This window comes from Bradyrhizobium ivorense, assembly GCF_900696085.1.
Lineage (GTDB): Bacteria > Pseudomonadota > Alphaproteobacteria > Rhizobiales > Xanthobacteraceae > Bradyrhizobium > Bradyrhizobium ivorense.
Map to the genome: position 1 here is coordinate 57,672 of NZ_CAADFC020000033.1, position 57,671 is coordinate 115,342.

Below are 57,671 nucleotides of genomic sequence, written 5' to 3' on the forward strand. Positions count from 1 at the left end.
CTGCAGTGGCCGAGTTGGGGCGGCTCCTCAGGAAAATACGACTGCTGGATCTTCACGGCGACGTCGCAGTCGGTGCGTTCCAGCAAGATGGTCTCGCGGAGGTCGTCGATGCCGATCGAGAGGCGGTTTGCGAGCCGATGGGTCGGCGCAAGAACCGCGACGTAGCGCTCCTCGAACAGCGACCAATCGTCGATGCGGTCGGGCATGTCCTGCACATCCCCGACCATTGCCGCGTTGATCTCTCCCTCAAGCAAGAGGTCGACGAGCTTCTTCGCCGCGCCCTCGCGCAGCTCGACGTGAAGTCCGGGGACGAACTTCGCGATCTCCGCGATCGGATCGAGGATGAGCGAGGCCGAGATGGATGGCGCGAGGCCGATCTTCAGTGGCGCGACGTCCTTGCGCTGGAACTCCTGGGCTCGGCGACGCACCGCCTCCGCCGAGGCCAGTGTGCGCTCCAGCATCGGAAGGACCTCCTTTCCAAGATCGGTGAGCTGCGTCAGCTGGCGCTCGCGGTAGATCAACTGGCCGCCGAGCTCCTGCTCGAGCTTCTGCACCCCCTTGGTCAGGGCGGGCTGCGTGACATTGCACTGCTCGGCCGCGCGGGTGAAGTTGAGCGTGGACGCAACGGCGAGGAAGTAGCGAACTTGATGAAGCTCCATGGCGTTTTGTTTCTCCGTCAAGGTGCGGCTGTCGATACTGACGAGCCTTCCCGACGACGTGACGGGCACGTCGAATGGCGTAGATGCTACTTGCGTGCGCAGGTTGGAACGGCGGGCCTGTTGTTTTGGACGCACGGACACACTTTCAGGAACTTCTGAGAGCCGGGCCGGTGCGCTGCGAGGTGGGCCGCGAACCGGACGGGCTGGGGGTGAGCCAGAGTCCGGAGAACCGCCGCTCCGCGGCTCGCGCCATCCGCCGGCCGGGACCTCGCAAAGAGTTCCGCTCGGCGAGTCTGCAGAGGGAACCACCGCACTTCCGCCGCGGCGAGCCACGCGTCCTCCGGTCAATCCGATAACGGTCGGCTATCGACTCCATGGCGAGAGGTGATTTTCCTTTCGGCCGTCATGGACCCAATCTTCAACCTATATCGTCCGCCGCTCAGACGAGCCGACGCCGTTGTTCCGTTGAAAGATCGCAGGCCAGGAGGTCCGATATGCAAATCTCCGATATGCAAATCAAAGATACAATCGGCGTTTCATTGCCCGGCTCTGTCGAAGTCCCGCCGCTGCAGGATGTGGTCGTGCTCGTGGACAGCGCCGGCGTCGCGCTCGGCGTGGAGCGAGTGTTTAGCGCAACGGTGCGAGACGTCCGTGACGGCGGCAGCGGTCTCATCGCGTCCAGGTATGTGGAGATCCCGCTCGTCGGGTCCGATGGCGAGGTCTCGGGGATTCTGTGCCATACCGGCGCGCCCTCCGACGCGCGTGGTGTGGTCGCCCCTCGCAGGCGGAAGACGGTGAGCGCCATGGCGGACGTGGCGCAGTTGCTCGTCCACGACGTCAACAACCTCCTTGCCGTGATCGACAGCGGCCTGTTGCTGCTCGAGGGCCAGAGCGACGCCGCACACCGAAAGGCCATCCTTGGCCAAATGCGGGAGGCGATCGCGCGAGGCGCGTTGTCCGGCCGGCTCCTCGACGCCGAGCAACCATGCCCCAGGTCGATCGACGGGTTTGTCTCAGGCACTCGCCTCGCAACGATCGCGGGTACGCTCTACTGGACGTTGCCTCCGGACATCGCGGTCCGCATCGACATCGCTCCAGACTTGTGGGCCTTCAATGCCGACCCCGGGGAGCTGTACTTCGCTTTGCTGGACCTTTGCCGAAACTCGGCCGATGCCATGCCAAGGGGCGGCACGATCTCCGTCACGGCGCATAACGTCGAATCCTCCGCTGACGCGGCCCGGGGATTCGTCGAGATCGTCGTCGCCGACGACGGGGACGGCGTGCCCGAGAGGGTCCTCCCGCAGGTGCGTCTCTTCCTCCCGCGCGCGCACGCAGCCGGGCGCCCCGGCACTGTTGTCGGCACGGAGATCGCGTACACGCCCTCAGCCAACGGCGGAGTATTTCACGTTGTAAGCCGAGCGACAGCTATGGCGGCATCTTAGCCGGCGCGAATACCTGGAAACCGGTTCAGCGAGTGAGCTCATGAGCCCGCCCGGCTGCCTCGACCATCCGCTCGACCGCGCGACAGCGGCTCATCGAAGAGGCGCCGCGGAGCACCGGCATGCCGGGGTCATAGCCCGCCGGATGGTGAACAGGAGATCTTTCGATGATTCTACCTGCCGGTACGACAGTAGCAGTCGCCGACGGCGAGACGATCCGCATGTTCCACAATACAGGCGTGAAACCCGGGGTGCACCTGGTCGAGATCACGGTGGCTTCGCCCGCGCGCGCCCACGCCGGCTCGGGTGCACGGCATCAGCTCCGCGCCGCCAACCCCGATGGCAGGCGGCTCGTCGAAGATGACTTCGCGGCGGCGACGGCAGCATTCCTGAACAAGCTCAGCATGGACGGGACCATAGAGCATCTGGTCGTTGTCTCCGACCCGAGGACCCTGGGGGAGATGCGCAAGCACTTCCACCGCGACTTGAAAGGCAAGATCATAGGTGAGCTCGCGAAAGACTTCAGCCGACGACCGCTCGAGGACATCGCCTCACTGATCGCCGACGCCTGACGCGCCTCTGCAAGCGTCTGCCAGCGCAAGCCTGTCCAGCCAAAGCCTGCGCGAATAGCCAGGGCCCTAGTTTTGAGACTAGCGGCGAGGCGACCTAATGGCTGATCATCCATGGGCGTGCGGTGGGAAAGCCCTTCGCGCCGCTCCGCGTCTTCGTCACCAACCGTCCCGGCTTCTTCCTGCCGGTCGAGCAACAGCCGCAGCCCGGGCCGTGCGCGGCTTTGTACTGGTCGAGCGTCTTCGGCGCGTGGCGGCTTTGCTCGTTGGTGGCCTGCGCCTTGCGCTTGTCCGCGGGCATGCAGAAGAACGCCGGCGCGGTCAGGATCACGCGCGGCGATGACGTTTCGCATTGCGGACAGTCCTGCGGCTGGTCGCATTCGGCCATCGGCCGCATGTCGGTGAACGGGCCGCAATCGTTGCAGAGATATTCGTAGACAGGCATCTTCGTATCCTTGCGCATTTTCCTGTGAAGCTCCCCGCGATGGATGCGGGGCGGCAAGAACGCGCCGTCCCGCACCCTTCGCGCAGGGATCACTCAAAGCATCACTTGTCGGGCGAGATCGGCATCTGGACGTCACCCTTGATGTGCTTGATCGGACCGGCCGATGACGGCATCACGTCGAAGTCGAAGATCTCCGTCGGCAGCCACAGCGTGGCGCAGGCATTGGGCACGTCGACCACGCCGGAGATGTGGCCCTGGCACGGCGCGGTGCCCAGGATCGAATAGGCCTGCGCGCCCGAGTAGCCGAACTTCTTCAGGTATTCGATCGCGTTCAGGCAGGCTTGGCGATAGGCGATGTGAACGTCGAGATAATGCTGCTTGCCGGCTTCGTCGACCGAGATGCCCTCGAAGATCAGATAGTCCTTGTAGTTCGGCGTGATCGGCGATGGCTTGAACACGGGATTCTTGATGCCGTATTTCGAGACGCCGTCCTTGATCACATCGACCTTGATGTGCAGCCAGCCGGCCATCTCGATGGCGCCGCAAAAGGTGATCTCGCCGTCGCCCTGGCTGAAGTGCAGGTCGCCCATCGAGAGCCCGCCGCCCGGAACATAGACCGGGAAGTAGATCTTTGAACCGCGCGACAGATCCTTGATGTCGCAATTGCCGCCGTGCTCGCGCGGCGGCACGGTGCGGGCGCCTTCCAGACCGATCTTGGCCTTGACGTCACCCTTGGCCTGCCCCGCATGCGCGGTCGGCGCAAACGGCGGATTGGCCAGGCCCGGCACGCGGGTCGGATTGGTCGCGATCAGCTCGGCTTCGCGCGCGTTCCAGGCCGCGAGCATCTTCGCATCGGGCAGACAGCCGATCAGGCCGGGATGGATCAGGCCGGCGAAGTTGACGCCGGGGACATGCCGCGACGAGGTGTAGAGGCCCTTGATGTCCCAGATCGATTTCTGCGCCAGCGGGAAGTGATCGGTGAGGAAACCTCCGCCGTTCTGCTTGGAGAAGAAACCGTTGAAACCCCACAGGCTCTCCTTCAGCGGACCGACGTCGAGCAGGTCGACCACCAGCAGATCGCCCGGCTCGGCGCCCTTGACGCCGATCGGGCCGGACAGGAAGTGCACGATCGACAGATCGATGTCGCGGACGTCGTCGGCCGAGTCGTTGTTCTTGATGAACCCGCCGGTCCAGTCGACGGTTTCGATGATGAAATCGTCGCCCGGGCTGACCCACTCGACGATCGGAACCTCCGGATGCCAGCGGTTGTGGATCTTGTCGTTTTCATAGGCCGACTTGCTGAGATCGACCTTGATCAGTGTATCTGGCATCGCAATGCTCCCCTTCGTTTACTGGCGGTTAGACGGACAGATATTTCGAGATTTGTGCGGCATCGACCCTGTCGCGCGGGTCGTCACGGACGATCTCGCCATTCTCGATGACGAGCACGCGGTCCGCGATGTCGAGCGCGAAGCTCAGGACCTGCTCGGAGACCACGATCGACAGGCCGCGCTGGTCGCGGATGCGCTTCAGCGTCCGCGCCATGTCCTTGATAATCGACGGCTGGATGCCCTCGGTCGGCTCATCCAGCAGCAGCACCTTCGGCTTGGTCGCAAGCGCCCGGGCGATCGCGAGCTGCTGCTGCTGCCCGCCGGAGAGATTGCCGCCACGGCGGCCCTTCATCTCCAGCAGCACCGGGAACAGCTCATAGATATCGCCGGGCACTTCGGAGCCGCCGGACACCACGAGCCCGGTCTCGATGTTCTCCTTCACCGTCATGGTGGAGAAGATCATGCGGCCCTGCGGCACATAGGCGAGGCCCTTCGCGACCCGCTCATAGCTCTTCATGGTTCCGAGCTCGGCGCCGTCCATGGTCACCTTGCCGCTCTTGGCCGGCAGGATGCCCATCAGGGACTTCATCAGCGTGGTCTTCCCCATGCCGTTGCGCCCCATGATGGCGACGATCTCGTTGGGCGCGACCTGGACGTTGAGGCCGTGCAGCACCTCGCTCTGGCCGTAGGCGACGTGAAGATCAGAGATTGCCAGCATCGATAGCTCCTAGAACGGGACACTTGTCTTCACCTCTCCCCATCGGGGAGAGGTCGGCGCGCAGCGCCGGGCGAGGGCCTTCAGGTCCCACGAGTGAGCGAGACCCCTCACCCGAATTGCTTCGCAATTCGACCTCTCCCTTCGGGAGAGGTGAACCGAGGTCGCTGCAGGAGCTCGACCAACGTCAATCATCTCTCAATGCCCCAGATAGACTTCGATCACCTTCGGATCGTTCTTGACATGCTCCATCGTCCCCTCCGACAGGATCTGGCCCTGATGCAGCACCGTCACCTTGTGGGCGATGTCCTCGACGAACTTCATGTCGTGCTCGATCACGAGAACCGAACGGTCCTTGATGATGCGGTTGAGCAGCTCGGCGGTCTTGGCGCGCTCGGAGACGCTCATGCCGGCGACCGGCTCGTCGAGCATCAGCAGGTCCGGATCCTGGATCAGCAGCATGCCGATCTCGAGCCACTGCTTCTGGCCGTGGCTGAGCTGATCGGCGTAGGTGTTGAGGCGATCCTTGAGGAAGATCATCTCGGCGACCTGCTCGACCCGCTGCTTGACCGCGTCGTCGCGCTGGAAGGCCAGCGAGCCGAACACGGTGCGGCCGCGCGGGTATGAAATCTCGAGGTTCTCGAACACGGTGAGATCCTCGAACACCGACGGCGTCTGGAATTTGCGCCCGACTCCTGCCTGCACGATCTCGTTTTCGCGCAGCCTAGTCAGTTCCTGGCCGCGGAACTGGATCGAACCCGACGTCGCCCTTGTCTTGCCGCAGATCAGGTCGAGCACCGTGGTCTTGCCGGCGCCGTTCGGGCCGATGATGACGCGGATCTCGTTCTCCTCGACATAGAAGGAGAGATCGTTGACGGCCTTGAAGCCGTCAAAGGAGACGGTGAGACCGGAGACCGCGAGCAGGAATTCTTTTGGCTGATGACCGATGAGCACGATGATCCCTCCTCATTCGGCCGGTGCGCCGTCGGCGACATAGCCGGCCGCCGATTTCGGTTTGCGTGACGCCAGCAGACGATCGATGCGGGGCTGGACATGATCCGCCCAAATGCCGGAGAGCCCGTTCGGGAAGGCGAGCACGACCGCGATGAACAGGGCGCCGAGGCCGAACAGCCAGAGCTGCGGGAAGGATTCCGAAAGGCTGGTCTTGGCGAAATTGACCAGCAGCGCGCCCCACACCGCGCCGAAGATCGACATCCGGCCGCCGACCGCGGTGTAGATCACCATCTCGATCGAGGGCACGATGCCGACGAAGGACGGCGACATGAAGCCGACCTCGAGCGTGAACATGGCGCCGCCGATCGCGGCGAACACTGCCGCGGCACAGAACGCGAAGATCTTGAAGTTGGCGACGCTGTAACCGGAGAAGCGCACGCGGTCCTCCTGCTCCCTCATCGCTACCAGGATGCGCCCGAGTTTTGTCAGGCGGATGAACTGCGCGGCGACGATGCATCCGAACAGCAGCACAACCTCGACGAAATACAGAATGAACTTGGCGTGATCGGTGCGGATGTCCCAGCCGTGCAGCGTGCGGAGATCGGTAATGCCGTTGATGCCGCCGGTGTAGCCCTGTTGCCCCACAATCAGAATGGTGAGGATCGCGGCGATCGCTTGCGTGATAATCGCAAAGTACACGCCACCGACCCGGCGCTTGAACATCGCGGCGCCGATGATCAGCGCGAAGAACGCGGGAACCAGCAATATCGCCAGCAGCGTGACCGGGAAGCTATGGAACGGCTTCCAGAAGAAGGGCAACGAGGTCAGCTGGTTCCAGTCCATGAAATCGGGGATGCCTGGCGTCGACTGGATCTTGGTGTTCTCGACGCTGGATGCCTCGAGCTTGAGGTACATCGCCATGCAGTAGCCGCCGAGGCCAAAGAACACGCCCTGCCCCAGGCTCAGGATGCCGCCATAGCCCCAGCACAGCACGAGTCCTATGCCGACGAAGGCGTAGGTCAGGTATTTGGCGACCAGGTTGAGGCGGAAGATATCCAGCGACAGCGGCAGGATGACGAACAACAGCACCGCGAGCGCAAGGAAGCCGAGCAGTTCGGAGCGATTGAAAAAGCGCGAGTTGATGATCATGACCACCTGCTTGTTCTTATTTGCGGACCTTGAGGGCGAACAGCCCCTGCGGACGCACCATCAGGATCGCGACGATCGTCAGCAGCGTGATCACCTTGGCCATCGATCCCGAGAGGAAGAACTCCAGCGTCGACTGGGTCTGCGAGATCGAGAAGGCCGAGGCGATGGTGCCGAACAGCGAGGCGGCACCGCCGAACACGACGACCAGGAAGGTGTCGACGATGTAGAGCTGGCCGGCGGTCGGCCCGGTCGAGCCGATCATGGTAAAGGCCGAGCCCGCGATGCCCGCGATGCCGCAGCCGAGCCCGAACGTGTAGCGGTCGACCTTCTCGGTGTTGATGCCGACGGCACCCGCCATAACGCGGTTCTGCACCACCGCGCGCACTTGCTTGCCCCAGCTCGACCAGAACAGCACGTAGGCCACCGCGATCGTGATCAGGATGGTCAGCGCCATCACGAACATGCCGTTGATCGGGATTTGGATCGAGTCGGTCGCCTGCCAGGAGCCCATCATCCAGTCCGGCAGCTCGACGCCGACCTCGCGCGCGCCGAAGATCGAGCGATAGGCCTGCTGCAGGATCAGGCTGAGCCCCCAGGTCGCAAGCAGCGTGTCGAGCGGTCGCTTGTAGAGATGGCGGATCAGCGCCCACTCGACCAGCATGCCGAGCGCGCCGGAGGCGATGAATGCCAGGATCATCGCAATGAAGAAGTAGCCGGGAAACAGCCAGGGCGCGACATGCTGCACAGTGTTCGACGTCATCCAGGTGACGTAGGCGCCGAGGATCATGAACTCGCCATGGGCCATGTTGATGACGCCCATCTGGCCGAAGATGATGGCGAGCCCGAGCGCCATCAGCACGTAGACGGAGAACAGGATCAGCCCGGCAAATCCTTGCATCGCAAGGATGGCGCCGAGATCGCTGATCGAATAGTCGCCGAACATTTGTCGTCCTCCGTCATTCCAAGGGGGCGCACGCGGCGCCTCGTGACGCCGGATCGTGGGCGTGGACGGTGCCGTCCACGCCGCGATGCGTTGAGAGAGGTGCGTCAGATGCCCCGGCTCACTGGTAGCCCTTGGGGAACGGATCCGGCTCGACGAGATCGGCGGTCTCGTAGATCAGTTCATACTGGCCGTCGGCCTTGGCGCGCCCGACGCGAGTCTTCGACCAGAGGTGATGGTTCTCGTGGATGCGGACATAGCCTTCCGGCGCGCCCTTGAACTCGACGCCGGGAGATGCAGCCGCGACCTTGTCGATGTCGAAGGAGCCGGCCTTCTCCACCGTCAGCTTCCACAGCCATGGGCCGAGATAGGCCGCCTGCGTCACGTCGCCGATCACGGTCTTCTCGCCCCACATCTTCTTGAACGCGGGCACGAAGGCCTTGTTGTTGGCATTGTCGAGCGACTGGAAGTACTTCATGCAGGCATAGGCGCCCGCGATGTTCTCGCCGCCGATGCCGTCGATCTCGTCCTCGGTGACCGAGATCGTCAGCAGCGTCTGCTTCGACAGGTCGATGCCGGCCGCCTTGAGCTGCTTGTAGAACGCGACGTTGGAGCCGCCGACGATGATCGCGTAGATCACGTCGGGTTTTGTCAATTTGATCTTGTTGATCACCGAGTTGAACTGGGTCGAGCCGAGCGGGAAGTATTCCTCGCCGACCACCTTGCAGCCCTGCAGATGGTTCTCGATGTGCTTGCGCGCGATCTTGTTCGAGGTGCGCGGCCAGATGTAGTCGGAGCCGAGCAGGTAGAACGACTTCGCACCCTTGGTCTTGTTGACCCAGTCGAGGCCGGCGATGATCTGCTGCGTCGCCTCCTGGCCGGTGTAGATCACGTTCTTGGACTGCTCGAGGCCTTCATAGAAGGTCGGATAGTACAGCATGCCGTTGTACTGCTCGAACACCGGCAGCACCGCCTTGCGCGAGGCCGAGGTCCAGCAGCCCATCACCGCCGCGCATTTGTCGTTGACCAAGAGCTTCTTGGCCTTTTCCGCGAAGGTCGGCCAGTCGCTGGCGCCGTCTTCCTGGATGAACTTGATCTTGCGGCCGAGCACGCCGCCGGCGGCGTTGATCTGCTCGATCGCGAGCTTCTCGGCTTCGACCGATCCGGTCTCAGAGATCGCCATGGTGCCGGTGACCGAGTGCAGGATGCCGACGGTGACTTCGCTATCAGTGACTGCAAGGCCCGTGGTGTTGACCGCGGAAGTTGCGGGAACGTCCGCAAATGAGGGACGCGGCAGCATTGCAATAGCCGGCAAAGCGGCCATTCCCATCAAGAGCTTGCGCCGGAGCGGAGACTTCAGGCCTGGTTTGGTTTCGTCTGACATGAGCACCCCATCTGGTTCGAAAACGCTTACTGATGAGGCGAGGATTGCTCACTTTTGTGCAGCGCACTGATACGTGAGATTGCGTATACTGCACCGCAAAATAGCGACGTAGGTTTTGGTACGGGATTTGCCCGCGATCAGCGCATCGTGGACCAGGAGTTTGAACAAGTGGCAGGGCGGCAGCGGATCGACCGCGTCAGGCGCCAGTACAATCAATGGGTCGCCAACCAGACCCTGGAAGACTACGCGCTGCGCTTCACCGCCAAGAGCGCGCGGCGCTGGTCAGCCGCCCGCGTCGCCAACACCGCGCTCGGCGCGATCTCGTTCCTGGCACTGGAGGCGATCGGCGGCACCATCACGCTGAACTACGGCGCGATGAACGCCTCCGCTGCGATCCTGGTCGTCAGCGTCATCATCTTCCTGTGCGGACTGCCGATCGCCTACCATGCCGCGAAAAGCGGCATCGATATCGATCTGCTGACCCGCGGCGCCGGCTTCGGCTATATCGGCTCGACCATCACCTCGCTGATCTACGCCTCCTTCACCTTCATCTTCTTCGCGATCGAGGCGGTGATCCTGGCCAGCGCGCTCGACATGTGCTTCGGCATTCCGCGGCCGATCGGCTATCTCATCAGCGCCGTCGTGATCATTCCGCTTGTGATCTACGGCATCACCCTGATCAGCCGCTTCCAGCTCTGGACCCAGCCGCTCTGGATCATTCTTCACATCATGCCGTTCGCGGCGATCGCGTGGGCGAATCCGCATTCCTTCACCGAGTGGCGCAAATTCGCCGGCGACCATGGCGATCCCTCCGGCCATCTCGACCTCCTGCTGTTCGGGACCGCCGCCTCCGTCGTGTTCGCGCTGGTGGCACAGATCGGCGAACAGGTCGACTTCCTGCGGTTCTTGCCGCGCGACCGCCGCACCTCGCGCAAGGCCTGGTGGATCGCGCTGCTCAGCGCCGGGCCCGGCTGGATCGTGCTCGGCGCGCTGAAACTGCTTGCCGGCTCCTTCCTCGCCTTCTTCGCGCTCAGCCACGGCGTCTCAGCCGAGCACGCCGCCGAGCCCGCCAGCATGTATCTGGAGGCCTTCCGCTATGTGCTGTCGCAGCCGGATCTGGCGATGGCGCTGACCGGCACTTTCGTGATCCTGTCGCAAGTCAAGATCAACGTCACCAATGCCTATGCCGGCTCGATCGCCTGGTCGAATTTCTTTTCCCGCCTCACGCACTCCCATCCTGGCCGCGTGGTGTGGCTGGTGTTCAACGTCGTCGTCGCGCTGCTGCTGATGGAGATCGGCGTCTACAAGGCGCTGGAGCAGACGCTAGCGCTCTATTCCAACGTTGCGATCGCCTGGGTCGGCGCGCTGGTCGCCGACCTCGTCGTCAACAAGCCGCTGGGTCTGCGCCCGCAGCACATCGAGTTCAAGCGCGCGCATCTCTGCGACATCAATCCGGTCGGCGTCGGCGCGATGACGATTGCGACCGTGGTCTCGATCAGCGCGTTCTACGGCCTGTTCGGGCCGACCGCAAAGGCGCTGTCCGCCTTCGTCGCGCTTGCGGTCGCCTTCGTCGCAGCGCCCTTGATCGCCTGGGCGACCGACGGCAAGTACTACATCGCGCGCAAGCCGAAGCGGAGCTGGCGAGAGCTCGAACAGATCCAGTGCTGCATCTGCGAGCACACTTTCGAGCCCGAGGACATGGCCGCCTGCCCGGCCTATGCCGGTCCGATCTGCTCGCTGTGCTGCTCGCTCGACGCGCGCTGTCACGACCTCTGCAAGCCGCATGCGCGGATCGGCGTGCAGATTTCGGAAACACTCGGCAAGCTGATGCCGCAGCCGATCTACGCCCGCATCAATTCGCAGCTCGGGCATTATCTCGGCGTGTTTGCCGCCTCCTCCGGCCTCGTGGCGCTGGTGCTCGGCCTGATCTATCTGCAGACCTCGGCCGCGGTCCATGCCGACGAGTTGCTGGCCGACGTGCTCTGGAAGGTGTTCTTTGCACTGATCCTGATCATCGGCGTGGTCGCCTGGCTGTTCGTGCTGGCGCAGCAGAGCCGGCGCGCCGCGGAAGCGGAAACCCGGCGGCAGACCGCGCTCCTGATCCAGGAGATCGATGCCCACAAGCGCACGGATGCCGAGCTGCAGCGCGCCAAGGAGGTGGCGGAGTCCGCCAACCTTGCTAAGAGCCGCTATGTCGTCGGCCTCAGCCACGAGCTCCGCTCGCCGCTCAACGCGATCTCCGGCTACGCACAATTGCTGGAGCAGGACGAGAGCCTTCAGGTCCGGCCGCGCGATCAGGTCCGGGTGGTCCGCCGCAGCGCCGATCATCTGTCGGGACTGATCGACGGCATTCTCGATATCTCCAAGATCGAGGCCGGCCGGCTCTATCTGTCGCGCGACGAAGTCCGGCTGAACGACTTCCTCGAACAGCTCGTCGGCATGTTCCGCCTGCAGGCCGCGGCGAAAGGCATCGACTTCATATTCAGACGACCGGCGGTGCTGCCCGTCGTGGTCTATGCCGACGAGAAGCGGCTGCGGCAAATCCTGATCAACCTGCTCTCGAATGCGATCAAGTTCACCCAGACAGGACAGGTGCAGTTCGTGGTTCATTACCGCAGCCCGGTCGCCGAGTTCGAGGTGATCGATACCGGGCCGGGCATCCAGCCGGACGATCTCGAGCGGATTTTTGCGCCGTTCGAGCGCGGCGCGCTCGGCGTCGCGCAGCCCCAGACCGGCACGGGCCTGGGATTGACCATCAGCCGTCTGCTCGCGGGCGTGATGGGCGGCGACATCAAGGTCACCAGCACCGTCGGCCGAGGCAGCACATTCCGCGTCAAACTCCTGCTCTCCGAGGTGACCAATCCGCGGCGCGAGGCGCCGGTCGACGCCCCCGTCTACGGCTATCACGGGCCGCGCAAGACCATCCTGATCACCGACGACGATCCGACGCACCGCGACCTGCTTCGCGAGGTGCTGACGCCGCTCGGCTTCATCCTGCTGAGCGCGCCCGACGGGCCGGCCTGCCTCGCGCTGGCCCAGCACTGCCGTCCCGACCTGTTCCTGCTCGATATCTCCATGGCGGGGATGGATGGCTGGACCGTCGCCGAGACACTGCGCTCGGCTGGCCACCATCAGGCGCGCATCCTGATGATCTCGGCAAGCGCACTCGAAGCCCACGGCGCGCCGCTGGCCCAGCCGTTCCACGACGGTTATCTGATGAAGCCGATCGACATTCCGCGTCTGCTGGAAACCATCCGGCAGTTGCTCAGGATCGAATGGCAGTATCAGGCCGAGCCGGCCCCGCCCCCGCAGTGGAAGCCGGAAAGTGGTTTGCGCCCGCCGGTGCAATATGTCGAGGAGCTGATCGGCCTTGGCCAGCTCGGCTATGTCAGGGCGATCCAGCTCAAGCTCGATGAAATCGGCAGCGAGCAGCCCGAACACGCCGATTTCGTCGGCCAGATGCGCACGCTGATCGACCGTTTCGACCTCGATCAATTCATGGCGACGTTGAAGACATTGCACAGCTATGACCATTGAACAGAAGAAGCGCGACATTGCGCTCGTCGTCGACGACTCCCCGGAAACGTTGCGCCTGCTGACCGACGCGCTCGACGGCGCCGGCATGACGGTAATGGTCGCGCTCGACGGATCCTCGGCGATGCGGATCGTCGACCAGATCACGCCCGACATCGTGCTGCTCGATGCCGTGATGCCCGGCATGGACGGGTTCGAAACCTGCAAGCGGCTGAAGCGCGACGCCGGGCTCGACGGCGTGCCGATCATCTTCATGACGGGCCTCGCCGAAACCGAGCACATCGTGCGCGGCCTGGAGGCCGGCGGTGTCGACTATGTGACCAAGCCGATCGTGGTCGAGGAGATGCTGGCACGCATCCGCGTCCACCTCGCCAACGCACGGATGACGCAGAGCGCCCGCGCGGCGCTCGACGTCTCCGGCCGCTATCTACTCGCGGTCGATGGCTCAGGCGCGCTGTTGTGGGCGACGCCGCAGGCGCAGCGACTGCTGTTCGATACACTCGGCGATGCAGCGGACAATTTTGTGCTGACGGATCCGACGCCGCAATGGCTAGAACAGGCGCAAAAAGGCAAGGCGGGATCGAAGACCGCGACCGTGGCGCTATTCCCCGGCGACGAGCAGCTTCGGCTGCAATACATGGGCAAGCTCGGCCCAGACGAATTCCTGCTCCGGCTTGCCAAGGACACCAGCGGCGACATGCCGGCCGAGTTCTCCAGCGAGCTCGGTCTGACCACCCGCGAGGGCGAGGTGCTGTCTTGGCTCTCGAAGGGCAAGACCAACCGCGACATCGCGCAAATACTCGGCCTGAGCCCACGCACCGTCGACAAGCATCTCGAGCAGATTTATTCGAAACTCGGGGTCGACAATCGCACCGCAGCGGCGACGATCGCTGTCCGCGCGAAACAACGCAAGAGCTAGCGCGCAGTTCGCCTGGTTGGCTACTCACGCACAAGCGACCTGCGCGGCAACGCCGGCCCCCGAGCGAGCCATCTAGTTCTGGGATTTTGGAGCGTCGCCCACCACCAGGGCCGGGGTCTCCCCGGCCGGATGCAGCGCAAATATGACCCGGCATCGAATCCCGCCGGGTAGCACCAAGCGCGGGTTTGGCAAGGCCAGCCGGACTCCGAACGTGCCGCTAGCGGCGTCATGCACGCGATCGACCACCGTGACAGTGGCGAGGTGCGTGCCGCCGACAGGCGGTTCCGGCCGCACCTCGGCGTTGCTACCGATCCGGATCTGCCCGAAATATGCTGTCGGCACGAACACTTCGACTCGCAGCGGATCGATCTGCGCGAGCGTAAGAACCGGGCTCTGATCATTTCGATACTCGCCCGGCACCAGAAGGCGATCGACCACCACACCATCGATCGGGCTTCGCAATGTGCGCTGCTTCACAATCTCTTCCGCATGAACGACCTCGAGGCGCGCGATCTCCTTGGTGAGTTGCGCCTCCTTGAGCTGCTGCTCGGCAACTTGCACTTCCGCTTCGGCTTCCTGCAGCGACGCAAGAGGGCTGACGGCCCTGGCATGAAGCTGTGTCAGCCGCTCGTATTTGAGACGGAGGAACTGGACACGGGCTTCCGCCGACTTCACCGGTGAATCATTTGTCGCCCGTGCGCGCGAAAGCGCCAGGGTTGCCGCCTCGACTCCATCCTCGATATTGCCGACGACCTGGCCTTGCCGAACGACGTCTCCTCGGTCGACGTCGAGCCGTGCAATCACCCCGACCGCCGCGCTCGCGAGCTTGACGACCTGTTGCGGCTCGATGACGCAATCGAACTCGCCTTTGTCTGCGGCCGGTATCGTTCGGGTCTGCGACATCGCGGCAGCGGCGGCAAGGACGCTCCCCAACGGGACAATCAGGCGCAAGACCAAGCCAACCATGCGCTGAGTCTTGCCAAAAGCCCTACCAATTGAAAGCACCGCGCGGCCTCCAATAGTTTCGCACCTTACGCGTAAGCTAACGCGTATGGAATGCGTGGGCGATGCCCTCTCGCGGGGGACACTATACGGATGGAGTACCTCCGGAGGGGAGTATTCTTCGCGCTGCGCTGTGATGATTAAGCTCCAGCCCCGGCGACAGGGCATGGCGGCCACCCGCTTTAATCGAAATCGCGAGTGGCGTAGCGGCAAGGTCATCTGTCGGCCGGTTTGGTAGGCAGCAAATGTCTGAACCGGACGCGAGCCGATTGGCGAACGAAGGCCTCGGCCTGCAACTGCGGCGCGTCCCTGTCGATCCGGCCACGTCGCCGCACTGGCGTGGATTGCTGGATGCAAGAGACGAAGCCGCATTTGGCTCCGCCTGGCTGGCGCTGCAATGCAGCCGCTTGCCCGGCGTGGCCGGCGGCCTGTTGCTGATCCGGCAGGCCGATGCAGCCGCGCCCCACCTGACGGTGACGTGGCCGCCGCGCGACCTTGATGCGAGCGATTTGTCGCGATTTGCGGAAACGGCGTATGCCGAGCGCCGCATGGTCGTTGGGCCCGGCCGCGTGGGCTCCGATACCAGCTCGGCCCACCCCGTGGCCCTTGTCGTAGCGGTGCCGCTTGGCTTCGCGAAAGGTCCCTTTGCAGCGGCAGCCATCGCCTTGACGACGACGGCGGGCAAGCCGGTGCTCACCCCCGAAATCATCGCCGATCGGTTGCGATGGGAAGCGGGTTGGCTTGAAACACTACCTTGGGCAAGGCTGGCCGGGGATCTTTCATCCGACGTGACGCGGGCAGCCTCGTGCCTTGATCTTCTCGCCGCGGTCGGGGCGCAGCCGCGGCTGCGCGGAATGGCGATCGCGGTCACGAACGAGCTCGCCACCCGCCTGTCCTGCGATCGCGTGTCCTTGGGCATCGTTCGGCGAAATGGCGCGGTTCGCCTGCGCGCGGTCTCGCACTCCGCCGGCTTCAGGCGAGACAATCGCCTGGCCGACGCGATCGAGGATGCGATGGACGAGGCGATCGAGCAGCGCGGCACCGTCGCCTATCCTGTGCTGCCCGCAATGGAGCGCGCCATGACGATTGCCCAGCGGGCGCTGGCCGAGAGCGTAAAAGCCCCCGGCGCGTCGGCGATGACCGCCGTGCTGGTCGACGGTCGCGGCAAGCCGATCGGCGCACTCACCTTCGAACGTCACCGCAACGAGCCCTTTACGGCAGAAACATTGAAACTGGCCGAAGCCATCACCTCGCTACTGGGTCCTCAACTCGGCCTGCTGCTGCGAGCGAACAGGTTGGTGGCCGGACGGCTGGCAGATCGTGTCGGCGATGCATGTCAGGCGTTGTTCGGCGCACGGCGTCCGGTTCTCAAGCTCTGCGTGCTCGGCGTCGCTGCACTGGCGCTGACGCTGATCTTTGCCGAGGGCGAGCATCGCGTCACCGCAAAGTCGGTGCTCGAAGCCGAAGTGCAGCGGGCGGCGGTAGCGCCATTCGACGGATTCGTGCGGTCAGCAGCGGTTCGGGCCGGCGACACCGTGCAAGGCGGCGATCTCCTAGCCGCCCTCGATGACCGCGATCTCGTTCTCGACCGTTTGAAATGGCGTGCCGAACGCGACAAATTGCTTCAACGCCAGCGTGAGGCGCTTGGCAAGCACGACCGTAGCAACCTTGCCGTCCTTGATCCGCAGATCCGGCAAGCCGAATCGCAACTCGCATTGGCTGAGGAGAAGCTTGCGCGCGCCCGTATTATTGCTCCGTTCGACGGCATCGTCGTCTCCGGAGACCTGAGCCAGATGCTTGGATCGCCAATCGAGAAAGGAAAAGTGCTGTTCGAAATTGCGCCGCTTGATTCCTATCGCTTGATCGTACAGGTCGACGAACGCGACGTTCGCTATGTCGCCGTCGGACAAAACGGCACCGTCGCGTTCGCGGGACGGCCCGGCGATCCGGTGCCGATCACCCTGAACAAGATCACGCCGGTCACGGTCGCCGAGGAAGGCCGCAATTCGTTCCGGGTCGAGGCGCGCCTGTCGGGATCAGGACTGCAGCTGCGATCGGGTATGGAGGGCGTGGCCAAGGTCAAGGCGGGCCGACGGTCGATCGTATGGATCTGGATGCATCCCGTTGTCGATTGGCTGCGCCTCGCGGCGTGGAGGTACCTGCCGTGAGATTGTCGACATGACCGCCGGCCCGTTCCTGAGTTCGTCATGGTATCGCGTCGCGTTGCGCAAACCCAGGCTTCGCGAGCATACCTCGATCGGCCGACACCGCTATCGCGGCAGCGTTTGGTATGTCATTCAGGATCATGCGACCGGACGCGTGCACCGGCTGTCACCGGCAGGGTACATGATCGTTGCCGCAATGGACGGCGTGCGGACCGTCGATCAGCTCTGGCTGGAAGCAGGCTCCTATCTCGGAGAGGAGGCACCCAGCCAAGGCGACGTCATCCAGCTGCTGGCCGAGCTCAATGCTTGCGACCTGCTGCAGACCGATGTGACGCCAGACCCGGACGCGCTGGAACAGCGCGCAGCCCGAGCCGGACGATCCGGATGGCTCGCCAATGCGCTTTACCCGTTGGCACTACGGATTCCGCTCTGGCACCCCGACCGGTTTTTCGAGCGCGCAAGGCCGCTCGCACACTGGCTGTTCGGCGTGCCGGGCACCCTGCTGTGGCTCATTGCGGTGCTGCCGGCGCTGGTGCTGGCGGCAGAGCACTGGCAGGAGCTCGGCGCCGACGCTTCCGACCGCATCCTGGCGGCCGAAAACCTTCTCCCGCTGGCCCTGATCTACATTGTGCTCAAGATCCTGCACGAATTTGGCCACGGATTCGCGGTCAAGGCGTTTGGCGGCGCAGTCCAGGAGTTTGGGCTGATGATCCTGGTGTTTGCGCCGCTGCCATATGTTGACGCCTCGGCTGCCGCGGGATTCCGCAACAAGTGGCATCGCGCGCTTGTCGGCGCTGCCGGAATGATCGTCGAAGTGTTTTTCGCCGCGCTGGCGCTTTATGTTTGGCTCGCGGTCGAAACCGGGCTCGTTCGCGCCCTGGCGTTCGACGCCATGGTGATCGCCGGCGTTTCGACCGTGGTGTTCAACGGCAACCCGCTGCTGCGGTATGACGGCTATTATATTCTTGCCGATCTGCTGGAAACCCCGAACCTGGCACAGCGGGCCACGCGGTACTGGGGCCATCTGGTCGACCGATACGTGTTTCGCACGGACGGATCGAAGGACTTTTTCGCGAGCAACGGCGAGCGGGCCTGGCTGCTGCTCTACGCGCCGGCCGCCTTCGTGTATCGCCAGATCGTGATGCTGACGATCGCAGTCTTCGTCGCGTCACAATATCTCACCGTCGGTATCGGCATCGCAGTCTGGAGCCTGCTGACGGGTGTCGTGCGGCCGATCGGCAAAGCGCTGTGGTTCGTGCTCGCGAGCCCGCGCCTTCAGCGCAACCGCTCCCGAGCCGTCGGCGCGACGTTCGCCACGATTCTGGCCGCCGGGTTTGTGCTGTTCTGGGTTCCGGCGCCATCATACACCACGACCGAAGGCGTGGTTTGGCTGCCGGAGAATGCGATCGTGCGCGCAGGAGCCGACGGCTTCGTGCGCGCCCTGACGATCGAGCCAGGCCGCCTCGTGACCTCAGGAGAAAAACTGGTCGAAAGCGAAGATCCCGCGCTCGCGACCGGGCTCGAAATCCTGCGCGCGCGCGTCGCTGAGCTCGAGGCGAAGCTTGCCACCGAGCGCTTCACCGACCGTGCGCGCGCCGAGATCACGACCACTGAACTGGATCAGGCCCGCGCCGAACTCTCGACCGCGGCCGATCGCGTCGACCGCCTCATCGTTCGCAGTCGCAGTGACGGCATCTTCGCCGTGATGAAGGCGGAGGACCTGGCCGGACGCTTTCTGCGCGAGGGTCAGCAGATTGGTTACGTTCTCACGTCGGGTTCGTGCATCGTGCGGGCCACGATATCTCAATCCGACATAGATCTCGTTCGTCACAGATTGCGTAGAGCCTCGGTTGTCCTTTCCGAGCGCCTTGACGAGACTCTGCCCGCGGAGATCATCCGCGAGGTGCCGGCCGGGCATGACGACCTTCCCAGCAAGGCGCTGGGTGGCGCCGGCGGTGGCGCCGTCGCCGTCAATCCTGGAGATCCGCATGGCACGAAGGCGCTTCAACGCGTCTTCCAGGTTGACATCGCTCTGCCCGGCAACGCAGCAGCGTCCGCCTTCGGCAGCCGCGCCTATGTCCGCTTCGACTATGACTGGGAACCGGCTGGCCAACAAATCCTGCGACGATTGCAACAGCTGCTGCTTTCGCAACTGCAGATCTGAGGTCACGCGCATGTCGCTTTCGCTCGGCCCACGACAGATCAACCGTTTCTGTTCGGTGTCGGCAGACGCACCCTATGTGGAGCGGTCCGCCTGCAAGGAAAGCGGATTCGATGCCGCACTGCTCGGCGCCTGGGGTCGGATCTCGCCCCACCTGCCGTTGGCGCTTTCACGTAGCCGGCTCTGGCGCTTTGCACGGCAGGTGGGGGACCTGGAACCGCAGCTGGTCACCCTGACGGACCGCCGCCTGCGTGACTTCGCCGACGAGCTGCGCCCGCGGATGCTCTCGGCGAGCCTTTATTCGCATGAGATGGCCACCTCCTTCGCGCTTGCGCGCGAGGCGGCGCGCAGGCACGTCGGGATGCGCCACTTTGCAGTTCAGTTGCTCGGCGGAGCCGCCATGATGAGCGGCGCCCTCGCCGAAATGGAAACCGGTGAAGGCAAGACCTTGACGGCGCTGCTACCGGCGATCACCGCCGTATTGATGGGCCACCCGGTCCACATCATCACGGTGAACGACTATCTTGCGCGCCGCGACGCCGAGCAGCTCGCACCCGTCTACAACGCCCTTGGCCTCACAGTTGGACTTGTCGAGCAAGGTCAGCCCCCGCAGCAACGGCAACGCGCCTACGCAAGCGACGTCACCTATTGCACCAACAAGGAGCTCGTGTTCGACTACCTGCGCGAGCGCCTCGCGCTCGGCTCCCGTCGCGCGCGCGCACAACTCGCTGTTGACGGCATCTTCAACAGCCGACTTGCGGGCCACCACCAGCCCCTCCTGCGCGGCCTGCATTTCGCGATCGTGGACGAAGCCGACAGCCTGCTGATCGACGAGGCGCGCGTGCCGCTGATTCTCGCCGGAACGCAGGATGGCGCCGAAAACGCCGGCGGCCTCTATGACACCGCGCTCGGTATCGCCCGACGTCTGGCAGCCGGCGAGGAGTTCGCTCTGCGCGCAAACGAAAAGTCGATCCAGCTGACCGCGCCTGGCAAAGCCCGGATCGCCCTGCTCGCTGCCGGACTGCCCGGCCTGTGGGCGATGCGGCGCGCGCGCGAGGAGCTGGTGCAACACGCGCTCGCCGCGCTTCACCTGTACCGGCGCGATGTCCAATACATCGTTGCCAACGGCAAGGTGCAGATCGTCGACGAATACACCGGGCGCGTCATGCCCGACCGTTCATGGGAAAGCGGCATTCATCAGCTGATCGAAGCCAAGGAGCATTGCGCGATCACGGAACGCCGCAGAACGCTTGCCCAGATCACCTACCAGCGGTTCTTTCGGCGCTACATGCATCTTTGCGGCATGACCGGAACCGCGATCGAGCCGGCGGGAGAGCTCTACGGCACCTATGGCTTGAGCGTGGTGCGCATCCCCACGAACAAGCCACTACGGCGGACGAATTCGGGCACGCGCGTGTTTCGAACCGCTGAGCTCAAATGGAACGCAGTGGTCGAATCGGTTTCCGAGACGCTGCGCGCCGGCCGCGCCGTGCTCGTCGGCACCCGTTCGGTCGAGGCTTCCGAGCATGTTGCGGAATTGCTCCGCAGATCCGGACTCGAGCCCGTGGTGCTCAACGCCCGGCAGGATCGCGCCGAAGCCCGCATCGTCGAGCTTGCTGGTCAACCCGGGCGCATCACGGTTGCCACCAACATGGCAGGCCGCGGCACGGACATTCAGTTACATCCGGTCGTGCGCGACGCCGGCGGCTTGCATGTCATCTTGACGGAATACCACGAGTCCCACCGCATCGACCGCCAGCTCTTCGGGCGGGCCGGCCGTCAAGGCGATCCCGGCAGCTACGAATCCATCGTGGCCATCGATGACGAGATTTTCCGACGCTTCGTGAATGCCGAGCTGCTGCGCTTGGTCGGCAAAGGATGGAAATCGGATCAGCCAATTTCTGCTTTGAGCGGACGCACGCTGCGCGGCTATAGCCAGCACGCAGCCGAGCGCCTGCATGGCCGGGCCCGACGGGCCGCGCTGGCGGAGGATCTGCGTATCAACAGGATCCTCGGTTTCGCCGGCATTGAATGAGATTGCCTAACGCATTGACGATACTAGAGCATCCGAAAGATAGCACGATCGAGGTACTCCTTATGCGCCGCAAGCGAATATCGCGGGAGAACGTATCATTCGCGTTTGACGCGACAGCACAATCGATACGCGAATAATCAGGTCACACTACTGAATGAGACAGTGTGCCCAATCCCAGGCAGGATTGGGAACGCTGTGTTGTTCGATCGTCCACTCGTTGCGCTAGGAGGGCACAATGTCGATTGCTCGGGACATTGTCAGTCGATTGACGCAACGACTCACCCATCGCAGCAGCGGACGCGCCCAAGAGCCAAGCGGTGAGAACAACGGCGCCAATCGCCCCTCGCAAATCCTCTTTGAAACTCTTGAGCCGCGACTGCTCCTCGCCGCAGATCCCCTTGGCATCACGGCAGGTTACGCGTTCAACGAGGCCTCGGGACCCACTACGGCAGATGCATCCGGTCACGGGATCGTCGGAACGCTCACCAACGGCCCGACCTTCACGGCCGGAAAATACGGCAATGCAATCGCCCTCGATGGCACCAATGACTTCGTGAATCTCGGCAATCCCGCCGCGCTGCAGTTCACCGGCAGCATGACCATCAGTGCCTGGGTTTTCGCCAGTTCGTTCCCCGGGGATGATGCGGCGGTCGTGTCCAAGCGCACCAGCAGCGAGTCCGGCTACCAGCTCGATCTGACTGCCGACACCGGCGTGCGCACCATCGGCTTCAAGCTGACCAGCAGTTCCGGCGGCACGATGTTCCGCTACGGCGCCACGGCGCTGCAGACCAACACCTGGTATCACATCGCCGGGGTCTACAACGCGGCAACCCAGACGCTGAATGTCTATCTCAATGGCGTGCTCGATAACGGCCAGTTGCTGGGCACGGTCACCAATTCCCAGCAGAACTCCACGGCCAATGTGAACATCGGCCGTCGAGCCGGCGCTACCGGCTTCGAATTCCCGGGCCGCATCGACGACGTCCGTGTCGCCGATCATGCTCTCACGCAGGACCAGATCCAGACCGATATGGTAACGCCGCTTGGCGGGACCACGCCGCCACCGTCCGATACGACGCCGCCGAACGTTGCGCTGACGCCGCCGGCCGCGATCGTGTCGGGTACAGTCAACCTTGCGGCGACCGCCTCCGACAACGTCGGCGTCGCCGGCGTCAAATTCCTGCTCGAGGGCAACACCCAGATTGGCGCCGAAGACACGACGTCACCCTACGGGGTTTCCTGGAACACAACGACCGCATCGAACGGCATCCATTCGCTTACCGCACAGGCACGCGACGCCGCCACCAACGTGGCGACCTCGACAGCGTTCACGGTCACCGTCGACAATCAGGCGCCGACCGGAACAGTCGTCATAAACGGGAATGCGGCGGCCACCAACAACACCGCCGTCACGCTTACGCTCAGTGCGAGCGACGCAGTGACCTCCGTCACGCAAATGCGCTTCTCCAACAACGGCACGTCCTATTCGGCGGCAGAAGCCTTCGCGCCAACCAAGGCGTGGACGTTGCAGAACACGGTCGGCACCAAGACGGTCTATGTCCAGTTCAGGGACGCGGCCGGCAACTGGTCGGCCGCCGCCACCGACACCATCATTCTCGACAAGACTGCACCGACGATATCCGGGCAGACCGCGACGAATCTTACGGGGACCACCGCACAAGTCACCTGGACCACCAACGAGGCTGCGACGTCCCGCGTCGAATACGGATTGACCACCAGCTACGGATCATCGACGACGCTCGACCCAGCTCTCGTGACGGCGCACAGCGTCGCGCTGACCGCTCTTGCTCCCAACACCACGTACAACTATCGCGTCCGCTCGATCGACGCTGCCGGCAACGAACAAATCGGCTCGAACGGTACGTTCAAGACGGCTGCAGCGCCCGATACCATACCGCCGTCGACCCCCACCGGTCTCACCGCCACCGCAGTTTCGTCGACCCAGATCAACCTTTCGTGGAACGCGTCAACGGACAACGTTGCAGTGACCGGCTATCAGATCTTCCGCGACGGCACGCAAATCGGCACCTCGACGACGACGTCGTTCAGCAACACCGGCCTGTCGCCCGGCACGTCGTACAGCTATACGGTGCGGGCGGTGGACGCAGCCGCTAACCCGTCCGGACAATCGCAGCCCGCCAGCACCACGACGCTCACGCCCGACACGACGTTGCCGACCGCCACGATCACCGCCCCGACCGGATCGGCCACGGTTTCCGGGACGATCGCAATCCGCGCCAATGCATCCGACAACGTCGGAGTGAGCGGCGTGACTTTCCTGGTGGATAACGTCGTGGTCGGCGGAGGCGAAGACACGACGTCTCCCTACAGCGTCAACTGGGACACCACCTCGGTACCGAACGGCATTCACACGATTATCGCTCGCGCACGAGACACGTCGGGCAACACGGGCGATTCCCTGCCCGTCAGCATAACCGTAACCAATACCCAGCTATCCGGTTTAGTCGCCGCCTACTCGTTCGATGAGGCGACGGGAGCCGCCATCGATTCCTCGGGCCAGGGCAATACGGCGACGCTCAACAACGGAGTTGCCCGGGTACCCGGCAAGAACGGATCGGCCGCGAGTTTTGACGGACTGAACGACTTCATTACGATTCCGAACTCTGCCTCGACCAACATTTCCGGCAATGCCCTTACGCTGTCGATGTGGATCAATCCCCAACCCCTCGCGAGCGGAGATTCCGTCGTCCTCGGAAAGTTCTGGAACACGACGATGGCGTCGCCCTACTACCAGTACGGGCTGGAGCTGAGCGGCGGCAACAAGACCGATTTCTTGGTCGGGACGGCGAGCGGACCGCTCATCGCCAGTGGGGGCACGACGCTGCCCTACAACCAGTGGACTCACCTTGCGATCACCTTCGACGGCGCGCAGGTCAGGACCTACGTCAACGGCACGCTTGTCAATACGCAAGCGCTCGTCGGGACCATTACGGCTCGCGGCAATTCGATGAACATCGGTGCGGATGCCTCGACGGGGCAATTCTACCATGGAGCGCTCGACGACGTACGCATTTACAGTCGCGTGCTCACACAGGCACAAATACAAACCGACATGGCAACACCGGTCGGTGGGACGATCGTCGGAGCGCCGCAGGTTCTGATCGACTTCCCCGCCAATGGGGCCCAGGTGGGCGGCATCGTCAACGTGACGGCCGATGCGACCGACGACACCGGCATTGCCAGTGTTCAGTTCTATGTCGACAATGTCGCGATGGGCCCACCGGACACCGCCGATCCCTACGCACTGGCATGGGATACCCGCGCGACGAGCAACGGCGCGCACACTCTCACGGCGCTCGCAACCGACATCGACGGTCATTCGACGATGTCGGCGCCGGTTTCCGTCAACGTCGCGAACAGCAGCTTTTTCCAGAACACGATTCTGGCCACCGGCTTCAATCTGCCGACCGCGATCAAGTTCCTTCCCGATGGCCGCATGCTCGTGGTTGAGCTTGCCGGCACGATCAAGGTGCTGCCGCCGCCCTACACGACGCCAAGCGCCACGCCTTTCCTGCAACTCACCAACATCGGCTCGGCAGGCGTGCAACAGGGAATCTACGACATCGCACTCGATCCCAACTTCGCCACCAATCACTACTACTACATTTTCTACACGCTGGGGACGCCGAACGTCGATCGCTTCTCGCGCTTCACCGCGAATGCGACGCTGACCGGGACAATCGCAGGCTCCGAATTCGTCATCTATCAGGATGGCGAGACCGCCAATGCCGAACATCACGGCGGCTCCATCAACTTCAGCAACGACGGAAAGATCCTGCTCACGACCGGCGAGCATTTCAACGCCAGCGAGGCCCAGGACCTCACCAAGCCGCGCGGCAAGATCCTGCGCTACAATATGGACGGCACCATACCGACGGACAATCCATTCTATGACGGCGCCGGGCCGAACTTCGATGCGATCTGGGCGCTCGGTCTGCGCAATCCCTACCGCGCCTATTACGACGCGCCGACCGGGCGCCTCATCATCGGCGACGTCGGCGGCAACGACTATTCGACCGCGATCGAGGAAGTCGACATCGGTGCGCGAGGGGCCAACTATGGCTGGCCGAACGTCGAAGCGCCAAACAACAATCCCGCTTACACGGCACCGGCCTACTACTATCCGCACAATGGACGCGATGCGGCCATCACCGGCGGGTTCGTCTATCACGGCACCCAGTTCCCTGCCTCCTATCAAGGCAGCTACTTCTTTGCCGACTACACGCAAAACTGGATCAAGCGACTGACGTTCGACGCCAATGGCAACGTCACCGGCGTGTTCAACTTCGAGCCGGCCGACGGCTCGGTCGACGGCCCGTACGGCGACATTGTCTATTTGACCGAGGGTCCCGACGGCGCCCTCTACTATGTCGACCTCGGCTACTCGGATATCAGCGGGACTTTCGGCGTCAGCAAGATACGCCGCATCGACTTCATCAATTCCGATCTTCCTCCGGTGGCCGCCGCTTCGGCGACGCCCACGCAAGGCCAGGCCCCGCTCACCGTCAGCTTCTCCAGCAGCGGCTCATCCGATCCGGAAGGCCAGCCGCTGTCCTATCTGTGGAATTTCGGCGATGGCTCAACCTCGACACAGGCCAACCCGTCGCACACCTATGCGGTCAGCGGCCCCTATCAAGCCCGGCTCACGGTTTCTGACGGGACCAATTCGACGCTTTCGACGCCGCTTGCGATCAGCGTCGGTAACGCGCCGCTCGTCAACATCCTTTCGCCGATCAATGCCGCGATCTTCCGGGCGGGCGATGTCATCACGTTCAGCGGCAGCGCGACTGACGCCGAGGATGGCACGCTGCCCGCCAGCGCGTATACCTGGAATATCGACTTCCTCCATGAAGGTCACGTTCATCCGGGTACGCCGATCACCGGCGTGACCAGCGGCACGTTCACCATCCCGACCAGCGGTCACGACTTCAGCGGCTTCACCCGCTACCGGATATCGCTGACGGTCACGGACTCCAGCGGACTGCAATCCACCCAATCGGTCATCATCTTCCCCGATAAGGTCAACCTCGAGTTCGCCACTCTTCCGGCCGGCGTCACGCTGTACCTCGACGGTATCGCGCACACGGCACCCTTCACCTACGACACGCTGATCGGCTTCCATCACGAAATCGAAGCGCGCAACGCAACGGTCGGAACGACCACCTACAACTTCGTCTCCTGGTCGGACGGCGGCGCGCAGGATCACGTGATCACCGTTCCGGTCGGAGGCGCGGCCTATACCGCGACATACAATGCCGTCACGGCGCCGGTGCCGCTGGCATTCGTGCAAGTGAACGCGGCCGTGCCGCAAACAAACCAGACTCAGGTCTCGGTGGCCTACGCCAAGCCTCAGGTCGTGGGAGACCTGAACATCCTCGTCGTCGGCTGGAACAACACCACCTCAAACGTGACCTCAGTCACCGATTCAGCGGGCAATGTCTACCAGCTCGCGGTTCCGACCGTGCGCGGAAGCGGCATCAGCCAGGCCATCTACTACGCCAAGAACATCAAAGCGGCCGCGGCCGGGACCAATACCGTGACGGTGACTTTCAGCGCGTCCACGCAGTTCGTCGATCTCCGCGCGCTGGAGTACAGCGGTCTTGATCTGGCCAACCCATTCGATGTCGGCACTTCGGCGTCGGGGACCAGCAATTCAGCCAACAGCGGTGCAGTTACGACCACAACGGCCCATGAACTGGTCTTCGCCGCCGGCACGACAATCGGCGGGTTCAGCGGAGCAGGAACGGGCTTTACGTCGCGCATCATTACCTCGCCCAACGGTGACATCGCCGAAGACCGGTTCGTGACCGCGACGGGATCCTACAGCGGCATCGCTCCGCTCGGAGGCTCCGCGGCATGGGTGATGCAGGTCGCGACCTTCAAGGCGGTGGGCTGAATAGTCACTGTGCAGTCACGAGCGCGCCTCACGACTTCGTCGCCCCGCGGACGGCCCTCGGCGCCGCGTGGCCAGCTATGCCGTACAGGAACTGATCGACGACCATATCGGCAAACTCGGCCGGCCCGATGCCGCCCTTCGGGTCGTACCAGGTGTGGCTGAAATTCAGTGTCCCGAACAGCATCATCGCGTAGACCTTCTTGGTCCGCTTGACGATCTTGCCCTGATCGTCGAGCTGGAGCAGCAGCGTCGACACCAGATCGACGATGCGGCGCTCCAGTGACTTGATGGTCTGCTGGTCGGCTTCGCTGAGGAAGGTCAGGTCGTTGAGGATCAGCCGCTGCTCCTGCGGCGAGCGCGCATTGAGATCGACGATGGCGTGGATCGCGGCGCGAAACTGATCGAGCGTGGACGTGTGCTTGGCGATCCCCGCTTCGACGTCGGCGATCATCTGGCGCACATGCTCGTCCAGAATGGCGAACAGGATCGCTTCCTTCGAATCGAAGTAGTGATACAGCGCGCCGCGCGACAGCTTGCAGGCGTCGGCAAGGTCGGCGATCGAGGCGCGCATATAGCCCTGGCTGGCGAACAGGTCGCAGGCAGCATCAAGAATGCCCTGATGAATGCCGTCGTAATTCTCGGAGCGCGTTCGCGCCATCGACTGTCTCTCACATTCCAAGCGACGCCGCGATCCGGCGACTCCCGCTCTCTATACTACCGCCGCGGCGATGACGTCCCGCGCCTGCACCCGCCGTTCCCCAGAACTCTTCCACCGCAGGTTCCGGCTCCAACCTGCGACGAAAAATAATTTGAACGGACAGTCGGATTATAATATGCTCAGGCATCGAGAGCAAGCAAATCAGGGCACGCGGGGCCAACCCGGCGGCATCGAGGGAGGCTGTTCGTGGACACGCAGAGGGTCGATGCTATCGTGATCGGAGCCGGCGCCGGCGGGCTGTGCGCCGCGGCGCGGCTGGCCCATGGCGGCCTGCATACGCTGGTGGTCGACGACAAGAGCCGGCTCGGCGGACGCGCCTCGACGGAGGAGATCGACGGCTTCAAGGTCAATATCGGCGCGATCGCGATCGAGTTCGGCGGCGTGTTCGAGGAGACGTTTCACACGGTCGGCGCCCCCCTCAACATCCGCGCACCGGAGCCCGCGAGCTCCTTCTTCATCGACGGCAGGCTGATCGACGTCGGCCGCGGCGGCTGGTCGCTGCTGCTCGGGCAACTGACAAAACAGGCCTCACGCATCCTGGAGAAATTCGCCGATGCGCGTTCCGGCAACTTGCCGGACGGACGGCAATCGACCGAGGATTGGCTGAAGGGCTACACCAGCAACGCCACCGTGCACGCGATCTTCCGCAACCTCTGCGCCGCGATCTTCGCCTGCAACGCCGCCGAACTGCCGGCCCGCGCCTTCCTCACCTATTTCACGAGCAAGGGCGCCTTCAAGAAATTCGGCTTCTGTCCGGACGGAACGATCGGCGTCTGGGAAAGTCTCGCCACCGCGATCAAGCGCAACGGCGAGGTCTGGCTCGACACCCCGGCCACCGAGATCCACACTGCCGATGGCCGCGTCACCGGCGTCACTGTTCAAAGAAACGGTGCGCCGGTTCGCATCGACACCGATCTCGTGATCAGCAATGCCGGGCCGAAAGCGACCGTCGCGCTCGCCGGCGAAGCCGCCTTCCCTGCGGATTATGTCGCAAAAGTCCGGACCGGGCTTCGTCCGGCCGCCAACATCGTCATCAACATCGCAAGCCGCGAGCCGCTGGTGAACCATCCCGGCATCGTCACCTTCGGCAAGACCCGCCGGCTCTGCAACATGGCCAACCTCTCGGCAACCTGCCCCGAACTCGCGCCGCCGGGCTGGCATCTCTATGTCGCCTATGCCGTGCCGGTGCCGGCGCTCGGCGACTTCGACTCGGACAGCGAAGTCGAGCTCGCGCTTGCCGATCTGCGCGATCAGTTCGCCAATTTCGCGCAGGCGAAAATCCTGTCGATCCGGGTGATGCGCGACGACTGGCCGGCCCAGCGAAGCTGCGCCGGCTACGATCTGCCGCGCGAGACCAGCATCGAGGGCCTCTGGTGCGTTGGCGACGCGGTCAAGCAGTACGGCAATGGCGGCACCCAGGCCTGCGCGGAGACGGCCAAGATCGTGACCGACGCGATCCTCGCCACGCGGCCGCGCCTGCCGCAGGCGAGCCGGATCTGACCGCGATGCCGACGACGATCCCGATTCCGAGACCATCTGCCGCGCCGCAGCCGACGGCTGCGCCGGACAGCCTGCTCGAATTCCGCAACATCCGCGTCGTCTACGACAATGCGATCGAGGCTGTCAGAGACGTGTCGATCGCGGTGCCCGAAGGCGGCATCGTCGCCCTGCTCGGCTCCAACGGCGCCGGCAAGTCGACCTTGCTGAAGGCGATGTCCGGCATCCTCTATACCGAGGAAGGCGTGATCGAGAGCGGCAGCATCCGCTTCCGCGGCGAGGACGTGCATCACCTTGCACCCGACGAACTGGTACGGCGCGGCATCGTGCAGGTGCCGGAAGGCCGCCGCGTCTTCGCGTCGCTGACCATCGAGGAGAACCTGCAGATGGGCGGCTACACCAGGAGCAACGCGGCGGCGCGCGAGCGCCGCGACAAGGTATTTGCGCTGTTCCCGCGGCTCCACGAGCGCCGTGACCAGATCGCAGGCTACATGTCGGGCGGCGAGCAGCAGATGCTCGCGATCGGCCGCGCGCTGATGACCGATCCCAAGCTGCTAGCGCTCGATGAGCCGTCGCTTGGGCTGGCGCCGCTGATTATCGACCGCATCTACGAGGTAATCGTCCGCCTGCGCGACGAACTGAAGATGACGGTGCTGCTGGTCGAGCAGAACGCGCAGCGCGCGCTCGATATCGCGGACTATGGCTACATTCTCGAGACCGGCCGCGTGGTGCTGGACGGCACCGCCAGGAAACTCGCCGCCAACGAGGACGTCCAGGAGTTCTATCTCGGCGTCTCCTCGTCCGGCCGCAAGAGCCTGCGCGACGTCAAGCACTACAAGCGCCGCAAGCGGTGGCTGTCGTGACCGCGCTGCTCACGGTGGAAAATCTCAGCAAGCGGTTCGGCGGCCTGCAGGCCGTCGCCGACGTCAATCTGAGCGTCGCCGCCGGCGAGATCTGCAGCGTGATCGGCCCGAACGGCGCCGGCAAGACCACGCTGTTCAACATGATCTCCGGCGTGTTGCGGCCGAGCGGCGGCCGCATCGTGTATGACGGCATCGACCTGAAGACGCTCTCGCCCTGGCGCTACGCCGCCGCCGGGATCGGCCGCACCTTCCAGAACCTGGCGCTGTTCAAGCACGGCACCGTGGTCGAGAACATCCTGACCGGCCGCCACACCCATCTGCGCTCCAATGTGTTCGATGCCGTAATCTTCTTCGGCCGGACCCGCAAGGAGGAGGTCGCGGCGCGGCAGCGCGTCGAGCACATCATCGAGTTTCTCGAAATCGAGCATATCCGGGACGCCGTGGTCGGCACCCTCTCCTACGGCCAGCAGAAGCGCGTCGAGCTCGCCCGCGCGCTGGCCTGCGAGCCGAAGATCCTGCTGCTCGACGAAATGGTTTCGGGCATGAACCAGGAAGAGACCGAGGACATCGCGCGTTTCGTGCTGGATATCCGCGATGAGCTCGGCATCACCGTGCTGATGATCGAGCACGAGATGCGGATCGTGATGGACATCTCGGACCGCGTCCATGTGCTGAATTTCGGCCGCAAGATCGCGGAAGGAACGCCCGACGACGTCAAGCGCGACCCCGCCGTTGCCGAAGCCTATCTCGGCCGCCAGCGCGCCGAAACCCTCGCAAGGGCGGGTGCATGATGTCGACGCTCGAGAACCTGCGTACCGCCCACCCGCCGCTGTCGGACAGCGCGGCACGCAGCCTGCCTGCGACGGAAACCGATGCGTTCCGGACGGCGTTGCGGGACGCCGCCATCACCATTCCCCAAATGCTGCGGCAACGCGCAGCCATGCACGGCGATGCCCTGGCGCTGCGCGAAAAGGATTTCGGCATCTGGAACCCGTATTCCTGGCGCCATTATTACGACACCGCGCGCGCGGTCGCGCTCGGCCTGCTGTCGCTCGGCATCAAGCCGGGTGACCGCGTCGCCATCGCCGGCGAGAACACGCCGGAATGGTTCTATGCCGATCTCGGCATCCAGATGATCGGCGCGGTCGCGGTCGGCATCTATCCGACCAATCCCTGGGTCGAGCTGCAATACATCGTCAAGCACTCCGGCGCGCGCGTCGTGATCACCGGCGACCAGGAGCAGACCGACAAGGTGCTCGACGCCCTCGCCGGCAATGGCGGCCTGCCCGAGCTCGAAGCCATCGCCTGCATCGACATGAAGGGCCTGCGGCACTATCGCCAGTCCCATCTGATGTCGTTCGAGGCGCTGTGCCAGCGCGGCCAGGCGTATGCGCGCGAAACCCCTGATGCGAATGCGACGATCGACCGCCTGATCACTCAGGCCGCGCCTGACGACGTCTGCATCCTCGTCTACACCTCGGGAACGACGGGCCCGCCCAAGGGCGCGATGCTGACCCACCGCAACCTGGTTTACGCCGCCTATACCTACGCCATTGCGGTCGGCATCGCCGACAAGCCGTTCGAGGCCGTGAGCTATCTGCCGCTCTGCCACGTTGCCGAGCGCTGCTACGGCCTGGTGACGCATCTGGTGCTCGGCGGCACCGTCAGCTTTGCGGAATCGATCGACACGGTCGCGATCAACATCCGCGAGATCGCGCCGACCTTCTTCGTCGGCGTGCCCAGGATCTACGAGAAGCTGCAGCAGGGCTTCATGTTCAGGCTCGGCGAAAGCGGCAGCCTGCGCCAGCGTCTGACGCGCGCCTGCCTCGCCTGGGGCCGCATCCTGTCCGACCGGCGGCAGGCCGGCCAGGACAGCCTGCTCGACCGCGCCGCCTACGGCCTGCTCTACCTCCTGATGTTCCGCAATTTGCAGCGCCATCTCGGCTTTGCCTATAGCCGGCACCGGCTCTGCGCCGGCGCCTCGATCTCGCCGGAGACGCTGCGCTTCTTCGACATCATCGGCCGCCCGGTCTCGCAGGGTTACGGTCTCACCGAGAGCGGCGGCGTCGCCTTCATCCAGACCAAAAGCCATCACCGGCTCGGCGGCTGCGGCCTGCCGCTGCCGCAAACCGAATGGAAGCTCGACGGCGACGGCGAAATCCTGTTGCGCAACCCCGGCGTCTTCAAGGGCTACTTCCTCGACGAGAAAGCTTCGACCGCGTCGCTCGAGCCCGGCGGCTGGCTGCGCACCGGCGACATCATCGAGGTGCTGGACAATGGCGAAATCGCCGTGGTCGACCGCAAGAAGGCGATCATCATCACCGCCGGCGGCAAGAACATCGCGCCCTCCGAGATCGAGAACGCGCTGAAGGATTCCGAGTTCGTCAAGGAGGCGATCGTGGTCGGCGAGGCCAAGAAGTATCTCGGCGCCATTGTCCAGATCGACTACGACAATGTCGGCCGCTGGGCGCGCGACCAGGCGCTCGCCTACACCAACTACAAGTCGCTGTCGCAGCTCCCCGAGGTGCACGAGCTGGTCGAGCGCATCGTCGGCGAGACCAACAAGCGGTTCGCCCGGGTGGAGAACATCCGCCGCTTCGCCATTCTCGAAAAGGAGCTCGACCACGATGACGGCGAGCTGACCGCCACGCAGAAGGTGCGCCGCGCCATGATCGAGAAGAAGTTCGCGCGTGAGCTCGCCATCATCTATCCGGCGGAGGGCTGAATGCAGTATTTCCTGCAACTCCTGATCTCGGGTCTCGCGATCGGCGCCATTTATGGCCTGATCGCGATGGGCTTTGCTGTGATCTACAAGTCGACCGGGCTGGTCAATTTCGCGCAGGGCGAAATGACCATGATCACGGCCTACATCGCCTGGACGATCTCGACCACGGTCAGCGGCAATGTCTTCGTGGTCGCGATCGGCGCGATCCTTGCGGCGATCCTGCTCGGGCTGATCATCGAGCGCGTCGTGATGCGGCCGATGCTGGGCGAGCCGGTGTTCGCGACCGTGATGGTGACGATCGGGCTTGCCGTGATCCTGCGCTCGGCCATCAACTTCATCTGGGACGCCTACCCGCATGGCCTCGATGTCGGAATGGGCCGCGACATCGTCCGCCTCGGCGGCATCGGCGTGCGCACCGGACAGGTCGCCGTGATCGCGACGCTGCTGACGCTGCTGGCCGCGATCTGGGCGTTCTTCCGCTACAGCAAGATCGGCGTCGCGATGCGCGCGGTTGCGGCCGACGACCGCACCGCGTTGCTGATGGGGATCAGCGCCACCAGGGTGCACGCGTTGGCCTGGGCGGCCTCCTCGGTGATCGCCGGCATCGGCGGCGTGTTCTTTGCGCTGTCCTATGACCTGTCGCCGGCGATGTTCCAACTGGGATTGAAGGCGTTTCCGGCGACGATCCTTGGCGGCCTCGATGCCGTGCTCGGCTCCGGGATCGGCGGCCTTCTGATCGGCATCACCGAAAACCTCGCCGGCGGCTATGTCAGCTCCGGCATGAAGGAGGTCGCGGGCTTTCTGATGATCATCGTCGTTCTGATGATCCGCCCGTTCGGCATCTTCGGCGAACGCGACATCGAGAGGGTCTGATGCGCACCGGCGATTACAAGCAGACCTATGGCGAGCTGGTTGCGCTGGTCGACTCACCGCCGGTCTGGCTGTGGTCGGCCGTGCTCGTGCTGGCGCTGATCGTGGCGCCCCACGTGCTGAACTCCTACGCGCTGTCGTTCCTGATCATCATCCTGATCACGGTGACCGGCGCGCTCGGGCTCAACATCCTGACCGGCTATACCGGCCTGATCTCGCTGGGCCATGTCGGCTTCCTCGTCACCGGCTCCTATGCCTACGCGATCCTGGTCTCGAAATACCATTTGCCGCCGCTGGTCGGCTTCCTCGGCGCCGGCGTGGTGCCGGCGCTGGCGAGCCTGATCGTCGGCGCGCCGTCGCTGCGGCTGAAGGGGCTGTATCTCGCCATCACGACCCTCGCCTTCTCCTTCATCATCAACACCGTGATCCTGGAGATGCGCTGGCTCACCAACGGTGCCCGCGGCATCGCGGTGCCGCGGCCGGAGATTTTCGGCATCAGCTTCGACGGCGATGCCGCCTTCACCTATCTCTGCCTCGGCATCGCCATCTTGACGCTGCTTGCCACCCTCAACATCCGCCGCAGCCGAATCGGCCGCGCCTTCGTCGCGATCCGCGACAACGACATTGCAGCCCCCGTGATGGGCATCAATTTGCACGCCTACAAGCTGCTGGCGTTCGTCACCTCGGCTTTCATCACCGGCATCGCCGGCGCCCTCTACGGCATCTACCTCTCCTTTGTCAGCGTCGAGGGTTTTCCGTTCCTGCTTTCGATCGAGGCGCTGGCGATCCTGATCGTCGGCGGGCTCGGCTCGACGCTCGGCGCCGTGCTCGGCACCATCCTGATCGTGCTGCTGCCGGAGGCGACCCGTCTCGTCTTCAGCCTGTTCAGCGCGCAGATGGACGCGATGTTCACCACCGGCGCCCAGGAGCTGAAGAGCATGCTCTACGGCCTCGTCATCATCCTGTTCCTGCGCTTCCAGCCGCGCGGGCTGGTCGGCGCGTGGCACGACATCAGGCGGACCTGGGTGCACTGGCCGCTTCGCTACTAACCAATAACAGCACACCATGAGGAGGAAACCATGATCAAACATCTCGCGGCGGCCTCGCTGCTGCTGTCCGCGGCTTTCGTGACGGCCCCGGCCCTCGCCGCCGACCCCGGCATCAGCGACAGCGAGATCCTGATCGGCGACGTCGAACCGCTGACCGGTCCGCCGGCCCTGCTCGGCGTCGCCGCCTCGATCGGCCACAAGATCGCGATCGCCGAGGCCAACAATGCCGGCGGCATCAACGGCCGCAAGATCAAGTATGTGCTCGAGGACGACGGCTACGTCACCGCGCGCACCATCCAGGGCGTCAAGAAGGTGATCGATGTCGACAAGGTGTTCGCGATGCTCGGAATCTCCGGCTCGGGCCAGTCGATCGCGGTGATGCCCGTGCTGGAGAAGGCGGGCATTCCGACAGTGATCGACGTCGCGCCGGTGAAATTCCTGTGGGAGCCGCCGCGCAAGAACGTGTTCGTGATCGGCCAGTCCTACGAGGAAGGCATCATCCACCTCGTCAACTATCTCGCCGACAAGAATCCCGGCAAGAAATGGGGCCTGATCACCCAGGACGACGATTACGGCATCACCGTGCGCGACGGCTTCGACAGCGTCGTCAAGGCGAAGAAGCTGAACGTGGTCTACAGCGGCAACTACAAAAAGGGCCAGCAGGACTTTTCGTCCGACATGCTGCAGCTGAAGGACTCCGGCGCCGAGGTGTTTCTGGCCGGCGGCATCATCGCCGAGAACATCGCGATGATGAAGGAGCTCGAGAAGCTCAACGTCAAGCCGGTGACCGGCATCTTCTGGCCCGGCCGCATCGAGCCGGTACTGAAGCTGATGGGTCCGGCGGGCGACGGCATCTACGCCGTCGACTATGTCGAGCCGTTCGCGGGCGAAGCCGGCAAGGCGTTCCTGGAGAAGGCAAAGCCGCTGGTCTCGGAAGCCGAGTTCAAGGGCATCAACCGCTACACCATGACCGGCTACGCCGCCGCAAAAGTGCTGATCGCCGCGATCGAGCGCTGCGGCAAGCAGCCGACCTGGGCCTGCACGATCTCCGAGCTGGAAAAGACCAAGAACGTCGAGACCGGCGTGATGGCCCCGATCAGTTTTGGTCCTGGCGTCCGCTTCTCCAACCAGAAGCTGCAGATCATGCAAGCCGACGTGGCGACACTGAGCTTCAAGCCGGTGAAGTGAGCTCCTCTCACCCGATCCAAACCCCGCCGTCATCGCCCGGCTTGACCGGGCGCTCCAGCATTCCAGAGGCGGCGGTGATCGACCGATAGGCCGCGGCGTACTGGGTCCCCCGGTCAAGCCGTGTTCAGGTGCATCAGCACAATTTCTGCATTTTGGAAGAATACAGGTGAGTTGCCCGACGTGTCAAGCGCCATGTCGAACGTGGCCTTGTCGAACGCTGCCCGGTCGAGCCCCCGCCGGCTACTTTGCATGGGGTTGTTTTTCGGCATTTTGACCCTGCCCCCTGCGACGGGCAAGCGGAGCGAAAAGTTCCGCTCACATCCGCTTCGCCACCTCTTCCAGCATCACCTCGGTGGCGCCGCCGCCGATGGTCAGCACGCGGGCGTCGCGGACCATGCGCTCGATCGGCGTTCCCCGCATGAAGCCGCTGCCGCCGTGCAGCTGCAGGCAGCCATGCACGACCTCGTGCAGCACTTCCGGCGACAGCGCCTTCACCATCGACACCTCGCGCAGGCAGTCCTGCCCGGCCGCGGCGAGCTCGGCGGCGTGATAGGCGAGCTGCCGCGCGGCAGCGGCCTTGGCGGCGAGCTGCGCGAGCTTCAGCCGCACGCCCTGCTGATTCCAGAGTGGGCCGCCGAATGCCTGCCGGGTCTTCACATAATTCGTGGTCAGCTCGATCGCCTTGGCGGATTCGCCGGCGCAGATGCCGCCGATGCAGATGCGTTCGTTCTGGAAGGTCTCCATGATGCCATAGAAGCCCTTGTTCTCCTCGCCGAGCAGGCTGTCGGCGGGCACGCGGACATCCTGGAAGGCGATCTCGGCGGTGTCGGAGCAGAGCCAGCCGTGCTTGTCGAGCTTCGTCACCGATATGCCGGGCGTAGCGCGTTCGACGATGAACAGCGAGATGCCGCGGCTGCCCTTGGCCTGCGGATCGGTCCGCGCCGCGACGATCAGGATGTCGCCATAGACTGCGTTGGTGATGAACATCTTTGAGCCGTTGATCACCCAACCATCGCCGTCGCGCGTCGCGCGGGTCTTCAGCCCGGCGACATCGGAGCCGGCGTCCGGCTCGGTCACCGCGATCGAGCAGATCGCCTCGCCGCGGATGATCGCCGGCAGATATTTTTGCTTCTGCTCCAGGGTACCGCGGAGCGTGATGTGCACGGCCGACATGTCGGTGTGCACCAGGGTCGAGGACGTAAAGCCGCCAAAGCTCGAGCGCCCGAGTTCTTCCGCGAACACCATCGAGGCCAGCGGTCCCATATCGGTGCCGCCATATTCGGCCTCATGACGCATGCCGAGAAAGCCGAGCGCACCCATGCGGCGGAAGATCTCGCGCGGAATCTTGCCGTCGCGCTCCCAGGCCTCGCCGTGCGGGATCACCTCCTTCTCGACAAAGCGGCGGACCTGCTCGCGCAGCATCCGCAGTTCCTCGGGCAGGTTGGGCTGCTCCGCGAAGCGGAATTCGGTCTCGGTGAGCTGGCGCGGATCCGGTGTCATGACGTTCATTGTGGCGCCCCTTCTGCCCTGATGTGAAGCCGTCCGCGCAAAAATGCCGCAAGGCGGACGATCGCTTCGCGCGCCTCCGGAATCTCGGGGAACATCTGGAACACGTGGATCATGCCGTCCCAGACCTCGAGCACGACGTCGACGCCGGCGGCCTTCGCCTTGGCGGCGAGCGCCGTGGCGTCGTCACGCACGGTCTCGCGGTCGCCGGCCTGAATGAACAACGGCGGCAGGCCGGCGAGATCGGCATGGAGCGGAGACGCCAGCGGATGGCGCGGGTCGCCGTCGGCGCCGAGGTAGTTCTTCGCCAGCGCCAGGATCATCGCGCGCTGGTGGACCGGATCGGCCGCAGCCCGGCTTTGGTAGCTGGCGCCGGTCGCGGCAAGATCGGTCCAGGGCGACATCAGCACGGCCGCAGCCGGCAGCGGGTCGCCGGCGTCGCGGGCAGCCAGCATCGCACCGAGCACGAGATTGCCGCCGGCGGAGTCGCCCGCGAATGCGATATCGGCTGGCCGCAGGCCCTGGTCGCGCAGATATCGATACGCGATTTGCGCATCGTTCAGCGCCGCGGGAAAGCGGTGCTCCGGCGCCAGGCGGTAGTTGATCGCCAGCACCCGGCAGCCCGCGGCCTCCGCGAGCCGCGCGATCAAATCGCGATGCGAGGCCACGGAGCCGATCCGGAAGCCGCCGCCATGAAGGTAGAGGATCGCCTTGTCGTGCGGCGCCCCGGGCGGCGCGATCCATTCGGCATCGACGCCGCCGGCGGAGACCTGACGGCACCGCACCGAGGCCGGGCAACCGGCGAACGCCGCGTCCCAATCGCTGCGCATCTGCGCCACCGATGTGTCGCGATTCCAGTTGCGATAGATCGCGCGCATTGTCTCGATCGCGCGATCGACCGGCGTCAGTTCGAAATCGTTGGCTGGATCTGCCATCTCAGCCACCGATCCCCATGCCGCCGGAGACGCCGAGCGTTTCACCGGTGATGTAGGCGGCCTGGTCCGAGGCCAGGAACCGCGCGGCAGCCGCCACCTCCTCGGGTTCGCCGAGCCGGCCGAGCAGCGTCGCGCCGGTCATCGCCTGCAGTATCTTCTCTCCACCTTTCGCCACGGCCTGCTCCAGCATCGGTGTGCGGATCGGTCCCGGCGCGATCGCATTTGCCGTGATGCCGTAGCGCGCGTTTTCCCGCGCGATGCTCTTGGTGAAGGCGATCACGCCGCCCTTGGCCGCAGAATAGACCGAGCCGCCCTTGGAGCCGAGCCGCGCCGCCTCCGACGTGATGTTGATGATGCGGCCGAAGCGAGCCTTCTGCATCGCCGGCAGCGCGGCCTGCGTGCAGGCGAGCACCGAGGTGAGGTTCACCGCGATCAGCCGCGCCCAGTCGCCCGCGGTGGTGTCGGTGAAGAAGGCGTGCTGGTCGACGCCGGCATTGTTGACGAGGATATCAAACGGGCCGTCCTGCGCCATCACGGCACGGACCGCGACCGCATCGCTGACGTCGAGGCCGGCGGCGGCCGCCCCCACCTCGTCCGCGAGCGCCGTCGCAGCCGCAATGTCGAGATCGGCGATCACGACGCGGGCGCCCGCGCCGGCAAAGCTGCGCACGATTGCAGCCCCGATGCCGCGCGCACCGCCGCTCACGAAGGCGCGGCGGCCGTCGAGTCGCCCGAATGGCAAGGAGCCGGCCACGCCTCAACGTCCCCTGAACACCGGCTTGCGCCGTTCGATCACGGCAGCAAGGCCCTCGCGCGCATCCGCCATGCCGGAGAGTTCGGCGACGGTGCGCGCCTCTTCCGACAGGCATTGCTCGATGCTGGTGCCGGTGCCGGCCCAGACCAAGCGCTTGGTGGCCGCGAGCGCCTTCGGCGCGCCAGCCGCCAGCTCACGCGCCAGCGCCAGCGATGCCTCGGCGAGCTCGGCATCGGGAACGACCTTGGTGACGATCCCCATCTGCAGCGCATCGGCCGCTGATATCACCGGATTGGTCAACAGGATCGACATCGCACGCCGCAACCCGACCAGCCGCGACAGCGTCACGGATACGCCGGCATCCGGCGCCATCGCCACCCGCGTCGCGCCAGCCAGGAACTTTGCGGATTCCGCTGCGATCACGATATCGGAAGCGCAGACCAGTCCAAACCCGCCGCCGCCGGCCGCAAAGCCCTGCACCGACGCGATCACGGGCGCTTCGAGCCGCAGCAGGCCGGTCACCGCATTCTGCAGATAGGCGGTGGCCTGGCGGATGTAGTCCGGCAGCTTCTCGCCCTTGGATGCAAAGGCACGCACGTCGCCGCCGGCGCAGAAGTTGGTACCCTCGCCGCTCAGCAGCACGACGCGCAGATCGGGGTGGCCGTGGCAGGCCATGATGGCGTCGCACAGCGCGCTCAGCAGTTCAACGCTCATGCCGTTGGCGGCATCGGGGCGATTGAGCCGCAACCGCGCGATACCGTCGGTGACGTCGAGCAGAACGGGTCCCTTGTCGATCATCGCGGCAGACCTTTCCTAGACCAGGAATGACAGCGTGTAGATTGCCTTGTCGTTGTTGACGAGCACGACCTTCTTGTAGGCCATCCGCAGCTCGCCATCGACATGGCGCAGGCGGTATTCATTGCGCGCGGCCCACAGCGTGTCGTCGCGCAGGCTGGATTCGAAGATCAGGCTATTGCTGGCGACCGCAAGGTCACCACCCGCCTGCTCGTCCATCAGCTCGATGTTGGAGACCAGCCGGCGCAGGTTCGATTGCGGCGTCTGGGTGAAATGCTTGCCGGTCATCAGTTGGCGAACGCGCAACGCGATCCGCGAGCGGTTGTCGTAGATGATCGACATCTGCCGTTCCGGATCGATATCGGCGCCGTTGGCCGGCACCCAGTAGACGCCGTCGTCGGTCCAGAGTTTTTCCCAGGCCTCGTATTGGTGCTCGTCCTGCAGCCGCGCCTCGCGATAGAGGAACGTGGTGACCGCGCCCATCAGCGTGGCATTGCCCTCGCGCGACAGCATCAGGCGGGCTCCATCAGCTTGCGATAGTGGCGCCAGATTCCGCGCGACGGCACCTCATCGGTGACGTGCCCGACCGTGAAGCCGAGCTCGTCGCGGCGCTCGCGTTTCTCGCCGCGGCCGAGGAAGATCCATTCCGGATTGCGCGCCAGCACGCCGCGGTGGCAGCGCTCGTACATCTCGGAATCATCGGCGAGCAGGAAACCGGCCGGGCCGACCGAACCCATGGTCTGCTGGCGCAGGCGGCGGTTCAGGTCCGGCGCGCCCTTGAACTGCAGCGCGGTGACGTGCTGGACGCTGTCGTCGACGCCGAGCGGCTGGATCACGAACATCTGGATCTCGGCGATGAACAGGTTCGGGAAGATCATCACATGCGGCGTGCCGTCGATCATGATCTGGCGTGCTGTGGTGTCGCCATAGGCGGCCTTCATCCGCGCGGTATAGTCCGGCAGCCGCTCCTCGCTGGTGCCGAACCAGCTCATCGGTTGATCGCGCTTGCGGAACTCCGGCCGCAGATCGATTTCGGTGTGGCCGCCGCCGTAGTCCCGCGTCAGCGCGCTCGATGCGCCGCCATAGAGCTTGCCGATCATGCTGTCGGCGACGCCGAAGATCGAGGTGTGAACGAAGGCCGGGTGATAGCCGTCGCACTCGTTCTCGAGGATGAACTTCCAGTTCGCCTTGACGCGATGCTTGAGGAAGCCCGCCGTGATCTCGACCTCGCCCTCCGGCGAAGTCCGCACCAGGCGATCGATGGTCTCGGCGGCGCCGCCGAGGTGTTCCTTCAGCGTCGGCCCATCGGCCGCGAACGAACCAAACACGAAGCCGCGATAGGACTCGACCCGCGTCACCCGCCCGAGCGCGAGATCGGCCTTGTCCTGCCCCTCATAACCATCCGGAAAGGCATAACCGACCAGCCTGCCATCATTGGCAAATGTCCAGGAGTGGAAGGGACAGGTGAAGGAGCGCGCATTGCCGCGGTCGTAGGAACAGACCTGGTTGCCACGGTGCGAGCAGCGGTTGAGCAACAGGTTGATCCTGCCCTGCTCGTCGCGGGTCATGATGACCGACTGCGGGCCGATCGACTTGACCACGTAGTCGTTGGCGTTGGGCACCTCGGTCTCGTGACCGACATAGACCCAGGTGCGGTACCAGATGTTCTGCAGTTCGGCCTCGAAGATCGCGGGATCGGTGTACAGCGAGCCGTGCACCCGGTCTGGCCGGATCAGCTCGCTCCACTGCGACGCGCGCGGCATGACGTTCATTTCCAGGACCTCCCGCGGCTCGACCCTCGTCCCGCAGCTCTGCTGCCGGCTTGCACAATAATAATCCGAACGACCGTTTAAATAATAGCACGCTCTGTCCCAACTGCAAGTCCCATGTTCGAAGGCTGGAACTCACCCCGGATCGGCTGACGGGAATTCATGCCAGCTGTTATGGCGGGAAAATGCCGTGCTTCGGCTTCGCTCATTCCCACCGGACCCGCGGGCATGACTTCCGATGAAATCGAAGACGAATTGGGTCGTCGCGCGCTCCCGGGAATTTCGACCTTGAGCCAATGAACCTCAACGCGCGAAATGACGAGATCGCGGAATTCGCGATCCGTCGCCGCATTGTCGGCGCGCAGTAGCTGAAGCAGCTAAAGCATGATCCGGAAAAGTGTGAAGCGGTTTTCCGAAAAGATCATGCTCAAACAAAGAGCTAAAGCGCGATGACGCTTCGACCCGATCTCATCGCGCTTTAGGGCTCCGGCGAAATGCCCCAATCGGCGAGGGCCTGACGGTTGTCGCGCCCCGGTGACGGCGGTCGCGTGTGAAGCTCAGACGGCGTACGTGAAAACCGCGGCGCGGGGCTCGGGTGACGTACGCCGTCGAACATGGTGTAGGCGTCTCGCGCCTTCATCTGCGGATGCGAAGGGGCCTCGTCGATCGTCAATACCGGCGCGAGACAGGCGTCGCGCCCCATCGCAGCCGCGACCCATTCGTCGCGCGTGCGGCCGGCGAATATTTCGGCAAAGCGCCGACGCGTCTGCGGCCAGGATGCGCGCTCGTTCTGGTTCGGGAGTTCCTCTGGCCTCAGCCCCATCACTTTCAACAGATTGGCATAGAAGTGCGGTTCGATCGCGCCGACGGCAATGAACCTGCCGTCCTTGGTCGCATAGCTGCCATAGAAGGGAGCGCCGCCATCGACGATGTTGTCGGCGCGCTGCTCGGTCCAACTGCCCTGCTGACGGAACGCCTGGAACGCCGACATCAGATGCGTCACGCCGTCGATCATGGCGACGTCGATCGTTTGCCCTTTGCCCGATTGCCTCGCTTCCATGGCCGCGGCAAGAAGGCCGACGGTCAGATAGAGCGCGCCGCCGCCGAGATCGGCAACCAGATTGAGCGGTGGCGGCGGCGGACGGTCCGCCTCACCCAGGCAATGCAACGCGCCGGTCAGCGCGAGGTAATTGATGTCATGCCCTGCCTCCTGCGACATCGGACCTTGCTGCCCCCAGCCGGTCATGCGTGCATAGACCAGACGCGGGTTGATGGCATGGCAAGGATCCGGCCCAAGCCCGAGCCGCTCCATCACCGAAGGCCGGAAACCCTCGATCAGCGCATCAGCCTGCGCGACGAGCTGCAGCACCGTCGCGACGCCCTGCGGCTGCTTGAGATCGAGCGCGACCGAACGCTTGTTGCGGTTGTAGAAATCGAACTGCGCCGGCAGTTCCGGCTGGACGCCTTGCCGGGGAAGGCGATCGATCCGCAGAACGTCGGCGCCGAGATCGCCGAGCAACGCACCGGCAAAGGGAGCTGGGCCAATTCCGCCCATTTCGACGATACGAAAGCCGTGCAACGGTCCGGTCAAGACGGCATCTCCTCTGATCGGAAACCTCAGCGGTGAAAACGCACAACGTCCTCGATCGGGGACCGGTCGACGCGCGCCGCGTTGGCCTTGACGTCGAGGTCCTCGTAGCCGAACGAGATGCCGAACAGCAGTTTCTGACTGTGGGGAATTCCGAGCTGCTCGCGGACAATATCGGGAAACAATCCGAGTGCGCCTTGCGCGCAGGAGGCGATGCCGCGGGCGGTGAGCGCCAGCATCAGGGTTTGCGCATACATGCCGATATCGGTCGCCTCACGCGTATCGAACGGCGCGGGCATGAAGATGAAGACGGCATGGGGCGCATCGAAGAATGCGTGGTTACGAACATAGGCCAGCTTGCGCCCAACCCGATCGCTCCGCGCCACACCCATCGCGCCATAGAGCGCCTGCGCTGCGCCGACCTGCCGTTCCCGATAGACCCCGGTGAACTTGCCGTCGGCCGGCCAGTCCGGCTTGATCGGCTCATCGCGCATGCCCGCGGCCACCAGTGCCTCTCGAAGCCGCGAGAGCGTCTCGCCCGACACGACGTGAGGGAACCATGGTTGCACGTTGCAATTCGACGGCGCCCACTGCGCCAGCGCAAACACCTCGCGAAGGATCGGAACAGGCACCTCGCACGAAAGGAATCCACGCACCGAACGGCGCCTGCGGATAGCCTCATCGACACTCATCGCGGGGCGCTCCGACATGTTCATGGCTCGCCCTCGATCAAGGCCATGCCCCGCGTCGCATAGGCACGCGCGAGCCGGCGCCCCACATTCGCGGCATCAGGTAGCGTGTTGTTACCGAGTTCGCCGCGGGCCGCGACGCCGGCGCTACCGACCGCACCGCGGAACATCGCGAAGACCTGGTGAAACACCGTCAGCCGTTCGGTCGCCGCCGCGCAGTCGTAATAGCGGCCGAGATAGTCGTGTTCGCTTGGTATTCCCATCTGCTCGAGCGGCAGACCGAGCAAGCCGCCGTTTTCGTCGGGCGCCATGCGCCACGCCTGGCTGTTGAACGCGAGATCGACCAGCGGGTGGCCCAGGGTCGACAGCTCCCAATCGAGCACGCCGATGACGTGCGGTTCGGTCGGATGAAACACGAGATTCGCCATCCGGAAGTCCCCGTGGCATAGCGCAAGGCTATCGCTTTCGGGCACACGCGCCGACAGCCACCGCACCATCCGGTCGAGCTCCGGATTGTCGTCGTCGCCGCGGCGATACTCGGCCCACAGCCTGGACCAGCGATTAAGCTGGCGGGCGAAATAGTTCCCGGGCTTGCCAAAATCGCCGAGTCCGAGCGCGCGATAGTCGAGCCGGTGGAGCGCGGCCAGTGTTTCACTCATTGACCGATAGCAGGCCGCGCGCTCCTCGGGCGCCAGTCCAGGTAGCGCGTAGTCGTAGATGACACGTCCCTTCAGCCATTCCATGAGATAGAACGGCGTTCCTAGCACCTCGCGCTCCTCGCAATAGCGATAGGGCGTCGGCGTCGGAACGGCACTTCGCTGCAGGGCCGTAAGGACCCGATATTCGCGGTCAATGGCGTGAGCCGACGGCATCAGCACGTTGTTCGGCTGCTTGCGCAGAACCGCCTGCCAATCGCCGCGCGTCACGAAATAGGTGGGATTCGACATCCCGCCGCTGGTCCGCGTCACGCGCGTCTCGGCGCTGCCGCCGAGCCAGTCCTTCAGGTATGCGTCGAGCCGACGAAGGTCGAAATCCACATCGCCGTCGCTCGCCTGTCCGTTCATTGCAATCAGCTCGCGCTCTTGCCGCTGAAGCCGAACAGATATTGCGCGACTCGGCGCATCTGCACCTCCTCGGTTCCCTCCGTGATGCGGTAGCGGCGGTGATGGCGATAGATGTGCTCGAACGGCATGGCGCGGCTGTAGCCCATGCCGCCATGCACCTGCATCGCGCGGTCCGCGGCCTCGCAACAGAGCCGGTTGGCACGGAAGTTACAGATCGACACCATGTCGCTAATGGTCAGCGGGTTCTGGCGATCCATCTGCCAAGCGGTGCGGAAGATGAAGTTGCGCAGCAACTGATAGTCGGCCCAGAGCTCGACCAGCGGAAACTGCACGGCCTGCTTCTTGGCGAGCGGCTCGCCGAACGCGACCCGCGATCTCGCGTATTTGACGGCCTCCTGGATGCAGTAGCGCGCGGCGCCGGCACTGGCCGCGGCCTGGCGAATGCGGTTCTCGTGCACGAAACGTTGCGCGACGACGAGGCCCTCGCCCTCGCGGTGCAGGATCGCGCTGTCGGGTACCCGCACATCGACGAGCTCCGTCTCCGCGTGATCGCTCGGCATGTTGAAGGTCCAGTGATTGTAGAGCACGTTGTGGCCGGGCGTATTGGTCGGCACGATGAACGCGGTGATGCCCTTGGCCTCACCCGGCTTGCCCGAAGTGCGCGCGAACACCAGATTGGCGTGCGCGCGGGCCACCTGGCTGTTCCAGCGCTTGCGGCCGTTGATGACCCAGTGATTGCCGTCGCGCACGCCGGTGGTCTCAAGCCAGGTCGCGTCGCTGCCATGCCCCGGCTCGGTCAAGCCGAACGAGAGATGCTTCTTTCCGGTGATGATACCCTCGATATAGGTTTTCTGCTCCTCAGTCCCATAATCGGCGAGCGCCGGGATGATCGGAAAATTGCCGACGATCGAGGATTCGTCTTGCAGATCGTTGTGCAGGCCGAGGCCCTTGGCCGCCAGATGCTCGCGGATCGCGGCGATCGCGAGATTCGAGGCGCTCTGCCCGCCGCATGATTTCGGCAGGCCGTAGCGCAGATGCCCGGCCTTGTCGGCGCGGCGCTCCATCTCGCCGATCACCGCCCGCCATTCGTCACGCGGTCGGCCGTCATTGTCCCAGTCGGTGCGGGCGTTCTCGCGGCGGTGATCGAAGAACTGGATGTTGTCGCGCTCGAGCGGCTTGATCTCCGCCTCGATGAACGCGTCGAGCTCGGCGAGCTTGTCGGTGATCTCCTTCGGGAGTTCGAAATCCATGGCACATTTCCTTTGTTCTTGTTGAGCTGCCCGCCCTGCTAGAGCGCGATCCGGCCATAGGGATGGGTGCTGCTGACGCCGCCATCGACCGACAGCAACTGACCATCGACATAGGAGGAATCGTCGCTCGCCAGGAACGCCGCCGCAGCCGCGATCTCCTCGGAGCGCCCGGGGCGCTTCAGCGGCGTGACGTGCCCGAGCTTGGATTCGATGCCTCGCGCGCGAGCATCTTCGAACACTTTGCGGGTCAGCTGTGTCTCGACGAGCCCGGGCAGCACCGCATTGACGCGCACGCCGGTGCCAGCGAAGGCATTCGCGGCGGTCTGCGCCAGATTGTTCACCGCCGCCTTGCTCGCGCTGTAGGAGATCGCACCCGCGTTGGCGCGCAGCGACGCCGCGGACGAGGTCAGGATGATCGAACCATAGCCCTGCGTCGTCATGTGGCGACCAGCGTATTTGATGGCGAGGAAGCAACTGATCGTGTTGATGCGATAGACCTCGGACCATTCCTCGACCGTTTGTTCCAGCAACGGCGTATTGGTCCCGGTGACGCCGATATTGGCGAAGAAGACCTCCAGCCCGCCGAACTCGGACACACATCGCGAAACGATCGCGGCCACGTTCTCCTCGACCGCGGCGTCCGTGATCATGGCAGAAGCGACGCCACCCTCGCCCCGAATCGTCGATGCGGTCTCCTCGGTATTCCCGGCGCGGCCGACCACCAGAACGGACGCGCCTTCACGCGCAAAGCGAATGGCGCTGGCGCGGCCGATCCCGCTTCCACCGCCGGTGACAACCGCGCGCTTGCCTTCGAGCCGCTTCATGCGCCTTCTCCTATTTTGCAGGAACCGTCCAACCGCCGTCGGCGGTGATGACCGCGCCCTGGATGTAGCTGGCATCGTCGCTTGCAAGGAACGCCGCGAGCGCCGCGATCTCCTCGGGCTGACCGAAGCGCCCGGCGGGCATCTCGGCCTGACGCGTCGCGATCGTCGCTTCGTCGAACTGCGCGATCGAAGGCGGCGTTCCGATCATGCCCGGTGCGATCACGTTGACGCGGATCTTCTTCGCAGCGAGCTCGATTGCAGAAGCCCGCGACAGGCCGACGACGCCGGCTTTCAGCGCAGAATAGGCTATGGAGTCCTTGGCCGGATGAAACGCCGACACCGAGCTGAGATTGACGATCGAGCCACCGCCGCGGCGCTCCATCTGGGGCACGACGGCCTGCGTCGCCCAGATCAGGCCATGCACGCCGACCGCAAACATCCGTTCCACGGTATCGACCGCGATCTGCGCCAATGGCTCAAAACGCGCGAACACGGCATTGTTGACGAGCGCAGCGACCGGCGCGGCGAACTCACGCTCGACACGCTCGAACAACGCGAGCACATCGTCGCGTCGGCCGATGTCGACCTCATATCCCCTGGTCTCGAATCCCATGTCTTTCAGTCGGCCAACCGCCGGCTCCAGCCGCTTCGCACTGATATCGACACAGGCCAGACGCCCGCCCTCACGGCCGAAGCGCTCGGCAATGGAGAAGCCAATTCCGCGCGCTGCTCCCGTGACGACGCAGACGCGGTCCTGCAAACGAGCGTTCATGCGCTGGCCTTTTGGGCGGGCTCGGCGAACGCCTTGGCGATTTCGCGAAGCTGATACTTTTGCACCTTGCCGGCCGGCGTCTTCGGCAGGTCGGCGACGATTTCGAGGCGTTCCGGCCAGTACTGCTTGGCGACCTTGTGCTCGGCCATATGCGCCTGCACGCCGGCAAGATCGAGCGTGGTGCCGGGACGCAGCACCACGAAGGCACAGGCCCGCTCTCCGAGCCGCGGATCCGGATAGCCGACGATGGCGACCGACAACACGGAAGGAAGCTTGAACATCAGGTTTTCGATATCGAAAACCGGGACATTTTCTCCGCCGCGGATGATGATGTCCTTGATGCGACCGTCGATCCGGATGTAGCCCTCGTCGTCCATGTAGGCCATGTCGCCGGTGTCGAACCAGCCGTCGGCATCGAACGGCTCCATGTCGTCGCGCTTGTAGTAGCCGAGGAACATCTGCGCACCGCGGACCTTGAGCAGCCCCCGCTCACCGACCGCAGCCGGCGAGCCGTCCATGCGCAACACCTTGACCGCAACGCCCTCGACCGGACGTCCGTCGGTCTTCGACGATTTTTCCAGCGCTCGCTCCGGCTCGGTCAGCGTGCTTGCGAGCGACTCGGTCATGCCCCACAGCGAGCAGACCTTGAGGTCGAGCTCGCGATAGGCGCGATCGATCAGCGCGGGCGGGATCGGCGCGCCTGCGCAGAGGAACTTGCGAAGCTCGGCCGGCTTCGCCGCGCCCGCGGCGACAGCCTCGCACATGTCGGCCAGGAACGTGGCGGCGCCGGCGGAATAGGTGACGCCTTCCTTGGCCATGATCGACACGCCGCGCTTGGGCTCCCAGATGTCCTGGAAGATTACGGTGGCGCCGATCTTCAGGCCGAGCAGCATGCCGGCGGCAAAGCCGGTCATGTGGCCGAGCGGCGAGCACACCAGCATGGTATCGCCGGCGTCGAGGCCGAAGCGTCCGGCAAGTCCGATGCAGCAGCCCATCAGCGTATTGAGGCAGTGCATGACGCCCTTCGGCGAACCGGTGGTTCCCGACGTGAACATCAGCACGGCCATCCGGTCGGCCGGCAGCGCGCCGATCTCGCCGACCGGCGGCGGACCGAGACGCTCGCTGCCGGACAGCAGGGCTTGGTCGAAGCCGCTTGGCCCCTCGCCATCGACCACGATGATGTGGGCAAGCTTCGGCAGCCCCGGCCGCAGCGAGCGCGCCATTGCTTCGTGGTCGAAGCCGCGGAACAGTTTTGGCACCACAAGCAGCTTGGTCTCGGCAAAGCCGAGCATGTATTTCAGTTCGTGCTCGCGGAAGATCGGCATCAGCGGATTGACCACCGCGCCGACCCGGAACGCCGCCAATGCAATCACGGCGAATTCCCACCAGTTCGGCAGTTGAACCGACACCACGTCGCCTGAACCGATGCCGAGCCGACGCAGCGAAGCCGCCGCGCGCGAGATCATGTCACCCAGCTCGACGTAAGTCAGGCGCTTCGGCGTGTCGCGATCGGCGCGATCCGCCATCAAGGCGAGCTTGTCGGGCGTCGCGGCGATCGTCTGCTGCAGGAATTCGTCAAAACTCTTGTCGACCCAAAATCCGCTGGCGCGCATCGCGCGCGCATGCGCCACGGGATCGAAGCGATTCTCGCTCATGACGTTGCCTCCATGGGATTGATCGATGCCCTTGACGGCATGTTAGTTCGCTAGTGTATTATATTTGAAGTGAACTGCAACACTAAATTCCGCGGCAATATCGTCGCTCGGCGCGCAGGCAGCGCCATGCTTGATGAGCTAGTGCATTAGTTTTGCGGTGCGGCCTAAAACAGGGAGGGCGGCCATGAAGGCGGCAGTTCTGCAACGACGCGGGCCGGACGGCGTGTCCTGGCGCGATTTCCCCGATCCTGCTCCCGCCGCAGGCGAGTCAGTGCTCAAGGTCGCAGCCTCCTCGGTCAATCGCGTCGATCTCTACATGCGCGACAATGGCGGCGGCATTACCCACACCTTGCCGCAGGTGATGGGGGTCGAAGCCGCCGGCGAGGTCGCCGAGGCCGCGCCCGGCAGCGGCTTGAAGCCGGGCATGAAGGCGGTCCTGTTCTCCGAGGCGTTCTGCGGCCAATGCCGCTACTGCCTGGCCGGCGACCAGCCGCTCTGCGAGAACGTCAGGATCATGGGCGAGCATCGCCATGGCGGCTTCGCCGATTACATCGCGATGCCGAGCAGCTGCTTCTTTCCGCTGCCAGACGATGCGGATCTGGTGGCCGCGGGCGCCCTGATGACCGGCCATCTCACCGCATGGCGGATGCTGTTCGGCAAGCGCGCGTTGCAGCCCGGCGAGAGCGTCATGATCGTCGGCATCGGTGGCGGCGTCGCGGTCGCGTGCCTGCAACTCGCAAAACTCGTCGGCGCCCGCGTGTTCGTCACTTCCTCCAGCGATGAGAAGATCGCCAGGGCCATTGCGTTGGGGGCGGACGGCGGCGTCAACTATCGGCACGACAAGGTTTCCGCCGCGATCCAGCAGATGAGCGGCGGCGGCGTCGACATGGTGATCGACAGTGTCGGCGAGGCGAGCTGGGGTGAATCGCTGCGCTCCCTGCGCCGCGGCGGCCGGCTGGTGACCTGCGGTGCCACCACGGGCTCCAACCCGCCGGCCGATCTGCAACGCGTCTTCATCCGCCAGCTCGAGATCTACGGCTCGACCGGCGGCAGCGTCGCGGAGTTCCGGCAGTTGCTCGACGTCTTCAATCGCGGTTTGGTCCGTCCAGTGATCGACTCGACGTTCAAGATGGCCGACGCCCCCGCGGCGCTCGCGCGTCTCGCCTCGGGGGCGCAGTTCGGTAAGGTGTCGCTCGTGGCGTAGCCCGGTGCCACGAGCGAACCGGATCGGCGTCACATCTTGCAGGCGGGATCGACCGGCGGAATGATGTCCGGTCCCGGCTCGATCTTCTTGATCTGGTATGCCGGCTTGCCCTCCGGACCCATCACGATCTGGCTGATCGCCATCCGCCGCGCGGTCTGGTGGTCACCTGCACGTATCTCGACGTCGCCAAGGACCGTTTCGGTCTTGAGGCCGGACAGGGCCGCGCGAACCGCGTTGATATCGGTCGAGTCTGCCTTCTTGAGCGCTGCAGCCATCAGCTGGATGGCCGCGTATTGATCGGCGCTGGTGTAAGGCGGCAGTTCGCCGTTGTATTTCTCCTTGTACGCCTTCACGAAGGCCTCGGCCTGCGCGCCGGGGAAACCGGCCACGAAACCGATGTTCTGATAGACGCCGAGCACGGTCTCGCCTTGCGCCGGCAGCGTCTGCGGGATCACGAACGAATTGCCCAGCACCATCTTGTACTTCTTGAACAGGCCGAACTGCTGCTGCTGCTTGGCGAGATTGATCGCGTCGCTGCCGAAGATCGTCACGAACAGACCTTCAGCCGGATCCGCACCGAGCTCGGAAATCTTGGTCCCGAAATCCGGCGTCCCGTTCGGCGAAAACAGGGTCTTTCCGATCGTTCCGCCCTGCGAGGTCACCAGCGCCTTGAACTTGTCGGCGGAGTCGCGCCCGGCGGCATAGTCGACCGCGAGGATGTCCCACTTCTTGATGCCCTGATCCTTCAGGAATTCCCTGAACGTCCCCATGATCATGGAGTCGTTGGCGTTGACGCGAAAATAGTTCGGCGAGCAGTTCTTTCCGGTCAGCCCGTCGGCATTGGCCATCACCTCCAGCATCAGGGCTTTCAGCGCCGGCAGCTTGGCCTGCAGCGCGGGCGTGACGGCAGATGTATCCATGCCGGTGATGAACATCGCCCCGTCCTTCTGGACCGCGCGGGTGGCGCCGTCCACCGCGGTATCGGGCGTGCCGGGATAGGAGATGTAGACGGCCTCCAGCTTCTTGCCCGCGGCGCCGCCGGCGGCGTTGATCTGCTCGACCGCGAGGTTGACGGCCTTGACCTGGGTGTCCTTCAAGCCGGCGAGCGGTCCGCTGTCGATCAGGAGAACGCCGATCTTGACCGTATCCTCGGCCCAGGCTGCGGTCGTGGCGCCCAAGGCAATTGCCGCGCCGATGGCCGCCGCGCGTAGCATGCCGAAAGCCGGACCTATAGATGATGTCTTCATTTTCCTCCCTCCTCCTCTTATCCCGATGTTCCCCTAGAGCGCCATGAGCGCTTGGTTCTCCGGAGCGCCGATGGTCCCGATCGCGCCAGAGCCAACCACCTCTCCCTTTGCCAGAATGACGAACCGATCGGTGGCACGCCTGACCAGATTGAGATGCTGCTCGACCACAAGCACGCCTGTTCCCGCCCTGCGGATGCTGTTGAGAGTGTCGACCAGCCCGTCGATCAGCACGGGCGAGAGACCTTCCGAGGGCTCATCGAGCAGGATGAGGCTTGGGTTGGCCATCAGCGCACGGCCGATCGCCAGCATCTGCTGCTGGCCGCCGCTCAGCATCGTGCCCAGCCGATCGGCGCGCTCGTCAAGCACCGGAAACAGCTCGTAGACGGTCTTCAGCGTCCAATGCCCGACCCTGCCGGTCGACCTGCCCAGCAGCAGGTTCTCCTTGACCGTGAGGTTCGGCAGGATGCGACGTCCCTGCGGTGCGATCGAGACGCCGAGCTTGGCTGCCGTGTAACCCGGCAGGGCGTCGATCCTGCGATCGCCAACCCAGATCTCGCCGGAGAGGATGTTGGTCTCGCGAAACACGGAGAGCAGCAGAGTGGATTTGCCGGCGCCGTTGCGGCCGACCAGCGCCACCGACTCGCCTTCTTCGACCGTGAGGTCGATGCCACGCAGCACGGTCGATGCGCCATAGCCGGCAAACAGCGATTGAATCCGCAGCGCGCTCATGCCGCCGTCCCCAGATAGGCCGCAATGACACGATGGTCGGCCCGGATGACGTCCGGAGTCCCCGTCGCGAGGTGGCGGCCAAGATCGAGCACGGTGACCATGTCGCAGCAGGCAAACACCGCATCGACGTCGTGCTCGACCACGACGGCGGCGATCCTGCGCTCGCGGACGAGGTCGCGCACATGCTGGAACAGGCGCAGCGTCTCTGTCGCCGACAGACCGGCGCCAGGCTCGTCCATCAAGAGGAGACGCGGGCGGCCGATCAGGGCCAACGCAACGTCGATCCGGCGCTGCACGCCATAGGCGATGCGGCCTGCCTTCTGCTCGAGATAACCGCCGAGATCCATGACCTCGATGACGTCGTCGAGCCTGTCGTCGCCGAGATGCTGCGCAACCAGCTTGAGCTGCTCATGCACGGTCAGGTCCTGGAAGATGCTGGTGCGCTGGAACGACCGCGCCATGCCCTGCCGGCGGCGCCAGCTGATCGACCGTCGCGTGATGTCCTCGCCGCAATAGCGAACGCGGCCGGAACTGGGGCGCCGTCGGCCGCAGATCGCATCGAGCAAGGTGGACTTGCCGGCACCGTTCGGGCCGATGATGCCGTGCAGCAGGCCCTCGCCGCGGATCTCGAGATCGACATCAGTCAAGGCCCGCACCGAGCCATAGCTCACCGATAGTTGTTCGATCGCGAGCATGTCAGGACGCCTCCCGCCGCCAGCCGAGCCGTCTGGACAGGCTCGAGAGGCCGCCGACGACACCCCGCGGGAACACGACGATGAACAGGACGATGGCAACACCAGTGAGAAGCTGCGTGAGGCCGCGCGCACCGAACTCGTCCTGCGCAAAGGAAAAGATCAGCCCGCCAAGAATCGGGCCGAGCGAACCGGCGATGCCACCGATCAACGCGGCGACCAGCGTGTTGGTGCTGACGAATAGCCCAAGGCTCTCCGGCGAAACGAAACCGGCATTGAGCACATGCAGGAAGCCGGCGACCGCGGCCACGACATTGACAAGCACGTATCCGATCAGCCGCGGCACGAAGGTGTTGAAGCCCGAGAAGCGCATGCGCTCCTCGTTCTCCCGGATGGCGCGGAGCACCGCACCGAGACGGGATCGCGCGATCGCCCATAACGCCAGCCCGACCAGCACGGTGACGATCCAGGCGAATGACCAGAACTGTGCCGGGTCGGTAAAGCGAACCGCGTCGACGCCGAGGACCGATCCATTGACCCGAACCACCAGTCCGTCCGCGCCTCCGGTATAGTCGCGCAATCCCTCGAGCAGCACCGCATGGCTGATCATCTCGCCGGCGGCGAGCGTCAGCATCATGAAGGCAAGCGGCTTGGTCCGGACGATCAGCGCCCCAAGGATCGCGGCATAGGCGAGCAGGATCACGAACGCGACGCACAACGCGACGGTCGGCGTCAGGCCCCAGTCACTCATGCCGATCGCGAACAGATATCCGGCGCCGCCATAGATGCTGGCCGCGCCGAGCGCCACCAGCCCGGCCTGGTTCATCAGAAAGGCGACGCTGAGCGCGAGCAGACCCAGCAGCAGGCCTTCGCTGCCGAGGCGGAGCACGAAATCGCTGGCAAGGTAGGTCGGGACGATCGCACCCGCGCCAAGCCCGATCAATCCGACGACAATACCGAGCGAAAGCCGCGAGAGCGGACCGCCGACGGTTGCTGTCGCAGGCGCATGCAGGTCGTCGGTCATGGTGCCGTTGCTCAATTCAGCACCCTCCCGCGTCCGATCCCGCCCGGTGCGATCAGAAGCACGACCATCAGCAGGATGTAAGGTACGAGCGCCGCAAGATTGGGCAGGAATACCGATCCCGCCACCTGAACGAAGCCGAACAGCAACGCCGCGATGATCGCGCCGCCGATGCTGCCGGTGCCGCCGATCACCACGATGATCAGGCAGTTCACGATCATCACGACGTCCATTCCGGGATCGACCGACAGATACGGCCCGGCCAGCACGCCGGCGATGCCGGCGAACGCCGTGCTGAGGCTGGTCACGAGCAGGCTCAGGCGATCGGCATTGATGCCCATCATGCGCGCCACCGACGGGTCCTGGCTGACCGCGCGCACGTAAAGCCCCGACGAGGTGTAGCGAAGCCACAGCGCCAGCAACACGCAGGAGCCGAGCCCCATCACGATCAGGAACAGACGATAGACCGGATAGGACAGATGCAGCACGGTCACGGAGCCCGACAGGATTTTTGGCGCATCGACGCTGCGGGCTTCGCCGCCGTAGATGTAGATGATGATCTGGCCGAGGATAATGCCGAGGCCGAGCGTCACCAGCGCCACCTCGATATGCGAGCGTCGCTGCAGCGGCCGCAACGCCAGATACTCGAATGCGATCCCGAGCAGCGCCAGCAGGATCGGAACGAGCAGCAGTGCTAGCCAGAACCCGCCGACGAGCGCGATCGTGTAGCCGAGATAGGCGCCGAGCATGTAGATCGCGCCATGCCCGAAATTGATGACGTCGCGCAGGCCATAGATCAGGGCGAGCCCGCTGGAGAGCATGATCAGCAGCGACGCCAGCGCCAGCGAATTCGCGATCAGCAGCGCGATCACGACCGCGATCTCCGGCCGCGGCGCTCAGCACGACGGCACACGACCGTCCGATGCGCCGCCAGTCTGCGCGCTTGACCTCGCAAAGGTCCCTCCTGCCATTGCTCGGCGTCCACGGCGGATGTCGATCACGCCTGGCGCCGACCTTCAGCATTTCCCCGTCCTGTCGGACGATCTCGAGTTCACTGCCCGATTAGTACACTGGCTTATCATATACTGGTGTTCGCCGCAAATCCTAATCTGGACGGCGCGCTGCGGCATCTCGCGCATCGCCGCGCCGCGTTGAGGAGGCATTTGTTCGGGGCATCGGCGACCGGACGTCGGGCGCCCGATCAACTGCGCAGCGTGTCGAGATCCGCCATCGCGGTCGAGATCCGCTCCATCATCGCCAGCGTCGTCGCTTCGGACTGCATGGCCGGCAACAGCGGCGAATGGCACAAGGTGATCGTCCACATCAGGAGCGCGTGCACCATCTGCTGTCGGTAGTTGAGGAAGCTCCGGTCGAAATCCGGCTTGGTCCCCGTCAAGGCGCCGAAGCGGTCGAGATAGCGGAGCAGCAGATCCTTCTCCCACCTGCGGCGATCGTCCGGCGTGAGCGCCGCGGTCACCGCATAGGAAAAGTCCCGCGACCAATGACCGCGGGCAAGGCATTGCCAATCGCACAGGCCCATCTTGCCGGTTCCGGTGCGGTACCAGTTGCCGATATGTACGTCGGAGTGGATCAGTCCCTGCGGCTCGCTGTCGTGCACCGCAAGGGCTTGCATGGCGGCCGGCCAGACTGCGTCGCGCTGCGCCAGCACGCTCTTTGGGATGACATGCGCGGCGGCGTCGAACGCCTTGCGCGTGTAATGCTCGAGGCTCATCTTCTCCGCGCCGATAGTAAACCATCGCGGATAGCTGGCGACCCACGGATAGCGTGCCGCCAGTTCGCCATTGCCGTAGAACTGCGCATGCAGCGTGGCCAGGACATCGACCATATCGTCCGCCATCTCGCGATCGACGTAGGTCTTGAAGTTGCAAAAGGTCGACGATTTGGTCGCGACCATGTCTTCAAGAAGAAGAATCGAGGCGTAGGTCTGGCGATCGAATGCCGCGTGATAGCCGATCGGCGCCTCGATCCCGAGCTGCGGCCGCAACTGCATGTAGAAGCGGCCCTCGACCCGCGCGGTGCCGTTGAAGCCGCCGATCATCCGCGTGACGACGCTGGGCAGCGACTTCGTGAACATCGATCGCGGCAGGCCGGCGCGCTCGCCGGCATCATTGTAGCTGACGATCAACTGATGGCGTTCATGCGTCCCCGCGCTCGCGGGTTTCACGACGACGTCGGTGACGACAGCGCCGGGATTTTTTTGGCAGAGCACGGCGGTCAGCCACTCCGGCGTAATGGCCCCGGGCGAGCACGGAACATCCTCCGCCCGGCGGGCCTTCGGCCGCGTCAGGCGCTCGAAGGCCACGCGTCCGCCAATTTTCAGCGCAGCCAGTGCCGTTGCACCCGAGGCAGCCATGGTCCCTCCCTGTTCCGCCGGCGACCAATATCGCCGTTCTGCATAATTAGTACACTTCTGTACTATCTTTAGCATAATCCGGACCGCGATCAAGGCATGGCTGCGCCGCATTACGCGATCGGCGGAATTGAGCCCCTCGCAGCAACCGGTGCCCGGCGGGAAATTTCGTCGTGACGCTCTCCACATATTTCGTTTGATAATATATGGTACATGTATGTACTTATTATGCAGTCAGAACACATGACCGGAACGACATGGGAGAGAACATGAGGATTCCGATACTGGTCGGCGTTTCCGCACTTGTTTTCGGCAGCGTGGCTGGTGCTGCCGAGAAGCAGTACGGCCCGGGCGTCTCCGATACCGAGATCAAGATCGGCCAGACCGTTCCCTACAGCGGGCCCGCTTCAGCGTTTTCCAGCTATGGCCGCGTCATGACCGGCTATTTCCAGATGCTGAACGAAAGCGGCGGCATCAATGGCCGGAAGGTCAACCTGATCTCGCTCGACAATGCATTCAGCCCGCCAAAGGCGATCGAACAGACCCGCAAGCTGGTC

47 protein-coding genes (2 of these 47 cut by a window edge) are annotated in these 57,671 nt (G+C 64.3%); 17 read left to right on the forward strand and 30 right to left on the reverse strand.

Annotated features, from left to right (window positions below; translation table 11 throughout):
* Positions 1–728: the 5' portion of a LysR family transcriptional regulator gene (locus CI41S_RS38755; protein ID WP_244626827.1), read on the reverse strand. The gene continues 274 nt to the left of window position 1, outside the view; 728 of the gene's 1,002 nt are visible here — the first part of the coding sequence; its start codon is at positions 726–728; its stop codon lies off the left edge, out of view.
* Positions 729–1,153: 425 nt separating this feature from the next.
* On the opposite strand from CI41S_RS38755, the gene CI41S_RS38760 reads away from it, so the two are divergent.
* Together CI41S_RS38760 and CI41S_RS38765 are read left to right on the forward strand one after the other, a co-directional pair.
* A complete protein-coding gene (locus CI41S_RS38760) occupies positions 1,154–2,101 on the forward strand; it encodes an ATP-binding protein (RefSeq protein ID WP_244622412.1) in 948 nt (315 codons plus the stop codon).
* A 164-nt stretch (positions 2,102–2,265) separates the two neighbouring features.
* Positions 2,266–2,670, forward strand: coding sequence for a baeRF12 domain-containing protein (locus tag CI41S_RS38765; protein WP_139485338.1), 405 nt, complete (start codon positions 2,266–2,268; stop codon positions 2,668–2,670).
* Positions 2,671–2,764: 94 nt separating this feature from the next.
* On the opposite strand, the gene CI41S_RS38770 is transcribed toward CI41S_RS38765, so the two are convergent.
* From CI41S_RS38770 to urtA, 7 genes are all read right to left on the reverse strand, one after another.
* The gene (locus CI41S_RS38770) at positions 2,765–3,112 is read right to left on the reverse strand and encodes an FmdB family zinc ribbon protein (protein WP_139485336.1); all 348 of its coding nucleotides are present in this window, start codon (positions 3,110–3,112) and stop codon (positions 2,765–2,767) included.
* 101 nt (positions 3,113–3,213) lie between these two features.
* Complete coding sequence (gene fmdA, locus CI41S_RS38775; protein ID WP_050400074.1) at positions 3,214–4,443, reverse strand: formamidase; 1,230 nt, start codon at positions 4,441–4,443, stop codon at positions 3,214–3,216.
* A 28-nt stretch (positions 4,444–4,471) separates the two neighbouring features.
* On the reverse strand, positions 4,472–5,161 hold the full coding sequence (gene urtE, locus CI41S_RS38780) for an urea ABC transporter ATP-binding subunit UrtE (RefSeq protein WP_139485334.1): 690 nt from the start codon (positions 5,159–5,161) through the stop codon (positions 4,472–4,474).
* 195 nt (positions 5,162–5,356) lie between these two features.
* Positions 5,357–6,112, reverse strand: coding sequence for an urea ABC transporter ATP-binding protein UrtD (gene urtD / locus CI41S_RS38785; protein WP_139485332.1), 756 nt, complete (start codon positions 6,110–6,112; stop codon positions 5,357–5,359).
* 12 nt (positions 6,113–6,124) lie between these two features.
* Positions 6,125–7,261, reverse strand: coding sequence for an urea ABC transporter permease subunit UrtC (gene urtC / locus CI41S_RS38790; RefSeq protein ID WP_139864281.1), 1,137 nt, complete (start codon positions 7,259–7,261; stop codon positions 6,125–6,127).
* A gap of 16 nt (positions 7,262–7,277) precedes the next feature.
* Positions 7,278–8,204, reverse strand: coding sequence for an urea ABC transporter permease subunit UrtB (urtB, locus tag CI41S_RS38795; RefSeq protein WP_139485328.1), 927 nt, complete (start codon positions 8,202–8,204; stop codon positions 7,278–7,280).
* A 118-nt stretch (positions 8,205–8,322) separates the two neighbouring features.
* Complete coding sequence (urtA, locus tag CI41S_RS38800; RefSeq protein ID WP_139485327.1) at positions 8,323–9,585, reverse strand: urea ABC transporter substrate-binding protein; 1,263 nt, start codon at positions 9,583–9,585, stop codon at positions 8,323–8,325.
* A 168-nt stretch (positions 9,586–9,753) separates the two neighbouring features.
* On the opposite strand from urtA, the gene CI41S_RS38805 reads away from it, so the two are divergent.
* Entirely contained in the window at positions 9,754–13,122 is a 3,369-nt protein-coding gene (locus tag CI41S_RS38805; RefSeq protein ID WP_139864282.1) for a hybrid sensor histidine kinase/response regulator, read from the forward strand.
* A complete protein-coding gene (locus CI41S_RS38810; protein WP_139485324.1) occupies positions 13,112–14,038 on the forward strand; it encodes a response regulator transcription factor in 927 nt (308 codons plus the stop codon). The genes CI41S_RS38805 and CI41S_RS38810 overlap by 11 nt, the downstream gene beginning before the upstream one ends.
* Positions 14,039–14,110: 72 nt before the next feature.
* Here the strand turns inward: CI41S_RS38810 and CI41S_RS38815 are convergent, their stop codons facing one another.
* Positions 14,111–15,043: an efflux RND transporter periplasmic adaptor subunit gene (locus tag CI41S_RS38815; protein WP_172628366.1), complete on the reverse strand. Its 933-nt coding sequence runs from the start codon at positions 15,041–15,043 to the stop codon at positions 14,111–14,113.
* Positions 15,044–15,285: 242 nt separating this feature from the next.
* Here CI41S_RS38815 and CI41S_RS38820 point away from each other — a divergent pair, with 242 nt between their 5' ends.
* The 4 genes from CI41S_RS38820 to CI41S_RS38830 all read left to right on the forward strand — a co-directional run bounded on the left by CI41S_RS38820 (position 15,286) and on the right by CI41S_RS38830 (position 27,339).
* On the forward strand, positions 15,286–17,208 hold the full coding sequence (locus CI41S_RS38820; RefSeq protein ID WP_139864284.1) for a GAF domain-containing protein: 1,923 nt from the start codon (positions 15,286–15,288) through the stop codon (positions 17,206–17,208).
* Between the two features lie 10 nt (positions 17,209–17,218).
* Positions 17,219–19,369: a zinc metalloprotease gene (locus CI41S_RS43935; RefSeq protein WP_172628367.1), complete on the forward strand. Its 2,151-nt coding sequence runs from the start codon at positions 17,219–17,221 to the stop codon at positions 19,367–19,369.
* Positions 19,370–19,379: 10 nt separating this feature from the next.
* Positions 19,380–21,401, forward strand: coding sequence for a preprotein translocase subunit SecA (locus CI41S_RS38825; protein WP_172628368.1), 2,022 nt, complete (start codon positions 19,380–19,382; stop codon positions 21,399–21,401).
* A gap of 235 nt (positions 21,402–21,636) precedes the next feature.
* The gene (locus CI41S_RS38830) at positions 21,637–27,339 is read left to right on the forward strand and encodes a LamG-like jellyroll fold domain-containing protein (RefSeq protein ID WP_139864286.1); all 5,703 of its coding nucleotides are present in this window, start codon (positions 21,637–21,639) and stop codon (positions 27,337–27,339) included.
* Between the two features lie 28 nt (positions 27,340–27,367).
* Here CI41S_RS38830 and CI41S_RS38835 read toward each other — a convergent pair whose 3' ends face one another.
* Positions 27,368–27,997, reverse strand: coding sequence for a TetR/AcrR family transcriptional regulator (locus tag CI41S_RS38835; RefSeq protein ID WP_139864287.1), 630 nt, complete (start codon positions 27,995–27,997; stop codon positions 27,368–27,370).
* Positions 27,998–28,243: 246 nt separating this feature from the next.
* On the opposite strand from CI41S_RS38835, the gene CI41S_RS38840 reads away from it, so the two are divergent.
* Genes CI41S_RS38840 through CI41S_RS38870 form a run of 7 tightly spaced genes read left to right on the forward strand, consistent with a single transcriptional unit; the run spans position 28,244 to position 36,249 of the window.
* Positions 28,244–29,557: a phytoene desaturase family protein gene (locus CI41S_RS38840; RefSeq protein WP_244626828.1), complete on the forward strand. Its 1,314-nt coding sequence runs from the start codon at positions 28,244–28,246 to the stop codon at positions 29,555–29,557.
* 5 nt (positions 29,558–29,562) lie between these two features.
* Positions 29,563–30,417, forward strand: a complete 855-nt coding sequence (locus CI41S_RS38845; protein ID WP_139485314.1) for an ABC transporter ATP-binding protein — start codon at positions 29,563–29,565, stop codon at positions 30,415–30,417.
* Complete coding sequence (locus tag CI41S_RS38850; RefSeq protein ID WP_139485312.1) at positions 30,414–31,208, forward strand: ABC transporter ATP-binding protein; 795 nt, start codon at positions 30,414–30,416, stop codon at positions 31,206–31,208. Before CI41S_RS38845 ends, CI41S_RS38850 begins: the two co-directional genes overlap by 4 nt.
* The gene (locus CI41S_RS38855) at positions 31,208–33,142 is read left to right on the forward strand and encodes an AMP-dependent synthetase/ligase (RefSeq protein WP_139864720.1); all 1,935 of its coding nucleotides are present in this window, start codon (positions 31,208–31,210) and stop codon (positions 33,140–33,142) included. Before CI41S_RS38850 ends, CI41S_RS38855 begins: the two co-directional genes overlap by 1 nt.
* Positions 33,143–34,015 (forward strand): branched-chain amino acid ABC transporter permease, encoded by an 873-nt coding sequence (locus tag CI41S_RS38860; RefSeq protein ID WP_139864289.1) that lies wholly within the window; start codon positions 33,143–33,145, stop codon positions 34,013–34,015.
* Entirely contained in the window at positions 34,015–35,061 is a 1,047-nt protein-coding gene (locus tag CI41S_RS38865) for a branched-chain amino acid ABC transporter permease (protein WP_139864290.1), read from the forward strand. Before CI41S_RS38860 ends, CI41S_RS38865 begins: the two co-directional genes overlap by 1 nt.
* Positions 35,062–35,091: 30 nt before the next feature.
* Positions 35,092–36,249 (forward strand): ABC transporter substrate-binding protein, encoded by a 1,158-nt coding sequence (locus tag CI41S_RS38870; protein WP_139864291.1) that lies wholly within the window; start codon positions 35,092–35,094, stop codon positions 36,247–36,249.
* A 113-nt stretch (positions 36,250–36,362) separates the two neighbouring features.
* Here the strand turns inward: CI41S_RS38870 and CI41S_RS43940 are convergent, their stop codons facing one another.
* The 14 genes from CI41S_RS43940 to CI41S_RS38935 form a co-directional block, all read right to left on the reverse strand.
* Positions 36,363–36,518, reverse strand: a complete 156-nt coding sequence (locus CI41S_RS43940) for a hypothetical protein (RefSeq protein WP_172628369.1) — start codon at positions 36,516–36,518, stop codon at positions 36,363–36,365.
* Positions 36,519–36,564: 46 nt separating this feature from the next.
* Positions 36,565–37,758 carry an acyl-CoA dehydrogenase family protein gene (locus CI41S_RS38875; protein ID WP_139864292.1) on the reverse strand — a complete coding sequence of 398 codons (1,194 nt, stop codon included), beginning with the start codon at positions 37,756–37,758 and terminating at the stop codon, positions 36,565–36,567.
* Positions 37,755–38,690, reverse strand: a complete 936-nt coding sequence (locus tag CI41S_RS38880) for an alpha/beta hydrolase (RefSeq protein ID WP_139864293.1) — start codon at positions 38,688–38,690, stop codon at positions 37,755–37,757. Before CI41S_RS38880 ends, CI41S_RS38875 begins: the two co-directional genes overlap by 4 nt.
* A 1-nt stretch (position 38,691) precedes the next feature.
* The gene (locus CI41S_RS38885; protein ID WP_139864294.1) at positions 38,692–39,444 is read right to left on the reverse strand and encodes an SDR family NAD(P)-dependent oxidoreductase; all 753 of its coding nucleotides are present in this window, start codon (positions 39,442–39,444) and stop codon (positions 38,692–38,694) included.
* 3 nt (positions 39,445–39,447) lie between these two features.
* Positions 39,448–40,242: an enoyl-CoA hydratase/isomerase family protein gene (locus CI41S_RS38890; protein WP_139864295.1), complete on the reverse strand. Its 795-nt coding sequence runs from the start codon at positions 40,240–40,242 to the stop codon at positions 39,448–39,450.
* A 15-nt stretch (positions 40,243–40,257) separates the two neighbouring features.
* Positions 40,258–40,752 (reverse strand): aromatic-ring-hydroxylating dioxygenase subunit beta, encoded by a 495-nt coding sequence (locus tag CI41S_RS38895; protein WP_139864296.1) that lies wholly within the window; start codon positions 40,750–40,752, stop codon positions 40,258–40,260.
* Positions 40,752–42,011, reverse strand: a complete 1,260-nt coding sequence (locus tag CI41S_RS38900; RefSeq protein ID WP_139864297.1) for an aromatic ring-hydroxylating oxygenase subunit alpha — start codon at positions 42,009–42,011, stop codon at positions 40,752–40,754. The genes CI41S_RS38895 and CI41S_RS38900 overlap by 1 nt, the downstream gene beginning before the upstream one ends.
* A 475-nt stretch (positions 42,012–42,486) precedes the next feature.
* Entirely contained in the window at positions 42,487–43,599 is a 1,113-nt protein-coding gene (locus CI41S_RS38905) for a CaiB/BaiF CoA transferase family protein (protein ID WP_139864298.1), read from the reverse strand.
* A 26-nt stretch (positions 43,600–43,625) separates the two neighbouring features.
* Complete coding sequence (locus CI41S_RS38910; protein WP_139864299.1) at positions 43,626–44,312, reverse strand: nitroreductase; 687 nt, start codon at positions 44,310–44,312, stop codon at positions 43,626–43,628.
* Positions 44,309–45,349, reverse strand: a complete 1,041-nt coding sequence (locus CI41S_RS38915; RefSeq protein ID WP_139864300.1) for a phosphotransferase family protein — start codon at positions 45,347–45,349, stop codon at positions 44,309–44,311. Before CI41S_RS38915 ends, CI41S_RS38910 begins: the two co-directional genes overlap by 4 nt.
* A gap of 5 nt (positions 45,350–45,354) precedes the next feature.
* Positions 45,355–46,599: an acyl-CoA dehydrogenase family protein gene (locus tag CI41S_RS38920; protein WP_139864301.1), complete on the reverse strand. Its 1,245-nt coding sequence runs from the start codon at positions 46,597–46,599 to the stop codon at positions 45,355–45,357.
* A gap of 38 nt (positions 46,600–46,637) precedes the next feature.
* A complete protein-coding gene (locus tag CI41S_RS38925; RefSeq protein ID WP_139485282.1) occupies positions 46,638–47,423 on the reverse strand; it encodes an SDR family NAD(P)-dependent oxidoreductase in 786 nt (261 codons plus the stop codon).
* Between the two features lie 10 nt (positions 47,424–47,433).
* Positions 47,434–48,195: an SDR family NAD(P)-dependent oxidoreductase gene (locus CI41S_RS38930; RefSeq protein ID WP_139864302.1), complete on the reverse strand. Its 762-nt coding sequence runs from the start codon at positions 48,193–48,195 to the stop codon at positions 47,434–47,436.
* Positions 48,192–49,850 (reverse strand): AMP-binding protein, encoded by a 1,659-nt coding sequence (locus CI41S_RS38935; protein WP_139864303.1) that lies wholly within the window; start codon positions 49,848–49,850, stop codon positions 48,192–48,194. Before CI41S_RS38935 ends, CI41S_RS38930 begins: the two co-directional genes overlap by 4 nt.
* A 184-nt stretch (positions 49,851–50,034) precedes the next feature.
* Here CI41S_RS38935 and CI41S_RS38940 point away from each other — a divergent pair, with 184 nt between their 5' ends.
* Positions 50,035–51,054 (forward strand): zinc-binding dehydrogenase, encoded by a 1,020-nt coding sequence (locus CI41S_RS38940; protein WP_139864304.1) that lies wholly within the window; start codon positions 50,035–50,037, stop codon positions 51,052–51,054.
* A 29-nt stretch (positions 51,055–51,083) separates the two neighbouring features.
* Here CI41S_RS38940 and CI41S_RS38945 read toward each other — a convergent pair whose 3' ends face one another.
* The 6 genes from CI41S_RS38945 to CI41S_RS38970 all read right to left on the reverse strand — a co-directional run bounded on the left by CI41S_RS38945 (position 51,084) and on the right by CI41S_RS38970 (position 57,117).
* Positions 51,084–52,301 carry an ABC transporter substrate-binding protein gene (locus tag CI41S_RS38945; protein ID WP_139864305.1) on the reverse strand — a complete coding sequence of 406 codons (1,218 nt, stop codon included), beginning with the start codon at positions 52,299–52,301 and terminating at the stop codon, positions 51,084–51,086.
* A 33-nt stretch (positions 52,302–52,334) separates the two neighbouring features.
* Positions 52,335–53,030 (reverse strand): ABC transporter ATP-binding protein, encoded by a 696-nt coding sequence (locus tag CI41S_RS38950; protein WP_139864306.1) that lies wholly within the window; start codon positions 53,028–53,030, stop codon positions 52,335–52,337.
* A complete protein-coding gene (locus CI41S_RS38955; protein WP_139864721.1) occupies positions 53,027–53,725 on the reverse strand; it encodes an ABC transporter ATP-binding protein in 699 nt (232 codons plus the stop codon). The genes CI41S_RS38950 and CI41S_RS38955 overlap by 4 nt, the downstream gene beginning before the upstream one ends.
* A 1-nt stretch (position 53,726) precedes the next feature.
* The gene (locus CI41S_RS38960; protein ID WP_139864307.1) at positions 53,727–54,761 is read right to left on the reverse strand and encodes a branched-chain amino acid ABC transporter permease; all 1,035 of its coding nucleotides are present in this window, start codon (positions 54,759–54,761) and stop codon (positions 53,727–53,729) included.
* Entirely contained in the window at positions 54,758–55,615 is an 858-nt protein-coding gene (locus CI41S_RS38965; RefSeq protein ID WP_139864308.1) for a branched-chain amino acid ABC transporter permease, read from the reverse strand. Before CI41S_RS38965 ends, CI41S_RS38960 begins: the two co-directional genes overlap by 4 nt.
* 329 nt (positions 55,616–55,944) lie before the next feature.
* Positions 55,945–57,117: a phosphotransferase family protein gene (locus tag CI41S_RS38970; RefSeq protein WP_172628370.1), complete on the reverse strand. Its 1,173-nt coding sequence runs from the start codon at positions 57,115–57,117 to the stop codon at positions 55,945–55,947.
* Positions 57,118–57,383: 266 nt separating this feature from the next.
* Between CI41S_RS38970 and CI41S_RS38975 the strand changes: the two genes are divergently transcribed.
* Positions 57,384–57,671: the 5' end (the start) of an ABC transporter substrate-binding protein gene (locus tag CI41S_RS38975; RefSeq protein WP_139864310.1), read on the forward strand. 900 nt of this gene lie beyond the right edge of the window; only the first 288 of its 1,188 coding nucleotides appear in the window; it begins with the start codon at positions 57,384–57,386; its stop codon lies beyond the right edge, outside the window.

Coding starts and splice junctions, on each gene's coding strand:
- fmdA (WP_050400074.1), bottom strand. CDS start 4,443: ATGCCAGATACACTGATCAAGGTCGATCTCAGCAAGTCGGCCTATGAA.
- CI41S_RS38940 (WP_139864304.1), top strand. CDS start 50,035: ATGAAGGCGGCAGTTCTGCAACGACGCGGGCCGGACGGCGTGTCCTGG.
- CI41S_RS38900 (WP_139864297.1), bottom strand. CDS start 42,011: ATGAACGTCATGCCGCGCGCGTCGCAGTGGAGCGAGCTGATCCGGCCA.
- CI41S_RS38875 (WP_139864292.1), bottom strand. CDS start 37,758: ATGAACGTCATGACACCGGATCCGCGCCAGCTCACCGAGACCGAATTC.
- CI41S_RS38970 (WP_172628370.1), bottom strand. CDS start 57,117: ATGGCTGCCTCGGGTGCAACGGCACTGGCTGCGCTGAAAATTGGCGGA.
- CI41S_RS38760 (WP_244622412.1), top strand. CDS start 1,154: ATGCAAATCTCCGATATGCAAATCAAAGATACAATCGGCGTTTCATTG.
- CI41S_RS38950 (WP_139864306.1), bottom strand. CDS start 53,030: ATGAGCGCGCTGCGGATTCAATCGCTGTTTGCCGGCTATGGCGCATCG.
- CI41S_RS38935 (WP_139864303.1), bottom strand. CDS start 49,850: ATGAGCGAGAATCGCTTCGATCCCGTGGCGCATGCGCGCGCGATGCGC.
- CI41S_RS38910 (WP_139864299.1), bottom strand. CDS start 44,312: ATGAACATGTCGGAGCGCCCCGCGATGAGTGTCGATGAGGCTATCCGC.
- CI41S_RS38955 (WP_139864721.1), bottom strand. CDS start 53,725: ATGCTCGCGATCGAACAACTATCGGTGAGCTATGGCTCGGTGCGGGCC.
- CI41S_RS38865 (WP_139864290.1), top strand. CDS start 34,015: ATGCGCACCGGCGATTACAAGCAGACCTATGGCGAGCTGGTTGCGCTG.
- CI41S_RS38890 (WP_139864295.1), bottom strand. CDS start 40,242: ATGATCGACAAGGGACCCGTTCTGCTCGACGTCACCGACGGTATCGCG.
- CI41S_RS38810 (WP_139485324.1), top strand. CDS start 13,112: ATGACCATTGAACAGAAGAAGCGCGACATTGCGCTCGTCGTCGACGAC.
- CI41S_RS38915 (WP_139864300.1), bottom strand. CDS start 45,349: ATGAACGGACAGGCGAGCGACGGCGATGTGGATTTCGACCTTCGTCGG.
- CI41S_RS38845 (WP_139485314.1), top strand. CDS start 29,563: ATGCCGACGACGATCCCGATTCCGAGACCATCTGCCGCGCCGCAGCCG.
- urtA (WP_139485327.1), bottom strand. CDS start 9,585: ATGTCAGACGAAACCAAACCAGGCCTGAAGTCTCCGCTCCGGCGCAAG.
- CI41S_RS38895 (WP_139864296.1), bottom strand. CDS start 40,752: ATGCTGTCGCGCGAGGGCAATGCCACGCTGATGGGCGCGGTCACCACG.
- CI41S_RS38945 (WP_139864305.1), bottom strand. CDS start 52,301: ATGAAGACATCATCTATAGGTCCGGCTTTCGGCATGCTACGCGCGGCG.
- CI41S_RS38860 (WP_139864289.1), top strand. CDS start 33,143: ATGCAGTATTTCCTGCAACTCCTGATCTCGGGTCTCGCGATCGGCGCC.
- urtE (WP_139485334.1), bottom strand. CDS start 5,161: ATGCTGGCAATCTCTGATCTTCACGTCGCCTACGGCCAGAGCGAGGTG.
- urtC (WP_139864281.1), bottom strand. CDS start 7,261: ATGATCATCAACTCGCGCTTTTTCAATCGCTCCGAACTGCTCGGCTTC.
- CI41S_RS38820 (WP_139864284.1), top strand. CDS start 15,286: ATGTCTGAACCGGACGCGAGCCGATTGGCGAACGAAGGCCTCGGCCTG.
- CI41S_RS38930 (WP_139864302.1), bottom strand. CDS start 48,195: ATGAACGCTCGTTTGCAGGACCGCGTCTGCGTCGTCACGGGAGCAGCG.
- CI41S_RS38835 (WP_139864287.1), bottom strand. CDS start 27,997: ATGGCGCGAACGCGCTCCGAGAATTACGACGGCATTCATCAGGGCATT.
- CI41S_RS38870 (WP_139864291.1), top strand. CDS start 35,092: ATGATCAAACATCTCGCGGCGGCCTCGCTGCTGCTGTCCGCGGCTTTC.
- urtB (WP_139485328.1), bottom strand. CDS start 8,204: ATGTTCGGCGACTATTCGATCAGCGATCTCGGCGCCATCCTTGCGATG.
- CI41S_RS38770 (WP_139485336.1), bottom strand. CDS start 3,112: ATGCCTGTCTACGAATATCTCTGCAACGATTGCGGCCCGTTCACCGAC.
- CI41S_RS38880 (WP_139864293.1), bottom strand. CDS start 38,690: ATGGCAGATCCAGCCAACGATTTCGAACTGACGCCGGTCGATCGCGCG.
- CI41S_RS38925 (WP_139485282.1), bottom strand. CDS start 47,423: ATGAAGCGGCTCGAAGGCAAGCGCGCGGTTGTCACCGGCGGTGGAAGC.
- CI41S_RS38765 (WP_139485338.1), top strand. CDS start 2,266: ATGATTCTACCTGCCGGTACGACAGTAGCAGTCGCCGACGGCGAGACG.
- CI41S_RS43940 (WP_172628369.1), bottom strand. CDS start 36,518: ATGCCGAAAAACAACCCCATGCAAAGTAGCCGGCGGGGGCTCGACCGG.
- CI41S_RS38855 (WP_139864720.1), top strand. CDS start 31,208: ATGTCGACGCTCGAGAACCTGCGTACCGCCCACCCGCCGCTGTCGGAC.
- CI41S_RS38920 (WP_139864301.1), bottom strand. CDS start 46,599: ATGGATTTCGAACTCCCGAAGGAGATCACCGACAAGCTCGCCGAGCTC.
- CI41S_RS38825 (WP_172628368.1), top strand. CDS start 19,380: ATGTCGCTTTCGCTCGGCCCACGACAGATCAACCGTTTCTGTTCGGTG.
- CI41S_RS38830 (WP_139864286.1), top strand. CDS start 21,637: ATGTCGATTGCTCGGGACATTGTCAGTCGATTGACGCAACGACTCACC.
- CI41S_RS43935 (WP_172628367.1), top strand. CDS start 17,219: ATGACCGCCGGCCCGTTCCTGAGTTCGTCATGGTATCGCGTCGCGTTG.